This window comes from Alloyangia pacifica (genome assembly GCF_900116195.1).
GTDB classification, from domain to species: Bacteria; Pseudomonadota; Alphaproteobacteria; order Rhodobacterales; family Rhodobacteraceae; genus Salipiger; species Salipiger pacificus.
In genome coordinates this window covers 53,517-108,245 of the sequence record NZ_FOZW01000014.1, presented here as the reverse complement: position 1 = coordinate 108,245, position 54,729 = coordinate 53,517, and the positions used below count along the sequence as shown (strand labels likewise).

General features: G+C 67.9%; 56 protein-coding genes (1 of these 56 cut by a window edge). 25 read left to right on the top strand and 31 right to left on the bottom strand.

Annotated features, from left to right (window positions below; translation table 11 throughout):
- Window positions 1-60: 60 nt before the first annotated feature.
- The 4 genes from BM397_RS24290 to BM397_RS24275 form a co-directional block, all read right to left on the bottom strand.
- Window positions 61-696 carry an OmpA family protein gene (locus BM397_RS24290; protein ID WP_176806859.1) on the bottom strand — a complete coding sequence of 212 codons (636 nt, stop codon included), beginning with the start codon at window positions 694-696 and terminating at the stop codon, window positions 61-63.
- 34 nt (window positions 697-730) lie between these two features.
- Window positions 731-2,149 (bottom strand): type II and III secretion system protein family protein, encoded by a 1,419-nt coding sequence (locus BM397_RS24285; protein WP_092429724.1) that lies wholly within the window; start codon window positions 2,147-2,149, stop codon window positions 731-733.
- A 205-nt stretch (window positions 2,150-2,354) separates the two neighbouring features.
- Window positions 2,355-3,212, bottom strand: coding sequence for a Flp pilus assembly protein CpaB (gene cpaB, locus BM397_RS24280; RefSeq protein WP_092429722.1), 858 nt, complete (start codon window positions 3,210-3,212; stop codon window positions 2,355-2,357).
- A gap of 267 nt (window positions 3,213-3,479) precedes the next feature.
- The gene (locus tag BM397_RS24275; RefSeq protein ID WP_092429720.1) at window positions 3,480-3,707 is read right to left on the bottom strand and encodes a hypothetical protein; all 228 of its coding nucleotides are present in this window, start codon (window positions 3,705-3,707) and stop codon (window positions 3,480-3,482) included.
- 500 nt (window positions 3,708-4,207) lie between these two features.
- On the opposite strand from BM397_RS24275, the gene BM397_RS24270 reads away from it, so the two are divergent.
- From BM397_RS24270 to BM397_RS24250, 5 genes are all read left to right on the top strand, one after another.
- Window positions 4,208-5,002: a lytic transglycosylase domain-containing protein gene (locus tag BM397_RS24270; RefSeq protein WP_092429802.1), complete on the top strand. Its 795-nt coding sequence runs from the start codon at window positions 4,208-4,210 to the stop codon at window positions 5,000-5,002.
- 135 nt (window positions 5,003-5,137) lie between these two features.
- Window positions 5,138-7,579, top strand: a complete 2,442-nt coding sequence (gene hrpB / locus BM397_RS24265) for an ATP-dependent helicase HrpB (protein ID WP_092429718.1) — start codon at window positions 5,138-5,140, stop codon at window positions 7,577-7,579.
- Window positions 7,580-7,809: 230 nt separating this feature from the next.
- Window positions 7,810-8,805: a methylmalonyl Co-A mutase-associated GTPase MeaB gene (meaB, locus tag BM397_RS24260; RefSeq protein WP_092429716.1), complete on the top strand. Its 996-nt coding sequence runs from the start codon at window positions 7,810-7,812 to the stop codon at window positions 8,803-8,805.
- 117 nt (window positions 8,806-8,922) lie between these two features.
- Window positions 8,923-9,213, top strand: coding sequence for a 50S ribosomal protein L28 (gene rpmB / locus BM397_RS24255; RefSeq protein ID WP_092429714.1), 291 nt, complete (start codon window positions 8,923-8,925; stop codon window positions 9,211-9,213).
- Between the two features lie 202 nt (window positions 9,214-9,415).
- Window positions 9,416-9,847 carry a copper chaperone PCu(A)C gene (locus tag BM397_RS24250; protein ID WP_092429712.1) on the top strand — a complete coding sequence of 144 codons (432 nt, stop codon included), beginning with the start codon at window positions 9,416-9,418 and terminating at the stop codon, window positions 9,845-9,847.
- Window positions 9,848-9,850: 3 nt separating this feature from the next.
- On the opposite strand, the gene BM397_RS24245 is transcribed toward BM397_RS24250, so the two are convergent.
- Complete coding sequence (locus BM397_RS24245) at window positions 9,851-10,561, bottom strand: NAD-dependent deacylase (RefSeq protein WP_092429710.1); 711 nt, start codon at window positions 10,559-10,561, stop codon at window positions 9,851-9,853.
- 74 nt (window positions 10,562-10,635) lie between these two features.
- On the opposite strand from BM397_RS24245, the gene BM397_RS24240 reads away from it, so the two are divergent.
- The 3 genes from BM397_RS24240 to BM397_RS24230 all read left to right on the top strand — a co-directional run bounded on the left by BM397_RS24240 (window position 10,636) and on the right by BM397_RS24230 (window position 12,598).
- Window positions 10,636-11,091, top strand: a complete 456-nt coding sequence (locus BM397_RS24240) for a low molecular weight protein-tyrosine-phosphatase (protein WP_092429708.1) — start codon at window positions 10,636-10,638, stop codon at window positions 11,089-11,091.
- A 130-nt stretch (window positions 11,092-11,221) separates the two neighbouring features.
- Window positions 11,222-11,743 (top strand): acyloxyacyl hydrolase, encoded by a 522-nt coding sequence (locus tag BM397_RS24235; protein WP_092429706.1) that lies wholly within the window; start codon window positions 11,222-11,224, stop codon window positions 11,741-11,743.
- Window positions 11,744-11,986: 243 nt separating this feature from the next.
- The gene (locus BM397_RS24230; protein ID WP_245696210.1) at window positions 11,987-12,598 is read left to right on the top strand and encodes a hypothetical protein; all 612 of its coding nucleotides are present in this window, start codon (window positions 11,987-11,989) and stop codon (window positions 12,596-12,598) included.
- A 147-nt stretch (window positions 12,599-12,745) separates the two neighbouring features.
- Here the strand turns inward: BM397_RS24230 and ileS are convergent, their stop codons facing one another.
- Entirely contained in the window at window positions 12,746-15,724 is a 2,979-nt protein-coding gene (ileS, locus tag BM397_RS24225) for an isoleucine--tRNA ligase (protein ID WP_092429704.1), read from the bottom strand.
- Window positions 15,725-16,166: 442 nt separating this feature from the next.
- On the opposite strand from ileS, the gene BM397_RS24220 reads away from it, so the two are divergent.
- The gene (locus BM397_RS24220) at window positions 16,167-16,460 is read left to right on the top strand and encodes a hypothetical protein (protein ID WP_092429702.1); all 294 of its coding nucleotides are present in this window, start codon (window positions 16,167-16,169) and stop codon (window positions 16,458-16,460) included.
- A gap of 190 nt (window positions 16,461-16,650) precedes the next feature.
- Here BM397_RS24220 and BM397_RS24215 read toward each other — a convergent pair whose 3' ends face one another.
- From BM397_RS24215 to BM397_RS24200, 4 genes are all read right to left on the bottom strand, one after another.
- Entirely contained in the window at window positions 16,651-17,391 is a 741-nt protein-coding gene (locus BM397_RS24215; protein WP_092429700.1) for a VIT1/CCC1 transporter family protein, read from the bottom strand.
- Window positions 17,392-17,476: 85 nt separating this feature from the next.
- The gene (locus BM397_RS24210) at window positions 17,477-18,511 is read right to left on the bottom strand and encodes a YcjF family protein (protein WP_092429698.1); all 1,035 of its coding nucleotides are present in this window, start codon (window positions 18,509-18,511) and stop codon (window positions 17,477-17,479) included.
- Window positions 18,508-18,990: a GNAT family N-acetyltransferase gene (locus BM397_RS24205; protein ID WP_092429696.1), complete on the bottom strand. Its 483-nt coding sequence runs from the start codon at window positions 18,988-18,990 to the stop codon at window positions 18,508-18,510. The genes BM397_RS24210 and BM397_RS24205 overlap by 4 nt, the downstream gene beginning before the upstream one ends.
- On the bottom strand, window positions 18,987-20,414 hold the full coding sequence (locus BM397_RS24200) for a YcjX family GTP-binding protein (RefSeq protein ID WP_092429694.1): 1,428 nt from the start codon (window positions 20,412-20,414) through the stop codon (window positions 18,987-18,989). The genes BM397_RS24205 and BM397_RS24200 overlap by 4 nt, the downstream gene beginning before the upstream one ends.
- A gap of 245 nt (window positions 20,415-20,659) precedes the next feature.
- Between BM397_RS24200 and truA the strand changes: the two genes are divergently transcribed.
- The 6 genes from truA to BM397_RS24170 all read left to right on the top strand — a co-directional run bounded on the left by truA (window position 20,660) and on the right by BM397_RS24170 (window position 26,549).
- Window positions 20,660-21,430, top strand: coding sequence for a tRNA pseudouridine(38-40) synthase TruA (gene truA / locus BM397_RS24195; protein ID WP_092429798.1), 771 nt, complete (start codon window positions 20,660-20,662; stop codon window positions 21,428-21,430).
- 206 nt (window positions 21,431-21,636) lie between these two features.
- Window positions 21,637-22,815: an aspartate aminotransferase family protein gene (locus tag BM397_RS24190; protein ID WP_092429692.1), complete on the top strand. Its 1,179-nt coding sequence runs from the start codon at window positions 21,637-21,639 to the stop codon at window positions 22,813-22,815.
- A 93-nt stretch (window positions 22,816-22,908) separates the two neighbouring features.
- Entirely contained in the window at window positions 22,909-23,835 is a 927-nt protein-coding gene (gene argF / locus BM397_RS24185; RefSeq protein WP_092429690.1) for an ornithine carbamoyltransferase, read from the top strand.
- Between the two features lie 230 nt (window positions 23,836-24,065).
- Complete coding sequence (gene gnd / locus BM397_RS24180; RefSeq protein ID WP_092429688.1) at window positions 24,066-25,466, top strand: NADP-dependent phosphogluconate dehydrogenase; 1,401 nt, start codon at window positions 24,066-24,068, stop codon at window positions 25,464-25,466.
- A 202-nt stretch (window positions 25,467-25,668) separates the two neighbouring features.
- Window positions 25,669-26,085 carry a hypothetical protein gene (locus BM397_RS24175; RefSeq protein WP_092429686.1) on the top strand — a complete coding sequence of 139 codons (417 nt, stop codon included), beginning with the start codon at window positions 25,669-25,671 and terminating at the stop codon, window positions 26,083-26,085.
- A 134-nt stretch (window positions 26,086-26,219) separates the two neighbouring features.
- On the top strand, window positions 26,220-26,549 hold the full coding sequence (locus BM397_RS24170; RefSeq protein ID WP_092429684.1) for a GYD domain-containing protein: 330 nt from the start codon (window positions 26,220-26,222) through the stop codon (window positions 26,547-26,549).
- A gap of 48 nt (window positions 26,550-26,597) precedes the next feature.
- On the opposite strand, the gene BM397_RS24165 is transcribed toward BM397_RS24170, so the two are convergent.
- The 11 genes from BM397_RS24165 to BM397_RS24120 form a co-directional block, all read right to left on the bottom strand.
- Entirely contained in the window at window positions 26,598-28,013 is a 1,416-nt protein-coding gene (locus BM397_RS24165; protein WP_092429682.1) for an FAD-binding oxidoreductase, read from the bottom strand.
- Window positions 27,991-29,001: a hypothetical protein gene (locus tag BM397_RS24160; protein ID WP_176806857.1), complete on the bottom strand. Its 1,011-nt coding sequence runs from the start codon at window positions 28,999-29,001 to the stop codon at window positions 27,991-27,993. Before BM397_RS24160 ends, BM397_RS24165 begins: the two co-directional genes overlap by 23 nt.
- 13 nt (window positions 29,002-29,014) lie before the next feature.
- A complete protein-coding gene (locus tag BM397_RS29110) occupies window positions 29,015-29,254 on the bottom strand; it encodes a hypothetical protein (protein ID WP_143015425.1) in 240 nt (79 codons plus the stop codon).
- 70 nt (window positions 29,255-29,324) lie between these two features.
- On the bottom strand, window positions 29,325-29,849 hold the full coding sequence (locus BM397_RS24155; protein ID WP_092429680.1) for a DinB family protein: 525 nt from the start codon (window positions 29,847-29,849) through the stop codon (window positions 29,325-29,327).
- Window positions 29,850-30,004: 155 nt separating this feature from the next.
- Complete coding sequence (locus tag BM397_RS24150; RefSeq protein WP_092429678.1) at window positions 30,005-31,150, bottom strand: iron-containing alcohol dehydrogenase; 1,146 nt, start codon at window positions 31,148-31,150, stop codon at window positions 30,005-30,007.
- A complete protein-coding gene (locus BM397_RS24145) occupies window positions 31,147-32,526 on the bottom strand; it encodes an aldehyde dehydrogenase family protein (protein ID WP_092429676.1) in 1,380 nt (459 codons plus the stop codon). Before BM397_RS24145 ends, BM397_RS24150 begins: the two co-directional genes overlap by 4 nt.
- Window positions 32,527-32,536: 10 nt before the next feature.
- The gene (locus tag BM397_RS24140; RefSeq protein WP_176806855.1) at window positions 32,537-33,901 is read right to left on the bottom strand and encodes a glutamine synthetase family protein; all 1,365 of its coding nucleotides are present in this window, start codon (window positions 33,899-33,901) and stop codon (window positions 32,537-32,539) included.
- A gap of 125 nt (window positions 33,902-34,026) precedes the next feature.
- Entirely contained in the window at window positions 34,027-35,064 is a 1,038-nt protein-coding gene (locus BM397_RS24135) for a TRAP transporter substrate-binding protein (RefSeq protein WP_092429674.1), read from the bottom strand.
- A 57-nt stretch (window positions 35,065-35,121) separates the two neighbouring features.
- Window positions 35,122-36,447 (bottom strand): TRAP transporter large permease, encoded by a 1,326-nt coding sequence (locus tag BM397_RS24130; protein ID WP_092429672.1) that lies wholly within the window; start codon window positions 36,445-36,447, stop codon window positions 35,122-35,124.
- On the bottom strand, window positions 36,447-37,043 hold the full coding sequence (locus tag BM397_RS24125; RefSeq protein ID WP_092429670.1) for a TRAP transporter small permease subunit: 597 nt from the start codon (window positions 37,041-37,043) through the stop codon (window positions 36,447-36,449). The genes BM397_RS24130 and BM397_RS24125 overlap by 1 nt, the downstream gene beginning before the upstream one ends.
- Window positions 37,036-37,767, bottom strand: a complete 732-nt coding sequence (locus tag BM397_RS24120) for an N-formylglutamate amidohydrolase (protein ID WP_092429668.1) — start codon at window positions 37,765-37,767, stop codon at window positions 37,036-37,038. Before BM397_RS24120 ends, BM397_RS24125 begins: the two co-directional genes overlap by 8 nt.
- 187 nt (window positions 37,768-37,954) lie before the next feature.
- Between BM397_RS24120 and BM397_RS24115 the strand changes: the two genes are divergently transcribed.
- A complete protein-coding gene (locus BM397_RS24115) occupies window positions 37,955-38,827 on the top strand; it encodes a MurR/RpiR family transcriptional regulator (RefSeq protein ID WP_092429666.1) in 873 nt (290 codons plus the stop codon).
- Between the two features lie 171 nt (window positions 38,828-38,998).
- Here BM397_RS24115 and kce read toward each other — a convergent pair whose 3' ends face one another.
- Window positions 38,999-39,928, bottom strand: coding sequence for a 3,5-dioxohexanoate:acetyl-CoA acetone transferase (gene kce / locus BM397_RS24110; protein ID WP_092429664.1), 930 nt, complete (start codon window positions 39,926-39,928; stop codon window positions 38,999-39,001).
- Between the two features lie 251 nt (window positions 39,929-40,179).
- On the opposite strand from kce, the gene BM397_RS24105 reads away from it, so the two are divergent.
- Together BM397_RS24105 and BM397_RS24100 are read left to right on the top strand one after the other, a co-directional pair.
- On the top strand, window positions 40,180-40,920 hold the full coding sequence (locus BM397_RS24105; RefSeq protein WP_092429662.1) for a GntR family transcriptional regulator: 741 nt from the start codon (window positions 40,180-40,182) through the stop codon (window positions 40,918-40,920).
- The gene (locus BM397_RS24100; protein ID WP_092429660.1) at window positions 40,917-41,684 is read left to right on the top strand and encodes an SDR family oxidoreductase; all 768 of its coding nucleotides are present in this window, start codon (window positions 40,917-40,919) and stop codon (window positions 41,682-41,684) included. Before BM397_RS24105 ends, BM397_RS24100 begins: the two co-directional genes overlap by 4 nt.
- 13 nt (window positions 41,685-41,697) lie before the next feature.
- On the opposite strand, the gene BM397_RS24095 is transcribed toward BM397_RS24100, so the two are convergent.
- Complete coding sequence (locus BM397_RS24095; RefSeq protein WP_092429658.1) at window positions 41,698-42,357, bottom strand: class I SAM-dependent methyltransferase; 660 nt, start codon at window positions 42,355-42,357, stop codon at window positions 41,698-41,700.
- Between the two features lie 108 nt (window positions 42,358-42,465).
- Window positions 42,466-42,708, bottom strand: coding sequence for a PA2433 domain-containing protein (locus tag BM397_RS24090; protein ID WP_092429656.1), 243 nt, complete (start codon window positions 42,706-42,708; stop codon window positions 42,466-42,468).
- 283 nt (window positions 42,709-42,991) lie between these two features.
- Between BM397_RS24090 and BM397_RS24085 the strand changes: the two genes are divergently transcribed.
- Complete coding sequence (locus BM397_RS24085; protein ID WP_092429654.1) at window positions 42,992-43,429, top strand: DUF4168 domain-containing protein; 438 nt, start codon at window positions 42,992-42,994, stop codon at window positions 43,427-43,429.
- 123 nt (window positions 43,430-43,552) lie between these two features.
- On the opposite strand, the gene BM397_RS24080 is transcribed toward BM397_RS24085, so the two are convergent.
- Together BM397_RS24080 and lepA are read right to left on the bottom strand one after the other, a co-directional pair.
- Entirely contained in the window at window positions 43,553-44,284 is a 732-nt protein-coding gene (locus BM397_RS24080; protein WP_092429652.1) for a hypothetical protein, read from the bottom strand.
- Window positions 44,285-44,411: 127 nt separating this feature from the next.
- Window positions 44,412-46,214 carry a translation elongation factor 4 gene (lepA, locus tag BM397_RS24075; protein ID WP_092429650.1) on the bottom strand — a complete coding sequence of 601 codons (1,803 nt, stop codon included), beginning with the start codon at window positions 46,212-46,214 and terminating at the stop codon, window positions 44,412-44,414.
- Between the two features lie 406 nt (window positions 46,215-46,620).
- On the opposite strand from lepA, the gene BM397_RS24070 reads away from it, so the two are divergent.
- Window positions 46,621-46,959 carry a hypothetical protein gene (locus tag BM397_RS24070; protein ID WP_092429648.1) on the top strand — a complete coding sequence of 113 codons (339 nt, stop codon included), beginning with the start codon at window positions 46,621-46,623 and terminating at the stop codon, window positions 46,957-46,959.
- 23 nt (window positions 46,960-46,982) lie between these two features.
- Here BM397_RS24070 and hisD read toward each other — a convergent pair whose 3' ends face one another.
- Window positions 46,983-48,269: a histidinol dehydrogenase gene (hisD, locus tag BM397_RS24065; RefSeq protein WP_092429646.1), complete on the bottom strand. Its 1,287-nt coding sequence runs from the start codon at window positions 48,267-48,269 to the stop codon at window positions 46,983-46,985.
- Between the two features lie 119 nt (window positions 48,270-48,388).
- Between hisD and BM397_RS24060 the strand changes: the two genes are divergently transcribed.
- Entirely contained in the window at window positions 48,389-49,357 is a 969-nt protein-coding gene (locus BM397_RS24060; protein WP_092429644.1) for a LysR family transcriptional regulator, read from the top strand.
- 241 nt (window positions 49,358-49,598) lie between these two features.
- Here BM397_RS24060 and BM397_RS24055 read toward each other — a convergent pair whose 3' ends face one another.
- Window positions 49,599-50,363, bottom strand: coding sequence for an alpha/beta fold hydrolase (locus BM397_RS24055; RefSeq protein ID WP_092429642.1), 765 nt, complete (start codon window positions 50,361-50,363; stop codon window positions 49,599-49,601).
- A 161-nt stretch (window positions 50,364-50,524) separates the two neighbouring features.
- On the opposite strand from BM397_RS24055, the gene BM397_RS24050 reads away from it, so the two are divergent.
- Window positions 50,525-50,890, top strand: coding sequence for a hypothetical protein (locus BM397_RS24050; RefSeq protein WP_092429640.1), 366 nt, complete (start codon window positions 50,525-50,527; stop codon window positions 50,888-50,890).
- Here the strand turns inward: BM397_RS24050 and BM397_RS24045 are convergent.
- From BM397_RS24045 to BM397_RS29550, 3 genes are all read right to left on the bottom strand, one after another.
- Window positions 50,869-51,603, bottom strand: coding sequence for an NUDIX hydrolase (locus tag BM397_RS24045; protein ID WP_092429794.1), 735 nt, complete (start codon window positions 51,601-51,603; stop codon window positions 50,869-50,871). The two genes, BM397_RS24050 and BM397_RS24045, sit on opposite strands and share 22 nt — an antisense overlap.
- A gap of 48 nt (window positions 51,604-51,651) precedes the next feature.
- Window positions 51,652-52,044, bottom strand: a complete 393-nt coding sequence (locus tag BM397_RS24040) for a DUF983 domain-containing protein (RefSeq protein ID WP_092429792.1) — start codon at window positions 52,042-52,044, stop codon at window positions 51,652-51,654.
- A 260-nt stretch (window positions 52,045-52,304) separates the two neighbouring features.
- Entirely contained in the window at window positions 52,305-52,703 is a 399-nt protein-coding gene (locus BM397_RS29550; protein ID WP_218124925.1) for a glutathione S-transferase family protein, read from the bottom strand.
- A gap of 361 nt (window positions 52,704-53,064) precedes the next feature.
- On the opposite strand from BM397_RS29550, the gene BM397_RS24030 reads away from it, so the two are divergent.
- The 3 genes from BM397_RS24030 to BM397_RS24020 all read left to right on the top strand — a co-directional run.
- Window positions 53,065-53,778 (top strand): EF-hand domain-containing protein, encoded by a 714-nt coding sequence (locus BM397_RS24030; RefSeq protein WP_245696209.1) that lies wholly within the window; start codon window positions 53,065-53,067, stop codon window positions 53,776-53,778.
- 81 nt (window positions 53,779-53,859) lie between these two features.
- Window positions 53,860-54,444, top strand: a complete 585-nt coding sequence (locus tag BM397_RS24025; RefSeq protein ID WP_425425980.1) for an RNA polymerase sigma factor — start codon at window positions 53,860-53,862, stop codon at window positions 54,442-54,444.
- A protein-coding gene (locus tag BM397_RS24020; RefSeq protein WP_092429636.1) for a hypothetical protein crosses the window boundary here: on the top strand, window positions 54,431-54,729 show its 5' portion. Its footprint extends 94 nt past the window's final position; 299 of the gene's 393 nt are visible here — the first part of the coding sequence; it begins with the start codon at window positions 54,431-54,433; its stop codon lies off the right edge, out of view. The genes BM397_RS24025 and BM397_RS24020 overlap by 14 nt, the downstream gene beginning before the upstream one ends.

Sequence of the window (54,729 nt, the reverse complement as noted above, 5' to 3'; positions counted from 1 at the left end):
GTCGGACGATCACCCGGGGGAATTGCGCCCGGGGATCCAGCGTGAGGGTCAGTCTTGGGATCAGCCGCCGTCGGTGGCGCCCGAGACCGCGGCGCTGGTCAGCCCGGTCGCGGGCTCCGCGCTGCGCACGTATTCGCGGTAGATGACGCGGGCGTATTTTCCGTCCAGCAGCGACGGGTGACCCGCCACGAAGCCCGAAACCTCGGTCACCGTGCGACGGTTGCGCCGCTCACGGCCTTCGGTGACGACGAGCGGTTGTGTTTCTCCGTAGGAAACAACCGCCTCCAGTCGCGCGCGCGAAATTCCGAGGGTCGAGAGGTATCCCACAACCGCCTGAGCGCGGCGCAGGCCGAGCGATTTGTTGTAGGCGGAGCTGCCGACGAGGTCGGTGTGCCCGTAGACGCGGAAGCGCACTTCGGGGAATTGGCGGATCCAGTCAGCCTGGCGGCGCAGGATGCCCTGCGCGGTGGCATCGAGCACGCTGCTGTTGAAGGCGAAGGTCACCATGCTGGGCACCTCGGCGGCAAAGCGCGCCGAGAGGTCGTGCACGTAGCCCTGCTGGCCGGTCATCACCAGCGTGTTGGTCATCGTGGCGTTGCCGAAGGTGCCGTCGTCGACATCGGACCCGCTCTCATGGGCCGAGCAGGCGGCGAGCAGGGAGAGCCCCGCGGCAGCCCCCGCGGCGCGGAGCTTCATGAAACCGGTCTTTCGCTGTCGTGCCTGCATCGGATCAATCCATCACATAGCCGTAGGAGCCGCTGAAGTCCTGCTTGGCGACTTCGCCAGCAGCCCCTTTCACCGGGCGGTTTCCCTCGGCCGCGGTGCGTCCGTAGAGGAAGAGATCGCGCTCGGAGGGCGGTTTCACCCTGTCGGTCGGCAGGGCGAGCACCTGGCCCCGGGTCGGGGTGACAAGATGCGGCGTCACGATGATCACCAGCTCGGACTGCTGGCGGCTGTACTCGGCACTGCGGAACAGCGCCCCGAGCACCGGTATGTCGCCGAGCCAGGGCACCTGGCCGTTCAGATCGGTGAAATCGTCCTGCAGCAGGCCGGCGATGGCAAAGCTCTCGCCGTCGCGCATCTCGACTGTGGTCGAGGTTTCGCGGCGGCGGAAGGCATCGATGCGGATCTGGTCCACGTCAACGCCGTTGCTGCTGTCGATCGAGGAGACGGCGGCCTTCAGTTCGAGGTTGATCAGATCGCCGTCGACAACGCGGGGAATGAAGTTCAGCTCGACACCGAAGGGTTTGAACTCGACCGAGATCGTGCCCTCATCCTGTGCCACGGGCACCGGGTATTCGCCACCTGCGAGGAATTTCGCTTCCTGCCCGGAGAGGGCAGTGAGATTGGGCTCTGCCAGCGTGCGCACGACGCCCTTGGACTCCAGCGCCTCGAGCAGGATGCCCACCTCGAGTCCGCCGGCATTGAAGCCGAAGACCGCCGCACCTTCGGTGCCGTCGGCCACTTCCACCCCAGACCCGAGCGCATTGCTCCCGTCGATCCAGGTGCCGGTTTCGGAGGTCAGCCCGAGATCGCCGCCCAGCAGGTCGCCGCTCAGCGACAGCGAGCTGCGCAGGGTCTTGGCGACGGAGCGCTGCATCTCGGCGAAGCGCACCTTCAGCATGACCTGCTGAACTCCGGCCACCGACATCAGGTTCGACACCCGTTCGGGCGCATAGCGCTCGGCCAGGTCGAGGGCGCGGTCGAGCTTCTGGCTGCTCGACACGGTCCCCGACAGCACGATGCCGTCGTTCGCTGTGCGCACTTCGATGTTTTCGCCCGGCAGGATCTGCCGCAGCCGTTCCTTGAACTCCGAGACATCGGCGGCGACGCGCACGTCGACGTTGGTGATCAGCCGCCCGTTGGCATCGAGAATGGTCAGCGTCGTTGTGCCCGGGGTCTTTCCGAGCACGTAGATGGTTCGGTCGGACAGTGAGGAGATGTCGGCGATGGCGGGATTGGCGATGGAAAGCTCTGCGAAGGGCGTGTCGCTCTCGACCACCACGGCGCGATTCATCGGCACGTTCAGCGCGCTTTCGGTGCCGGTGCGCACGACTCGCAGGTTGTCGGCCCGCGCGCTCGGGGCGAGGGCCGTCACACTCAGCGCCAGCCCCAGCAGGGCCGCCTTGAAGAAGTTGTCAGCTTTCATGTGACCTGCCTTTCGATCACGCCTCGGGAGCGGATCGTGGCGCCCGCTTTCGCGGCCACTCTGCGCGCAAAGCGGTTTCCATGCAAGAATCAATGGCTTCGGGCTGTTGCCTGCTGTGGACACTGGGCAACAACCGGGTCGGGGACCGCGCAGCGAAAAGGGGTGCCACGCGGGCACCCCCTTCGAGCAAGCTCTTGATTCCGGTTCAGTTCGTGCAGGGAATCGGGATCACTGCGACCTCGCCGCCGCGGCGGACGCGGGTGGTGCAGGATTGGGCAACCGGCTCGGCCTTCTCCACCTCGGGAGCTTCGAGACCGAGCATGACGCGCTGGTCCACCTCGATCACGTCGGCGACGGTGATGTCGTTGGAGTTCATCAACGAGAGCGACAGCCGCCCGGTACTCTGGGCCTGCGCCAGCGCGGCGATTTCCTGCGGCGTGGCGGCGACGGTCACCGAGCGGGCAATGTTCACATCCGAGTCTGCCATGTCGGCGGTCTGGTCGATCGCGATCAGCCGGACGCCGGCCTGGATCAGCTTGGTGAACTCGCCGCGCACCCGGTTCGCGGATTCGGTGGCGACCTTGCCAGTCCAGTAGACGTCGACCTGGTCACCGGGGCGCAGGAAGCCGGAAACGCCCGTGTGCACGTCGACCTTGATGGCAAAGGCGCGCTCGCCGGGCCGCAGGCGCGAGGTCAGGCCGGCATCGCCGCCCGGTTCGCTGATCTTGGTCGGGACCACGGCCTCGAACTTCTCGAGCGCGCGCATGGCGACGCGCGGGGCGTCACCCTCCTTGAACAGCGGGCTCTTGGCGCCGAAGGTCTTCTCGGGAAGGATCTCGACCGGCCAGGGGGCAAGGCGCACGTCCTCGGCGGTGACGATCTCGCCGTGGGCGATGGCGCGGGTGGTCACGTAGATCTGCCGCGTCGGCACCGCTTCGACGGATTTCGCGCGCTCCGCGTTCAGCGCCGCCTGATAGGTGCCGATGTAATTCTGTGCGAGATAGACCGCAAAGCCGGCGAGGCCGAGCCCCGCGATCAGAACCAGTCCGAATAGCAGTCGCATGTCTGTCCCTCTCGATTTCGGTCCGGGCAGGCCCCGGATGGTCGCTCTCGCGCCGGTTTCCCGCACGCAGCCAATGAGCGGTCTAAGCGTGGATTGTGGTGAAAGATGGCCGGTTCTGGGCCTTCATGGCGGCGCGCCGGCGGCGAAAGGACCGGACTCGCCAAGGGCCTGGGGGCCGCGCGCTCATATGTTCCCGGAAAGGGAAACCGCCGCCGGACGACGTCCAGCGGCGGTGAATTCGTGCGTCGTCGGCGCGTGCGCCTCGACTTAGCCGCCGGTGCCGGTGTCAGTGCCGGTGTCAGTGCCGGTGTCAGTGCTGCCGCCGACGGAGGTGGTCAGGTTGGTGCCGACGGTGCCGAGGGCGGTGGTCACGTTTTCACCGATCAGGCTGTAGGCGCCGGCGGCCATGGCGACCACGGCTGCGGTCAGCACGACCCAGTCCACGGTGACTGCGCCATCTTCGTCGTTGCGGAAGGTTTTGATGAATTTCAGCATTGTCTCTCTCCGTAAATCCAGTTTGCTCTCTCTCAACCGCTTCGGAAGACGTTGGCAGGGTCTCTCATTCCCTTGTCCCTCGCGGCCTGATCCCAATAAAGCCGTTGGAATGAGGCGGGACTTTGGCGCAATCGGATTGTTTTTGCAGTCTGGAAAGGATTCCGAAGAAATCTTTTATGTCATTGAAAATGAATGAAATAAATCCAAGTATTTGCGACATTCTGGCGAAACCGCGCCAGCTTCGGCCTGTTACACGCGCGTTCATGCGCGTATCGCGAACAATCTTGGTTGATCATGCAATCTGTGCGAGACTCGCGCGAAACGCCGGGCCGTGCCCTTTGCGCATTCGCTTTAAGGGCAGGCTGCGGTGCTTTGATACGGGGACCCGGGCAGAGATCCGGGCGCCGCTTAGGAGAAACGAGGCAGCAGTGACCGCAGGCACGTTCCGACATGGCTATCTCCGCGTCGCCGCGCTGGCGGCGGTGCTTGCGCTCGGCCCGATGGGCGGTGCGTCCCATGCCGAGTCACCCGCACCCTTTCCCGACTTCTCGGCCAAGCGCGTGACGCCGCCGAAGCCGGGCGCAAAGAAGCGCATCACGGTCCAGATCGTCGCCCCGCCTCCCAAGCCCCTGCCGCTGCCGCAGGCCGACGGGCAGGATGTCCCCGGCCCGGGCAGCGCCCCGGGGCGCGCCGAGGGTATGGGCAGCTATGGCTGGTTCTGGCAGGCGGTCTCTCCCGAGCTTTCTGCCTCGGGGCCGGGGCGACTCGAGCCGGCGCTGTTCAAGCTCGGCAATCCGCCGCAGGGCGGGGGCGTGCGCGCGCCGCGTCTTCAACAATTGCAGGACATCGCCGCGAGCTATGGCATCGAGTTGCTGAAGGCGACGGTCGGCACCCGCGTTTCTCCGGCGCTCGCACTGGCGGTGATGTCCGTGGAATCGGGCGGGCGCAGCGCTGCGGTTAGCCGGGCGGGGGCTCAGGGGCTGATGCAGCTGATGCCCGCCACTGCCGCGCGCTTCGGCGTCGCCAATGCGCTCGACCCGGTGCAGAACATCCGCGGCGGCGTCGCCTTCCTCGACTTCCTGATGGAGCGCTTCGACGGCGACCCGATCCTCGTGCTGGCAGGCTACAATGCCGGCGAGAATTCCATTCCCCAGTACCAGGGCGTGCCGCCCTACGCCGAAACCCGCGACTACGTGCCCAAGGTGTTGGCCGCCTTCAGCGTCGCCAAGGGCCTGTGCCTGACGCCGCCGCAGCTGATCTCCGACGGTTGCGTCTTCAGGGTCTCCGCCAACTGAGGCCTTCTTCTCTTTCAAAATACGCCGGGGGAGGCGCGCGCAGCGCGGCGGGGGCGGAGCCCCCATCCTAACCTCGCCCCGACGCGCGATCCTGCCCCCTCGACGCGACGCCGCCGATCTCGCATAACCCCGCGCATGAAGCTGCCGATCGACGCCGCCCTTCCCGAGCTGATCTCCGCCCTGCGCGCGCAGGGCCGTGCCGTGCTGCAGGCCCCGCCCGGCGCAGGCAAGACCACACGGGTGCCGCTGGCGATGCTCGATGCCGGGCTGACCGAGGGTCGCATCGTCATGCTCGAGCCACGCCGTCTCGCCGCCCGCGCCGCCGCCACGCGCATGGCCGAGACGCTGGGCGAGGCCCCGGGCGAGACCGTGGGCTACCGTATCCGCGGCGAGAGCAAGACCTCGAAGGCCACCCGCATCGAGGTGGTGACCGAGGGCATTCTCACGCGCATGATCCAGTCCGATCCCGAGCTGTCGGACGTCGGCGCAGTGATCTTCGACGAGTTCCACGAGCGCTCGCTCAATGCCGACCTCGGCCTCGCGCTCTGCCTCGAGATCGCGGGAGCCCTGCGCGACGACCTGATGCTGCTGGCGATGTCGGCGACGCTCGACGCCGGCCCGGTCGGCGAGCTGATGCAGGCGCCGGTGGTGACCTCCGAGGGACGCAGCTTCCCGGTCGAGTCGCGCTGGCTCGAGCGTGCGATGCCCAAGACCCAGCGCTTCGAGCAGGCCATGGCCGATCTCATTGTGCAAGCGGCGTCGGAGACCGAGGGCGGCATCCTCGCCTTCCTGCCCGGCGAGGGCGAGATCCGTCGCACCGAGGGGTTGCTGAAATCGCGCCTGCCGAAAGACGTGACGATCCGCCCGCTCTTCGGCGCCATGGAGTTTGCCGCGCAGCGCGCCGCGATCCGGCCCGAGGGGCAGGGGCGCAAGCTGGTGCTGGCCACCTCCATCGCCGAGACCTCGCTGACCATCGAGGACATCCGGGTCGTGGTCGACGGCGGCCGCGCCCGCCGTGCGCGCTTCGACCCCGGCTCGGGCATGTCGCGGCTGGTGACGGAAAAGGTCACCCGCGCCGAGGCCACCCAGCGCGCGGGGCGTGGCGGCCGCGTCGCCGAGGGTATCGCCTACAAGCTCTGGACCAAGGGCGAGGAGGGCGCGCTGCACGCCTTCCCGCCCGCCGAGATCGAGACCGCCGATCTCGCCGGCCTGGCGCTCGAGCTGGCGCTCTGGGGCGCGACACCCGAAGACTTGCCCTTCCTCACCGCGCCGCACCCGGGGGCCTTTGCCGAGGCGCAGGCCTTGCTGAAGATGCTCGGGGGGCTGGACGGCGAGGGCCGGATCACCGCCCATGGCCGCCAGCTCGCGCGCCTGCCGCTGCACCCGCGGCTGGCGCATATGCTCAGCCTCGCCGGCCCCGAGGCCGCGCCGCTGGCTGCCCTGCTGGCCGAGCGCGATCCGCTGCGCGGCGCGCCCTCGGATCTCGGCTACCGACTCGAGGCGATCCGCGATCTGCGCCGTTTCACCGAGAGCCGGCCCTTCGAGGTCACGCGTGCCGCGCTCGAGCGGATCAAGCAGGAGGCCAAGCGCCTGTCGCGCGCCGCCGGGCAGGGGCAGGGCGAGCGGCTCTCGCCCGCCGCGCAGGCCGGGCTCGCCTATCCCGACCGCATCGGGCTGCGCCGCAAGGGCGATGCGCCGCGCTACCAGCTGTCGGGGGGCAAGGGTGCGGTGATGGACGAGGTCGACCCGTTGGCACAGACCCGACTCATCGTGGTCACCGACACCGACGGCAACCCGCGCGAGGCGCGCATCCGCCAGGCGATCCCCATAGCCGAGTCCGAGCTGCGCGGTCTCTTTGCCGATCAGATCGGCTGGCACGACATCTGCGAATGGTCGAAGCGCGATCGCCGGGTCGTCGCCCGGCGGCAGGAGCGCTTCGGGGTCATCGCGCTTGACGACCGGCAGTGGAAGGATGCGCCCGCCGAAGCCGTCGCGCTGGCGATGCTGGACGGGGTGCGCGACCTCGGCATTCCGCTCTCGGACGCCGCCCGCCGCTTCTGCGCGCGGGTCGAGATCGGCCGCGCCGCCGGGCTCGACCTGCCGGACATGGGGCCGGAGGCGCTGATGGTGGAGATCGGCGACTGGTTGCTGCCCTTCCTGGGCGGGGTGAAGAGCGCCGAGGACTGGAAACGTTTCGACCTGCTGCCCGCGCTGCGCGCCCGGCTCGACTGGGCGCAGATGCAGGCGCTCGATGCCAAGGTGCCCGGCAAGTTCACCACGCCACTGGGGCGAGAGATCCCCATCGACTATTCCGGCGAACACCCCGAGATCACCCTGCGCATCCAGGAGATGTTCGGCCAGCGCACGCACCCGATGGTCGGCAAGCTGCCGCTGCGGGTCACGCTGCTCTCGCCGGCGCGGCGCCCGGTGCAGACCACCATGGACCTGCCTGGCTTCTGGGCCGGCTCCTACGCTGACGTGCGCAAGGACATGAAGGCGCAATACCCGCGCCACCCCTGGCCAGAGGACCCGCGCGAGGCCGACCCGACGCTGCGCGCCAAGCCGCGCGGCACGTGACTGCGCGTCGCTTCTTCTCTTCCCAAATACGCAGGGGGTGAATTGGCCGCAGGCCAAGAGGGGGCAACGCCCCCGGCGGCGCCATCCGCAGGCGCCGCGTCGGAAAGAGGGGGCTCCGCCCACGCCGCTCCCTGCGCGGCTTCCCCGGGATATTTCCGTCCAGGCGAAGCCAGGCGGGTGGACATTGCCGGCGCGGGCGGCGCAAATCGGGGCAAACGGAGCGAGGTGGCATGGATATCGAGGATCTGGCGGCGCGCATCGAGGCGGGCGAGCGGCGGGCACTGGCGCGGGCAATCACCCTTGTGGAAAGCGGCCGGGCCGATCACCGGGAACAGGCGACGGCGCTTCTGGACCGGCTGCGCGGGGGCGGGCGCGAGGGGCTGCGGATCGGTCTGTCAGGCACACCCGGCGTGGGCAAGTCGACCTTTATCGAGGCCTTCGGCATGATGCTCACCGCGCAGGGGCTGAAGGTGGCGGTGCTGGCGGTCGATCCGTCCTCGGCGCGCTCCGGCGGGTCGATTCTCGGCGACAAGACCCGGATGGAGCGGCTGTCGCGCGACCGCAACGCCTTCATCCGCCCCTCGCCGGCACAGGCACAGCTGGGCGGGGTGGCGCGGCGCACGCGCGAGGCGATCGGCCTTTGCGAGGCGGCGGGTTTCGACGTCATCCTGATCGAGACCGTGGGCGTCGGCCAGTCCGAGACCATGGTGGCCGACATGTCCGATCTCTTCCTGCTGCTACTGGCCCCGGCCGGCGGCGACGAGTTGCAGGGGGTGAAGCGCGGCATCATGGAGAGCGCCGACATCATCCTCGTCAACAAGGCCGATGGCGAGCTGAAGAGCGCCGCCACCCGCACCTGCGCCGATTACGCCGGGGCGCTGCGGCTGCTGCGCAAGCGCCCGCAGGATCCCGAGGGCTTTCCCAAGGCGCTGACTGTCTCGGCGCTGGAGGAGGCGGGGCTGGCGAAGGCCTGGCAGGAGATGCTGGCGCTGGTCGGCTGGCGGCGCGAGGCGGGGCAGTTCGACGCCCGCCGGTCCGAGCAGGCGCGGCACTGGTTCGAGGCCGAGGTGCGTGAGGGGCTGCTGGCGCGGCTGCGCCAGGAGCCGGTCAGAGGCGCCATGGCGGCACTGGCGCAGCGCGTCGAGCAGGGCGATCTCAGCCCGGCCCGCGCGGCCGAGGAGATCCTGCAGACCTATCTGCGGGGCTTTGCCGGGAAGGGCTCTTGACGCCGATGGGGCTTGGAGCTAGAGAAGCCCGACCAGATTCCGGGCGCTGTGAAAGCGGCGCCCTTTGATATTGGCGGAAGGCCCGCTTTCGCCCCGAGACATGAAGGAATGGACCCAATGTCGCGCGTATGCGAACTGACCGGCAAAGGCCCGATGACGGGCCACAACGTGAGCCACGCCAACAACAAGACCAAGCGTCGCTTTCTGCCGAACCTGAATGATGTGACCCTGCAGTCCGAGACCCTCGGCCGCGGCGTCAAACTCCGCATCTCGGCTTCGGCCCTGCGTTCGGTCGACCACCGTGGTGGCCTCGACAAGTTCCTCGCCAAGGCGAAGGACGTCGAACTCAGCGCCAATGCCCTGAAAGTGAAGAAAGAAATCGCGAAGGCACAGGCCGCTCAGGCCTGATCCTGCCCACAGAGATTTCCACAGCCCCGGAGCAGCCTGCTCCGGGGCTGTTTTTGTTTGTTTTCAAATCATTACTTCAATCAAGGCGCGCTGAAGCGCGGAAATTCCCCACCGGTTATCCCCACGTCATGCCCTTGCGGCACCGCTGTGGATGGTCCACGAATTCCCAGGTATCGCGTTCACTTGGGGAGGACTGCTGAGAATGAACCTGAAGATTGCCACGGCCCTCGTGCTGAGCCTGTCCACAGCGGGAATCGCCCGTGCGGAGATCACCGTTTCGGAGGCCTACGCGCGCGCCGCCATGCCCTCGGCTCCGACCGGAGCGATCTACATGGTGCTGCACAACGACGGGCCGGAGGACGACCGCCTGCTCGCCGCCGAGTCGGAAATCGCGGCCAAGACCATGCTGCACGGCAGCTCTGAGAGTGCGGGCGGGGTGATGAAGATGACGGGTCACGCGCAGGGCGTGGTGATTCCCGCCGGCGGCAGCCATGCCTTCGCGCAGGGCGGGGATCACGTGATGCTCATGGGCCTGACGCGGTCTCTGGAGCAGGGGGCGACGGTGAGCCTCGTCCTGACCTTCGAGCAGGCGGGGGAGATGCGACTCGAGGTGCCGGTCGACCTTGAACGTTGAGTTTCAGCGGGTCAGAAGTTCGTCGACCCATTGCGGGACGATGCGGCTCGCCGGGCCGACGCGATGCTCGGCGAAACTGCGTGAGGTGTCGCTGTCGTTGAGGTTCAGCTCGACGGTGTGGGCGCCGGCATAGGCGGCCTCCTGCACGAAGCCCGCTGCCGGGTAGACCTGTCCCGAGGTGCCGATGGCGGCGAATGTCTCGCAGTCCTCGAGATGAGCGGCGATCTCGTCCATGAAGTAGGGCATCTCGCCGAACCAGACGATATCAGGGCGGGTCGCGGGGCGGGTGCATTTCGGGCAGGGATCGTCGGGGCACATGACCGGCGGTGCCTGCCAACGCGCGCCGCAGGCGGCGCAGAGCGCGCCCTCCAGCGCGCCGTGCATGTGGATCGCGCGCGCCCCGGCCATCTCGTGCAGCCCGTCGACGTTCTGCGTGACGAGGATCACCTCGCCGGGATAGTCCGCCTGCAGTCGGGCCAGCGCCGTATGAGCGGCATTGGGCGCGGCCTCGGCGGCCTGCGCGCGGCGCGCGTTGTAGAAATCATGCACGAGTCTCGGGTTGCGGGCGAATCCCTCGGGCGTGGCCACGTCCTCGATGCGGTGCTGCGCCCAGAGTCCGCCCTCGTCGCGGAAGGTCCCGAGACCGCTTTCGGCGGAGATACCCGCCCCGGTAAGGATCACGATTTTGCCTGCGGTGTCGCGCTGCGCTGCCATGCGGCCTCCTGGCTTGCGCCGGGGCTTTGTCTGCCGCCGGCTTTCGGGGTATCACGGGCCCAAAGGAGACCCGCATGACCTACCGTATCCTCTTTGTCTGTCTGGGCAATATCTGCCGGTCCCCCTCTGCCGAGGGGGTGCTGCGCGCGAAGGCCGGGGCGCGGGGGCTGGACCTCGAGATCGACAGCGCCGGCACCGGCGACTGGCACGTGGGCGAGCCACCCTACGGCCCGATGCAGCGGGCCGCCAAGGCGCGGGGCTACGATCTGTCGGCCCTGCGCGCACGGCAGGTTTCGCCCGGGGACTTCCATCACTTCGATTTGATCCTGGCGATGGACGGCGCGAACATGGCCAATCTCGCAGCGATCCGCCCCGCGGGCGGCAGGGCGGACCTGGCGCTGTTCACAGAATATGCACCCGAAACCGGCGCCACCGAGGTGCCCGACCCCTATTACACGCGCGATTTCGACGGCACGCTCGATCTGGTCGAAATCGCCGCGGACGGGCTGATCGACTATCTCGCGCGCTGAGCCCGTGTTGCGCATTGGATGCGCTCACGGCCGGAGACCGCGCTCCGGCTGGACAGGGCAACGTTCCTGCGCCATGCAAGCGCCATCACATTGACGGTGCGACAAGCGCCGGGGCAGACAGGAGAGCAGAATGGCAAACGGAACCTTCGCGGTACTGATGCTGATCGGTGGCCTCACCGACATGGGAATGAACTACTGCGGCACGGCGGATGGCTGCCTCGGCCCCAACGAGACCCGACCGCGCGTGGCCTTCTCCGCGGGCACTTGGGTTGATCGCGAGGCGGAGGCCAAGGGCGAAGCCTATCTGCGCTATGATCTTGGTCGCAAGTTCGGCCCCTTCGGCCAGACGATGGGCCTTTCGGTGAGCCAGGACGGCGAGGGCTGGGTCGGATACGGCGCGACCTATGGCACCAACATCGGCTACAGCCCGTTCTACGCCGAGCTGCACGCCATGCCGGGCCTCTATTTCAACAATGACGGCTTCGATCTGGGTGGTCCGATCGAGTTCCGCTCGGGCATTGAACTGGGCTATGAGACCAGCCGCGGCTGGCGCGTCGGCCTGAGCTATGACCACCGCTCGAACTGGGACATCTACGACGAGAACCCCGGCCTCGAAACCGTGCAGTTGCGGGTCAGCATCCCGACGCGCTGAGCGTTGCCTCTCGTACCGGTTCAAGGGCGCCCCACGCGGGCGCCCTTTTGTTTTCGCGGCAGATTCCGCGCCGCTACCGCCCGCCGGGCCGGGGCCGGACGCCGTGGGCGCGGTGCGGACGCTGGGCGCGAGGCCATCTGCGACCACTTGGCCGGCCCCTGACAAATTCGTCAGGCTGCATGTCTCCTTTGGACCCTTTGCCAAAGTGTCGTATCATCATCGGACATCCCAGGGAGACCGCCCATGCCGCCAGTTCCGAGCCGCCGCCGCGCCGCCGGCCCAGTTTTCCGGGGCCTCGCCCTTGGCGCATTGACGCTGGCCGTCGGCGGCACCGCCGCGGCGCAGATGCAGGGACATGGCGGAGCGCAGGGCATGATGATGCATGGCCATGGCGCCGATGGCACCGGCCATGACGAGGTGACCATGCCGGGCCTGCGCGGCCTCGATGCGACCCCCGAAGAGAGTGCCGAGCTTGCCGTCATGTTCCGCAACTTCCGCAGCTTCTCGCGCGAGGTGACCAACCTGCCGGCCGGTATCCGCACGGTAACCCGCTCTTCCGACCCCGAGGTCATGGACGTGCTGATCAGCCATGTGACCGGGATGATCGGGCGGGTCGAGGCGGGCGACGATCCGCAGGTGTTCATCCAGAGCCCGACGCTCGACATCTTCTTCGCTCGTCCCGAGGCGATCGACACGCAGATCGAGGTGACGGATGCCGGCATCACCGTCACCCAGACCTCGGACGATCCCGAGATGGTCGAGGCCCTGCATCTCCACGCCGCCGAGGTCTCTGACATGGCGGCGCGCGGCATGCAGGCGGTGCACGAGATGATGATGCGCCGCGCCGGGAACTGATCTCTCCTGATCTCTCCGGCGGCGCGGCTCGCGCGATGGGACGGATGCAGAAGGGCCGGGGCATTGCCACCCCGGCCCTTCATTGTTGCTCACATTCGCACCCCCTGGCCCGTGCCGCCGCAGCAGCGTCGGGCAAGGGCGTTTCGCTTACCCCAGGGCCGCGTCGCAGCGGGCGCAGGTGGCGGCATGATCGTGCGTGCCGACGTCGGGCAGGATCTTCCAGCAGCGCTGGCACTTCTCGCCCTCGGCCTTTTCGAAGACCACGCCGACATTCGGCACGTCGGCCATGCGGAAGGCCTCGGCCGGGGCCGGATCGGCGGTCAGCGCGATGCCCGAGGTGATGCAGATGTCCTCGAAGGCGACGGTCTTCAGCGCCTCCAGCATCTCCGCGTCCTCGACGTGCACCACCGGGAAGGCTTCGAGCGACGCGCCGATGACCTTCTCGGTGCGCTGGATTTCCAGCGCCGCGGTGACCGCGCGGCGGGCGAGGCGCACCTTGCCCCACTTCGCGGCCAGGGTGGCGTTGCGCCACTCTGCCGGCGTGGCGGGGAAGTCCTGCAGGTGCACCGAGCTTTGCTCACCCGGGAAGCGGTCCAGCCAGACGTCTTCCATGGTGAAGGGCAGCACCGGCGCGAGCCAGGTGGTCAGCCGGTGGAACAGCAGGTCCATGACCGTGCGCGCGGCCTTGCGGCGGGCGGTGTCGCCGTCGCAGTAGAGCGCATCCTTGCGGATGTCGAAGTAGAACGCCGACAGATCTACGGTGCAGAAGGTGAAGACCTGCTGGAACACATGCTGGAAGTCATAGGCGCGGTAACCCTCGCGCACGACTTCATCCAGTTCGGCCATACGGTGCAGCACCCAGCGCTCGAGCTCGGGCATGTCTGCCGCCTCGACCCGGTCGCTCTCCTCGAAGTGGCCGAGCGCACCCAGCATGAAGCGCATCGTGTTGCGCAGGCGGCGGTAGCTGTCGGCCACGCCCTTGAGGATCTCCGGCCCGATCCGCTGGTCGGCGGTGTAGTCGGTCTGGGCCACCCAGAGACGCAGGATGTCGGCACCGTACTGCTTGATCACCTCGTCCGGCACGATGGTGTTGCCGAGCGACTTGGACATCTTGTTGCCCTTCTCGTCCAGCGTGAAGCCATGGGTGACCACGTTGCGATAGGGCGCGTGACCGGTGGTGCCGACCGACTGCAGCAGCGAGCTGTGGAACCAGCCGCGGTGCTGGTCGGTGCCCTCCATGTAGACGTCGGCGATGCCGTCCTTGGTACCATCGGCGCGGTCGCGCAGCACGAAGGCATGGGTCGAGCCGGAATCGAACCACACGTCGAGCACGTCGTAGACCTGCTCCCACTCGTCGGCGTTGTAGCCCTCGCCGAGGAAGCGCTCCTTGGCACCATCGGCGTACCAGCAATCGGCGCCCTCGATCTCGAAGGCCTCGCAGATGCGCGCGTTGACCGCCGGGTCCTTCAGCAGGAAGCCCTCGTCGGTCGGCAGCGCGCCCTTCTTGGTGAAGCAGGTCAGCGGCACGCCCCAGGCGCGCTGGCGCGAGAGCACCCAGTCCGGGCGGGCTTCCATCATCGAGAAGAGACGGTTGCGGCCCGATTGCGGCGTCCATTTCACCTGATCGATGCAGGTGAGGGCACGGTCGCGGATGGTCTTGCCGTTCTCGTCCTGCCCGTCGTTCACATCGCGGTCGATGGCGGCGAACCACTGCGGCGTGTTGCGGAAGATCACCGGCGCTTTGGAGCGCCAGCTGTGCGGGTAGGAGTGGGTCACGCGGCCGCGCGCGATGATGCCGCCAGCCTCGACCAGCTTGGCGATCACGGCGGTGTTGGCCTTGCCTTCCTTGCCCTTGTGGTCAAACACGGTCAGCCCGGCGAAGAACGGCACATGCGGCAGGAACTCGGAGTCCTCGCCGACGTTGTGGGTCATCCGGTCGATCCAGTTGCGCTTGACGAAGCATTCGTAGTCGTCGGCACCGTGGCTGGGCGCGGTGTGGACAAAGCCCGTGCCCGCGTCGTCGGTCACGTGCTCGCCGTCGATCATCGGCACCTCGTAGTCCCAGAAGCCATCCGCGCCGTCCACGCCGGCGAAGGGGTGGGCAAGGGTGAGGCTCGACAGCTCGTCCGCCGAGACGCCGCGCTTGCGCGAGACCATCTCGGGCTCGAGGCGGGCGGCCTTGAACACGTCGCCTGCCAGCTTGTCGGCCACGACGTAGAGATCGCCGACCGAGCACCAGCACTCCTCGGGGGTCGCGGTGACCTCGTAGAGGCCGTATTCGATGGCGGGGTTGAAGGCGACGGCCTTGTTCGAGGGGATGGTCCAGGGGGTGGTGGTCCAGATCACCACGCGGGCTTTCATCAGCTCGGTGTCGGAAACGCGCGCTTGCTCGCCTCCGAACGCGTCACCGTTCCCGTAAATAGTGCGATCGACGTGAGCAACTTCGAAAGGCACCCAGATCGTGTGCGACTTGTGGTCGTGGTACTCGATCTCGGCTTCGGCCAGCGCGGTCTTCTCGACCGGCGACCACATGACCGGCTTCGAGCCCTGGTAGAGCGTGCCGTTCATCAGGAACTTCTGGAATTCCTCCGCGATCACCCGCTCGGCGTGGAACGCCATGGTGAGATAGGGATCGTCCCAGTTGCCGGTGATTCCGAGGCGCTTGAACTCCTCGCGCTGGATGTCGACCCAGCCCTCGGCGAACTTGCGGCATTCCTGCCGGAAGTCGATGACCGGAACCTCGTCCTTGTTCTTGCCCTTCTTGCGGTACTGCTCCTCGATCTTCCACTCGATCGGAAGGCCGTGGCAGTCCCAGCCCGGCACGTAGCGCGCATCGTGGCCCATCATCTGGTGCGAGCGGACGATCATGTCCTTGATCGTCTTGTTCAGCGCGTGGCCGATGTGCAGGTGGCCGTTGGCATAGGGCGGGCCGTCGTGCAGCGTGAAGGGGGTGCGGCTGCCGTCTTCGGCCTTGTCGCGGAGGCGGTCGTAGACGCCGATCTTCGCCCAACGCTCCAGCCACTCGGGCTCGCGCTTGGGCAGGCCCGCGCGCATCGGGAACTCGGTCTTCGGAAGGTTCAGCGTGTCCTTGTAGTCAGGCGTCTGGGTGGTGGTGTCGGCGCACATGTTCTGCGGTCCCGGAAGTTATGTCGGAGATGTCTGAGAAAGGTCGGCGCGGCGGTCCATACGCCTTGTCCCGGCGGCTCTATTGATCAGAGCGCCGGGCATGTAATTCGAATGATGATCGCATGGCGGGGCATCATGGGCGCCTTATAGGCATCCGACTCGTGATGGTCCAGTGGTTGCGACGGGGTGCCTGCCGCTGCGGCAATGCGCGGAATTCCCCCTCGTGCGCTTTCGAAAACGGCGCAGCGCCGCCGGTTTTCCGAACCGGCGGCGGGGATGCGCCAACCGGATCGCGGGATGTGGCGGCAGCACGCCGGAAACCGCGCCGCCGCGGGATTGTTCGCGACCTTGCATGGATATCCGTGCATTTGTCTCCAAATGCCGCGCTCCTCCCATCACTCAACGGTATCCGGCGCGCGCACTTCGAACTCGTGGAGGCGTTATGGCCTATCGTGACACCGGGCTGCCCAATGGCGGCTCTTACGGCCCGACCTTGCGGTCAGAGCCGCAGATGGATTTGGCGGAAGGGCGCCTGGCGGGCGGCGCCGGAACGCTGACCGGCGGCCTGCTGATGGCCGTTCTTGTGTTTCTCGGCTTCGTGGTCGGGATCGGTACCCTGAGGGTCGGTGGGGTTGGTGAGTCCCCCGCCACTTCAGGCAGCGGAGCCCATGGCTCCGTGACGGGGCAGAGCGGCGGGACCGAAACCGCTGTGCCTCGACCTGCGCCGGTCAATTAGGGCCGGGGCCTTGTACCCCTCGTCGGGAAACTGGGACCAGCTACCACTCACGGAAGGTCCAGGCGAGGGTTTCCTCCCAAGAACAGCCCTGTGTTGAAGGGCACCCAGGGCCAGTGCCGCTCCGAAAACTCCTCTGCGGCACTGGCCTTCCATTTTGCGCGGGTCCCGCTGCAGGGTGGCGCGGTCGCGCTCACAGGGTGAAGAGCCGTCCGACGGCGAAGGCCAGGCCGGCAGCCACGCCGCCGATGGCCACCGTTTCCAGCCCCGAACGCCACCAGGGCGTCAGTGACCAGCGGCTCTTGTAGGCGCCGATGCCGAAGAAACTGGCCATGGTCAGTACCGTGGCCGTGCCGAGGGCGTTCTCCAGCGACAGCACGAAGGGCAGCAGCGGCACCAGTCCCGCGGCGAGGAAGGCCGCGAAAGTGGCAAGCGCGGCGCGCATCGGCTGCGGATCGATGTCCGACAGGCCGTGGTCGCCGGCCAGCAACTGGCGTCCCCAATGCCCGGGATCGGCGGCGATCTGTGCGGTCGCGGCCTCGAGAACCTCGCCCGACAGGCCCTGGCGCGCCAGCTGCGCGCGCAGGTCGCGAAGGGCAGCCGCGGGCTCGGCCTTGATTCTCGCATGTTCGAGCCTCTGCAGCCGGTGCAGGTCGTCGAGTTCCGCCTTTGTGCCCGCGTAGTTGCCCGCCGCCATCGAGAAGCCGTCGGCCAGCACGTTCGCAAACCCGAGCGCGAGGATGATGAAGGGCGACAGCTCCGCGCCGGCCACCCCGGCGACGATCGCGAAGGTGGTGACCGAACCGTCCATTGCGCCATAAACGATGTCGCGCAGGCACCCGTGGCCGTCCTGCGCCGGGAGTCCCTTTTCGGGCGATCTGGTATCCGGGGCGGTTCGGCTCGGCTTGCTGCGGCTGTCGGGCTGTCGGGTCATCGGGCTGGCTCCTGCAGACGGCACGAGTCTGACTTTGCCGCGCCGCCTGCGCCTTGTCCCGGATCAAATGCGCGCCGCTCAGGTCTCAGCCCTTGCCGCTGTCCTTGAGCACGAAACCGGCCAGCGCCGTGCGGATGATCTCGCGTACCGACGGGCGCCTGCGACGAGTGAAGGGCAGGGGGCGGCAGACCTCGATCGCGGCCACGCCCACGCGCGCAGTCAGCGCGCCGTTGACCAGCCCCTCGCCGAAGCGGCGCGAGAGCTTGCCGAGGATGCCGCCGCCGAGCACCGGCTCGAGCATGTCATCGCCCACCGCGACCGCGCCGGTGGCGACAAGGTGGGACATCACCGCCCGCGTCAGCCGCCAGCTGCCCAGCGTGCCGGAGCGCCCGCCATAGATCTCGGCGATGCGGCGGATCATCCGCAGGTTGGACGAGAGCGCCGCGACGACGTCGGCCAAGGCCAGCGGCACCAGCGCGGTGACCGTCGCCACTTGCCGCGCCGAGGCCTCGACCTCGCGTCGGGCGGCGGTATCGAGCGGGGCCAGAAGCTCATTCTCGGCAAGTCCGATCAGCCCCGAGGCATCGAAGACCTCGGCGCCGCGTTCCTTCAGCCGTTCGCGGCCCCAGCGGGTGTCCTCGCGCCCGGCGTAGAGCGAGGAAAGCTGATCGACCACCTTGCGCGCGGCCTTGAGGTCCTCGGCGGCCAGCGCCGCATCGGCGGCGCGGTGCAATGCGTCGACCTTGGCCAGCCGCGACATGGCGGCAAGCTCCTTGACCACGATGGCCAACCCGACCAGCACCACCAGTCCCATCAGCACCGACACGGCAAGGCCGAGCAGCGGCACCGAGGCGATAAGGTCGGTGGCGAAGCGCCACGCGGCAATGGAGATCAGCGCCGAGATCAGCGTGCCTGCCAGTGCCCAGAACCAGCGCGCCAGCTTCGACGGGCGGCGCGCGGCCAGCGCCGCGGCGGTGGTCATCGCCTGTCCTTGCAGGCCGGGCAGGTCAGGCTCGGGCACCGGCGGTGCCTCAGAAGGGGTCACCGTGGGCTGCGTCTCGTCGAGATCGAAGAGGATCGGACCCTGCTTGCGGGGGCCACCAGGGGGCAGGTCGCTCATGCGCGGGCCTCCATGCTGCGGGGGACGGACCCGATGTCGGGGGCCTCCCAGACGTAGAAAAGATCCGGCAGGCCTTCTTCGTTGGCAGAGCCATCGCCGCGTCGGGTCACGGCGAAGCCTGCGCGCTCGTAGAAGCGCCGCGCGCGGGCGTTGGCGACAAAGGTCCAGAGCTCCAGCCGGGCTGCGCGGCGCTGGGCATCTTCCAGCAGGGTACGGCCGACGCCACGCCCCTGTGCGCCCGGCGCGACAAAGAGCGCGTGCACGTAGCTGCCCTCCCGGGCGAGAAAACCCACCACCGCCCCCGGGCCGTCCTCGGCCACGGTGACCCATCCCCGCTCGATCATCGTGCCGGCGTGGGCGATGTCCTCCGCGGCGCTGTGCAGCACCGGCTTCCAGTCGCGGGCCTCCACCGCGCGGGTGATCATCTCGCCGAGGCTGCCGGCATCGGTGGAGCGGGCGGGGCGCAGCAGCGGGCTCACAGCCGGTCCCCCACGAGAAACTGCGCGGCGCGGTCGAGGCGGATGTGCGGCGGGCCCTCGCCGGGTTTCAGCGTCAGCGGGGCCGGGGCGAAGCGCATGATCTCGTAGTCCGCGTCGAGCCATCCTGCCGCGCCCTCGCGCGCCGGGGTCAGCAGGTGCGCCGGGTCCTCGGGCAGCGCGCCGGGGTAGAAGGCCGCCTGCTTCCCACGCGAGCCATCGGGGTTCAGCAGGGTGCCGCGCACGCAGTCGAGCTCGCTGCCGTTGTGCGGCAGCGTCTGCTCCACCGTGGCGCGCAGTGCCGCGATCGACATGGCCGCGGTCTCGGCCCCGGCAAAGCGCGCGCGGTCGCGCGCTTCGCGGGTCAGCGCCTCCATGATTGCGGTCAGCCGCTGGTGCTGGGTGTGGTGCAGGTGGTCGGCCTTGGTGGCCGCGAAGAGGATCTTCTCCACCCGCCGCCCACGCAGCAGCTGCGTCAGCCAGGCGTTGGAGCCGGGGCGGAACGCCTTGAGGATGCCCGCCATGGTGCGCCGCAGGTCGTCCAGAGCGGGCGGACCGGCGTGGATCGCGCCAAGCGCGTCCACCAGCACGATCTGCCGGTCGATGCGCGAGAAGTGATCGCGGAAGAAAGGCTTCACGATCTGCGACTTGTAGGCCTCGAAACGCCGGTCCATCTCGCGCCAGAGGCCCCGGCGGGCGGGATTTTCCGGCTTCGGCATGGGCGCGAAGGTCAGCGCGGGGCTGCCGGCTTTCTCGCCGGGCAGCAGGAAACGCCCGGGGGTGCAGTCCGAGAAACCCGCCTCGCGCGCGGTCTGCAGCGCCTCGGTAAAGGTCTCGGCAAGCGCTTTCGCCTTGGGCTCGGTGAACTCCTCGTTGGGGTCGATCCCGCCGAGCATTGTCAGGAAGGGCTCGGATCCCGGCCGCTGCGGCAGGCGCTTTAGCGTCTTTTCGGTCCAGTGCTCGTAGCTCTGCTCCAGCAGGCCGAGGTCGAGCAGCCACTCGCCGGGGTAATCGACGATGTCGAGATGCACCGTCCGCGGCCCCTGCAGCCCCGCCAGCAGCCCGGTAGGGCGCACCTTGAGCGAGAGCCGCAGCTCCGAGACGGCGCGCGTGCTGTCGGGCCAGCGCGGCTCGCGCGCGGTGAGCGCGGCGAGGTGGCTCTCGTAGTCGAAGCGGGCCACGGTGTCGTCGGGCTGTGGCTGCAGGTAGGCGGTGAGAATGCGCGCCTCCGCCTCGGCGGCGAGCTGCGGCATCCGCCCCCGGTCGAGCAGGTTGGCCACCAGCGAGGTGATGAAGACGGTCTTGCCCGCGCGCGACAGCCCGGTCACGCCGATGCGCACGACCGGCTCGAAGAAGGTTTCCGACAACGTGTCGGTGACGTTTCCGACACCGCGGGTGAGCGTGTCGGCGATGGTTCCGATGACCAAGACGGCGTCCCTCGTTCTGCGTTTCCCTAGAGATAGCGGCGCAGGTGCCGGGTTGCCAGTGGCGGTGGACCGCAAGGTCAAGGCGCCGCGTTCGTCCTCCGCCGGCGCTGCCGCGGCACGCCTCGTGCCAGGGGGCGCTGCCCCCTCGGCGCTGCACGCCTCACCCCCGAGATATTTTTCCCATGTGGAAGATGCGGCGGGTCACGGGGATTGATGGGCGCGCGGCGGCGGGCTATGGGGCGGACATGCCCAGATACGCGCTTTTGGTGGAATATGACGGCGGGCCCTTCGCGGGCTGGCAGCGTCAGGCGGATCAACCCTCGGTACAGGGGGCGATCGAGGCTGCGCTTGGCAAGCTCGAGAAGCGCGAACACACCATCGCCGCCGCCGGGCGCACCGACGCGGGGGTGCACGCACGGGGGCAGGTGGCGCATTGCGACATGGAGAAGGTCTGGGACCCGTTCCGGCTGGGCGAGGCGCTGAACTTCCACCTCAAGCCAGAACCGGTGGCGATCCGTGCCTGCGCTGCCGTCGCCGATGACTGGCACGCGCGGTTCTCGGCCATGGAGCGGCGCTATCTCTTCCGGGTGCTGGTGCGGCGCGCGCCCTCGACGCTGGAAAAGGGACAGGTCTGGCGGGTGATGAACCCGCTCTCGCTGGAAGCGATGCGCGAGGGCGCGGCGCATCTGATCGGGTTGCACGACTTCACCACCTTCCGCTCGACCATGTGCCAGGCCGCCTCGCCGGTGAAGACGCTGGACGAATGCCGCATCGAGCAGGTCGAGACCGGCGCGGGCACCGAGTACCACTTCCACCTGCGCGCGCGCAGCTTCCTGCACAACCAGGTGCGCTCGATCGTCGGCACGCTGGAGCGGGTCGGCGCGGGCAGCTGGGCGGCCTCGGACGTGAAGGCCGCGCTGGAGGCCGCCGACCGCGCCGCCTGTGGCCCGGTCTGCCCGCCGGACGGGCTTTACCTCATGGGGGTTGGCTACCCGGACGACCCATTTGCCGGATGATCCGCGCAAGGTGCTTGATTTACGCGGGGAAACCCGGCAATAGCCTGCGCATGACGCAAGCGATCCGAATCCGACGAGCCTGAGCTCCTCCTTCCGTGCCCAATCCGGGCGCGCCTTTTCGTTTGTCCGTCAGACTCCCCCTTTGAAATCTTGACTTGGCCCCGGGCCCTTGGCACCAATCGGGCCTCATCGCAGAGGAAGACCCCATGATCCCCTCCGTCCTGCCGACCTATTCGCGCGCACCGCTTCACTTCGTGAAGGGTGAAGGCTGCTGGCTGATCGAGGAGGACGGGCGCCGATTCCTCGACCTCGGCAGCGGCATCGCGGTGAACGCGCTCGGCCACGCGAATCCGGTGCTGGTGGCCGCGCTCACCGAGCAGGCGAACAAGCTCTGGCACGTCTCGAACCTCTACGAGATCCCGCAGCAGCAGGCGCTGGCCGACAAGCTGGTGGCCGCGAGTTTCGCCGACACCGTTTTCTTCACCAACTCGGGCACCGAGAGCTGCGAGCTCGCCGTGAAGATGGCGCGCAAGTACTGGTACGAGAAGGGCGCTCCCGAGAAGACCGACATCATCGCCTTCACCGGCTCGTTCCACGGCCGCTCCTCGGCGGGCATCGCCGCGGCGGGCAGCGAGAAGATGGTCAAGGGCTTCGGTCCGATCCTGCCCGGGTTCAAGCATCTGCCCTTCGGTGACATGGACGCGCTCGAGGCGGCCATCGACGAACACACCGGCGCGATCCTGATCGAGCCGATCCAGGGCGAGGGCGGCATCCGCCCGCTGCCCGACGACCAGCTTAAGGCGCTGCGCAAGCTCTGCGACGACAAGGATATCCTGCTGATCCTCGACGAGGTGCAATGCGGCATGGGCCGGACCGGGCGTCTCTTCGCCCATGAGTTCGCCGGCATCACCCCCGACATCATGATGGTCGCCAAGGGCATCGGCGGCGGCTTCCCGCTCGGCGCGGTGCTGGCCACCGAGGAGGCCGCCTCCGGCATGACCGTGGGCACCCATGGCTCGACCTATGGTGGCAACCCGCTCGGCTGCGCCGTCGGCGGCGCGATGATGGATGTGCTGACCGAGGAGGGGTTCCTCGATGAGGTGAGCCGCAAGGCCGGTCTGCTGAACCAGAAGCTCGAGGGCCTCGTCGCGGCGCATCCGGAGATCTTTGAGGCGGTGCGCGGCCAGGGACTGATGATCGGCCTCAAGATGAAGATCGCCCCGGCGGACTTCGTCAAGGCCGGCTACGACAAGCTGGTGATCACCGTGCCCGCGGCGGACAATGTCGTGCGCCTGCTGCCGGCGCTGACCATCACCGAGGAAGAGATTGCCGAGGCCGTCAGCCGCCTCGACGCCACCGCCTCGGCGCTGGAGGCGGCAGCCTGACCTTCGTCTAGACACAAATATCCCGGGGGAGCCCGCGCGCCGCGCGGGCGGGGGCAGCGCCCCCATCCCCGGCTCAACAAGAAGTCCCGACAGATGAACCATTTTCTCGACATTCACAAAACCGACCCGGCGGACCTGCGGGGGATCATCGACAGCGCCAAGGCGATCAAGGATCGCCGCAATGGCCGCCCCAAGGCCATGGCCGACGACGAGACCCCGCTCGACGGGCGCATGGTCGCGCTGATCTTCGAGAAGCCCTCGACCCGGACCCGCGTCTCTTTCGACGTCGGCGTGCGCCAGATGGGCGGGCAGACCATGGTGCTCTCGGGCAACGACATGCAGCTCGGCCACGGCGAGACCATCGCCGACACCGCCCGGGTGCTGTCGCGCTTCGTCGACATGATCATGATCCGCACCTTCGACGAGGCGGTGCTGACCGAGATGGCCGAGTTCGCCACCGTACCGGTGATCAACGGCCTTACCGATCGCACGCACCCCTGCCAGATCATGGCCGACATCCTCACTTTCGAGGAGCACCGCGGCCCGATCAAGGGCAAGAAGGTGGTCTGGTGCGGCGACGGCAACAACGTCTGCTCGTCCTTCCTGCATGCCGCCGGACGGTTCGGCTTCGACCTGACCTTCACGGGCCCGGTGCAGCTCGATCCCGAGATGGAATTCGTCGGGCTGGCGCGCAACGAGGGTGCCAGCATCACCATCGAGCGCGACCCGTTCAAGGCCGTGGAAGGCGCGGACCTCGTGGTCGCCGACACCTGGGTGTCGATGCATGACGCGCAGAGCGCCAAGGAGCGCCGCCACAACATGCTGCGCCCCTACCAGGTGAACGAGACGCTTATGGAAGCCGCGGGCAAGGACGCGCTCTTCATGCACTGCCTGCCGGCGCACCGCGGTGAGGAAGTCACCTCGGAGGTGATGGACGGGCCGCAGTCGGTGATCTGGGACGAGGCCGAGAACCGGCTGCACGCGCAGAAGGCGATCATGCGCTGGTGCCTCGGCGCCTGATACTCCGGTCGGGAAGGGGGGCGCTGCCCCCGCCCGCCTGACGGCGGACTCCCCCGGCATATTTGGAAAGAGAAGAAGCCGGGCGGCAGCGTCCGGCTTTTGTCGTTTAGGTCGAGCCGCGCCGGACGCGCGAGCGCTGCACAGCGGTTGTGCGCGGCAGGGCGGGCGACGCAGGCTTGCCTCTCGCGATGTTATCGCTACCTTCCGCGGCACATTCACAGGAGGCATCCATGGCAGACCCGCAGATCGGCATTTACGGATTGGGCACGATGGGGGCCGCGCTGGCGCTCAACATGGCCGACAACGGCATCGAGATCGCGGTGTCGAACCGCAGCGCGGGGCCGATTGCGGAGTTCATGACCCGCGCCGAACCTTTCGCGCACCACGTCACCGCGCTGGACACTCTGGAGGCGCTGATCGACGCGCTGCCGACGCCGCGGCTGCTGCTGGCAATGATCCCCTCGACGGCGCCGATGGACGCGTTTCTCGAGCAGGTGATCCCGTTGCTCGCCGAAGGCGACACCGTGATCGACGCCGGCAACGCCGATTTCCACGCGACCCGGGCGCGCAGCGCGAAGCTCGCCGAACACGGGCTGCATTTCGTCGGCCTCGGGGTCTCGGGCGGCGAGGACGGCGCGCGGCACGGCCCGTCGATGATGTTCGGCGGCTCGGAGGAAAGCTGGACCGGCCTGCAGCCGATCCTGTCGAAGATCGCCGCGCAATTCGAGGGCGCGCCCTGCGCCGACCGCATGGGCCCCGACGGCGCCGGGCATTTCGTGAAGACCGTGCACAACGGCATCGAATATGCAGACATGCAGATGATCGCCGAGGTCTACGACCTGCTGCGGCACGGCGCCGGGCTCTTGCCCTCCGAGATCGGCGCGCAGTTCGCGCGCTGGAACGATGGGCCGCTCGAGAGCTACCTCTTCGAGATCACCGGCAAGGTGCTGTCCTACGACGACCCGCTGGGCAAGGGGCCGATGGTCGATGCCATCCTTGATCGCGCCGGGCAGAAGGGCACCGGCCGCTGGACCGCCATCGAGGCGGTGAAGCTGGGCCAGTCCGCGACGATGATCGAGGGCGCGGTGGCGGCGCGGGCCTGGTCGGCGGAGAAGGCGCTGCGCGAGGTGGCCGGCGCGGCGCTTGGCGCGGACCGCGCCGGGGTCACGCCCGACGTCGAGGAGCTGGAAGCGGCGCTGCTGGCGGCGCGTATCCTCGAGTATTCGCAGGGCTTCCGCATCCTCGCCGCGGCCTCGGAGGAATACGACTGGCAGCTCGACTTTGCGCGCATCGCCGAGATCTGGCGCGCCGGCTGCATCATCCGGGCGCGGCTACTGGACGACATCTCCGCCGCCTTCCGCGAGGGGGCGCCCGAGGGGCAACTGTTCCTCGCACCGCGCTTTGCGCCGGTGCTCGAGCGCGGCATCCCGGCGCTGCGGAGGCTGGTGTCGGAGGCCATCGCGGCGGGTTACCCGCTGCCGGTGCTGAGCTCGGCGCTGGCCTTCTGGGACACGCTGCGCCAGCCGCGCGGGACCGCCGCGCTGATCCAGGCGCAGCGGGATTTCTTCGGACGGCACGGCTTCGACCGGGTGGACGGCAAGGACGCGCATCACGGGCCCTGGTGGGGCTGAGGGGCTGAGGGGCTGAAGGGCCGAGGGGGGCGAGCGGAGGAAAAGGCGGGCACGGCGACGCGGCCCCCCGCTTCTCCGGGGCATAGGGCGACGGGTGCCACGGCCTTGTGTTGGTTGCGGAAGACGCGCAGCATCCTAGATGTGTCGTCACGGATGTCCGTTCGACGCGGCCCGCGAAACGCCCTCTCGGAAGGAACAGACCATGATCGCGCCCCTCCTGTCCCGGCTCACGGCTGCTCCGGTCGCGCTTGCGCTTGGTCCGCTGCTGCTGGCGGCCTGCACCCATTCCGCGCCGCCCGTGTCGGCACCGGAGGGTGCCGCGGTCTCGGCTGAAGTTACCGAGTTTGCCGTCGCCTGCCAGCACGACGCGGCGCTCGCGGCGCTGGATCAGGTCGAGGCGGGGATGGGCGGCAGCACCAGCGCCACCGAGCTGCAACGGGTCGTCCTACTGCGCAACGCAGGGCGAACCATGGATGCGGCGCGGGTCCTGCGAGAGCGCAACGCGCGGGACGATGTCACCGTCGAGGCGGCGGTCCAGTCCGGCACCGTGGTCGAGAACGAACTCGAGCTGATCCGCTCGGAACGCGCGGCCCGTACCGGCAGCCGGTCCTGCGGCTGATCCCCTGAGCTGACACGCTTCCGGTCACTTCCCGAGAAACGGGCTGTGGTATCCTGCTACCCGGGAGGATGCGGGCCGGACCGGCCTGCGTGGTGCAGAGGACGACCCGAGGATCCTACCCGGGAGGACTCGTTATGCCGACATTCATAGTGACGGGGTGCTACACGGCGGCGGCCTTGAAGGGCATGATCGCCAATCCCAGTGACCGCGCCGAGGGCGCGCGTTCCGTGGTCGAGGCATCGGGCGGCAAAATGCTGGCCTATTACGCCACCACCGGCGCGACCGACTGGATGGTGATCGTCGAGACGTCCGACGTGCATGACCTGCTGGCCAGCCTGATGGGCGTCGGGGCCTCGGGCATGGTGAGCAATATCCAGACCGTCCGGGCTTTCTCGGCAGAGGAATTGATGGACATGCAGAAGCGGGCCGGCAAGGCGGCGCAGGCCTACAAGTCGCCTGCGTGATACTGGCCGGGGCGGCCCGGTGCCGCCCCGCTGGCCTTGGTCCGGGTGTCAGCCCCGGATCACCGCGCCGGGGTTCATGATCCCCGCGGGGTCGAGTGCCGCCTTGATCGACCGCATCGCTGCCAATTTGGCGGGGTCCGAGTAACGCTCGAGGTCTGGCACCTTCAGCCGTCCGATACCGTGCTCGGCGCTGACAGACCCGCCCATTTCGTTGACGAGGTCATGGACGCAGCGCTGCACATCGGCGCGCACATCGAGATACTCCTGCTTCTTCCGTCCCTTCGGCGGGAAGACATTGTAGTGCAGGTTGCCGTCGCCGAGGTGGCCGAAGCAGTTCACCCGGAAATCGCCGACCTGCGCCAGTCGCGCCAGCCCGGTCTCGATGAATTCGGGCAGGGCGCTCAGCGGCAGCGAGACATCATGGCTGGCGATGGCGCCGATGGCGCGGTTGGCCTCGGGGATGCGTTCTCGGATCTCCCAGAACTGCTGCGCCTGCGCCTCGGACTGGGCGAGCAGCCCGTCGTTGACCAGTCCGGCCTCCATGCCGGCGGTGAAGAGAGCCGCCAGCGCCGCCTCGGGGTCCATGCCCTGGGCGAGGCCCAATTCGACGAGCACGCACCAGGCGGGGGTCTCGGCGAAGGGCTGGCGCACCTCGGGCAGCGCCTCGGCAAGGAAGTCGAAGCCCATGCGGCCGATCAGTTCGAAGGCGCTGACCATCTCGCCGAGTTGCTCGCGCGCGAGCGCCAGCAACGACAGCGCGGCGGCGGGGCTCTGCACCGCCAGCAGCGCGGTGCCGGTTGCCGCGGGCACCGGCGAGAGTTTCAGCGCGGCGGCGGTGATCACCCCGAGCGTGCCCTCGGCCCCCAGCAGCAGCCCGCGCAGGTCGTAGCCGGTGTTGTCCTTGCGCAGCCGTTTCAGCCCGTGCCAGACCGTGCCGTCGGGCAGCACGGCCTCGAGACCGAGCACCTGCTCGCGGGCATTTCCGTAGCGCAGCACGTTGACCCCGCCGGCGTTGGTCGAAAGCAGCCCGCCGATCCGCGCCGTGCCCTCGGAGGCCAGCGACAGCGGGAAGAGGCGGTTTGCCTCCAGCGCGGCGGCCTGCACGTCGGCCAGCACCGCGCCGGCCTCGGCGACCAGCACGTTCTCCTCGGGGTAGATGGCGCGGATCGCCGACATGCGTTCGAGCGAGAGGATCAGCGGGGCGGGGCCCTCGGGGGCAATCTGCCCGCCGACGAGCCCTGTACCGCCGCCATAGGGCAGCAGGCCGACACGGGCGTCGTTGCAGGCGCGGACGATGGCCGAGACCTCCTCGACGGTGCGCGGCAGCGCCACCCAGCCCGAGATGCCCTGCCAGCGGCCGCGCGGCTCTTCGAGGTAGCGCGGCTCGGCGCGGCGCAGCCTGCCCTCGGGCAGCGCGCGGCTCAGGGCTTCGGCAAAGGCGTCATCGGCGGGATTGAGGGGCATTGCGGTCTCCGTTCTCTGCGCCCGTGATACCTTGCTGATCGGCGAAGCCAACCCCGGCGGCGCGGCTGCGGGCGCGGCGGTAGAGCGGCGTCATCAGAAGCGGCGTCAGGAACATGGGCACCTGGTAGCAGCCGATGAACAGCAGCAGCGGGTCGGTCACCGGCGTCGGCAGGGCGACGAGGAAGAGCCCGATGTTGCGGTTGCCGGCGATCATCGCGAGCGCCTCCAGCGCGTCGCTCCGGCCGCCGCGTGCGCGCAGCCAGAGGGTCAGCACCTGCGGGCCAAGGTTGGCGGCAAAGGCCAGCACCATCCACCCCAGCAATTCGGCCGGGCGCTCCAGCAGGGCGGGACGGATCTCGGAGGTGAGGGCGAGCACGATGGTGGTCATCAGCAGCGCCGAGGCGCCGTCGAGCTGCGCTATGGCCCCGGACGCGGGGCGTGGCAGAAGGGCAGGGCGCAGGGCAAAGGCGAGACCGGTGGCGGCGACGATCACCAGCAGGAGCTTCAGCGCGGCGCCGAGGATGCCCGCCGCGCCGCCGAGCGTGGGCAGCAGGGCAAAGACCGGCAGCGTGGTGGCGGGCAGGATCAGCATGCCGAGGATCAGCATGCGCAGCGCCGGGCCGGGATCGCCGCCGACCATCAGCGTCAGGTTCGGGCTGCTGGCCAGCGGTGCCGCGGCCATCAGCAGGATCAGCGCCAGCGCCGCCGGGCTTTCCAGCAGGCCGAAGGCGGCGGCCAGCGCGACAAGCGCCAGTGGGCAGAGCAACTGGAAGACCAGCAGCGCACCGAGCGTGCCGCGCAGCTGGTGAACCGCGCCGAGTGCGGCGCGCGGCCCGATGCGCAGCGCCGCGGTGAAGAGCATGAGGGCGACCAGTTCGGAAAGCCAGGGGCGCACGAATTGCGTGACCTGCGGCACGGCGATGCCGAAGGCGAGGCCGGCCAGCATCATCCAGCGGGCATGCCGCGCAAGGAAGGGAAGGAGGCTCATCGGGTGCGGCAGCTCAGATGGGACGGGTCGGCGTAGCGGGAGCGACTACGGTGCCTGGCGTCCGCTCCGAGACGATTGGCGCGGGCAGCGGCGAGATGTTCGGCCCGCGGGCGAGGCCGACGTGGTCAGGGCCAAAGCCGGTGAGCGTGCTCGGTAGCCCAATCGATGCGGCAGCGCCCACGCCGTTGCGATGGCTGGTGCCTGTCGTGTCGATCACGCTTAGGTTGCCCGCGCCGGTTCCCGTCCTCATCATCGTGCGTCCCCGCTGGAAGTCCGGCGCCATAAGGCGCCGTGCGGACCGCATGTGCAAGGGCGGAGCGGCACTAGTGTGGAAACCAGGCTTTCGCCGAGGCCACGCGACCATGCTCGAGATAGAAGTCATCCAGCTGCGGCGGCGCGTAGCCGGCCTCCTGGAGCTGCACATGGGCCTGTCCGCGGTGGTGGAGCTGGTGCTGGAAGAGATGCAGCAGCAGCGGCTCGACCTTCTCGTGCACGGGCCCGGAGCGGCGCTGGGTGAGGCGTTTTTCCTTCAGCGTCTCGGGCGAGAGTGCCTCGCAGAGCGCAAGCAGGCGCAGGTCCGTCCGGGCCTGCTCTTCGGCGAGGCGGGCCGGATCGTCGATCTGCGGGCGGTTGCGCAGCGACAGCCCGAGCCCGCCACGCTCCAGCGCGTCGATATAGTAGAGATCGACCAGCAGGATGTGGTTCATCGTCAGGCTGAGCGACGGAAAGAAGCCGGGGCGGGGATCGGTGAACTCTTCCTCGGTGAGCGCCGCGAGCACCGTATAGAGCGTCTCGTTCGCCCAGGCGTTGTTGCGGGCCATGAGTGTGAAGGGCGTGGGCGCATGCATGGGCTTGTCCTCCGGGTGCGTGGGAGGAGCTTAGCGCAAGAGAGGGGGGCGGCGAAGGGAGTGTCGTGAGCCGGGTCGTCCGGCGCCTTGTCCCCTCGCGAGAATAAGAAAGGCCGGAGCTTCTGCCCCGGCCCTTGTTGCTCGAACAAAGAGCCTCACATCGCCGCGCGGAACAACGCCTCGAGGTTCTCCTCTGTCAGCTCGATCGGGTTGCCGCCGCAGGACGGATCCTTGATCGCGCCCTTCACCAATTCAGGGATCGACTCCTCGGTCACGCCGAGCGCCGTCAGTCCCTTCGGCACGCCGAGGCTATCGTTGAACTCATCGACGAAGGCGCAGAAGCCGTCGAAGCCGCCCTCGATGCCAAGGTAGCCCGCCGCCTTGTCGAAGCGGTCACGGATGGCATCCGCGTTGAACTTCAGCACGGCGGGCATGCAGACCGCGTTGGTGGTGCCGTGGTGGGTGCCGAAGACCGCGCCGATGGGATGGCTCATCGCATGGATCGCGCCGAGGCCTTTCTGGAAGGCGGTGGCCCCCATGGCAGCAGCACTCATCATCTGCGCGCGGGCCTCGAGGTCGGTGCCATCGGCATAGGCGCGGGGCAGGTACTCGATCACCAGCCGCATGCCCTCGAGCGCGATGCCCTGCGACATGGGGTGGTAGAAGGGCGAGGAGAAGGCCTCGACGCAATGGGCAAAGGCGTCGAGCCCGGTGCCGGCGGTGATCGCCTTGGGCATGCCGACGGTCAGCTCTGGGTCGCAGATCACCACGGCGGGGAGCATCTTGGGATGGAAGATGATCTTCTTCTCGTGGGTCTCGGAATTGGTCAGCACGCCGGCGCGCCCGACCTCCGAGCCGGTGCCCGCGGTGGTCGGTACGGCGACGATGGGGGCGATGGCATCGGCATCGGCGCGGGTCCACCAGTCGCCGATGTCCTCGAAGTCCCAAACGGGCCGGGTCTGACCTGCCATGAAGGCCACGCACTTGCCGAGGTCGAGACCGGAGCCGCCGCCGAAGGCGATGACGCCGTCATAGCCGCCGGCATTGTAGGCTGCGACGCCCGCGGCGAGGTTGCGCTCGTTGGGGTTGGGATCGACATCCGAGAAGAGGCCGCATTCGATGCCCGCCTTTTCCAGCACCGCGATGGTGCTCTCGGTGACCGGCAGCGCGGCAAGGCCGCGATCGGTGACCAGCAGCGGCTTGGTGATGCCGGCCTGCGCGCAGGCTGCGGGCAGTTCCGCGATGCGGCCCGCGCCGAACTTGATGGCGGTGGGGTAGGACCAGTTGGCGGTGAGGCTCATTTCGTCACCTTCTTGAGATGGTAGGATTTGGGTCGTGTAAGGTTGTGGTAGCCGATGACCGACAGGCCGCCGCCGCGCCCGGTCTGCTTGCAGCCGGTCCAGCACAGGCCCGGATCGAGGTAGTCGGCGCGGTTCATGAAGATGGTGCCGGTCTCGATCTGGTCTCCCACGGCCTGTGCCCGCTCTACGTCTTGCGTCCAGAGCGAGGCGGTGAGGCCGAAGGGGCTGTCGTTCATCAGGGCAATCGCTTCGGCGTCGTCCTTGACGGGCATGATGCCCACGACCGGGCCGAAGCTCTCGTCGCGCATGACGCGCATCTCGTGAGTGACGTTCGTCAGAATCTGCGGCGTCAGGTAGGCGGCGCCGTCATCCTCGGGGAAGGTGTCGATATGGGCCGTGGCTCCCATCTCCAGCGCCTCTTTGATCTGCGCGCGCACTTCCTCGGCGAAGCGGACGTTGGCCATCGGGCCGATGGTGGTCTCCGTGTCGAGCGGGTTGCCGAGCTTGTAGCCCTTCACCACCGCCACAGCCTTCTCGACGAAGGCGTTGTAAAGGCTCTCGTGAACGTAGATGCGCTCGATCCCGCAGCAGCACTGGCCGGAGTTGAACATGGCGCCGTCGATCAGCGTGTCGACAGCCGCGTCCAGATCCGCATCCTCCATCACGTAGCCCGGGTCCTTGCCGCCAAGCTCGAGCCCGAGTCCGGTGAAGGTGCCCGCCGCGGCGCGCTCGATGGCCTTGCCGCCGCCGACAGAGCCGGTGAAGTTGACGAAGTTGAAGGCGCCTTCAGCGATCAGGGCCGAGGTGGTGTCATGGTCGAGATAGAGGTTCTGGAACACCGCCTCGGGCACGCCGGCCTTGTGGAAGGCATTGGCCAGCCGCTCGCCGACGAGCAGGGTCTGGGTCGCGCCCTTCAGCACCACAGTGTTGCCGGCGATGAGCGCCGGGGCCACGGTATTGATCGCGGTCATGTAGGGGTAGTTCCACGGCGAAACCACGAAGACCACGCCATGCGGCACGCGCTTGATGTAGCGCTTGAAGGTGGCGTCCTCGCCGACCTCGATGTCAGCGAGCGCGCTTTCGGCGATCTCGGCCATGAAGGAGGCGCGCTCGTTGAAGCCGCCGAACTCGCCGCCGTAGCGGACCGGGCGGCCCATCATCTGCGCCAGCTCGGGCACGATCGCCTCGTTCTGCGCGCCGATCTCGGCGACGCCCTTCATCACCAGCTCGATGCGCTCGGCCAGCGGGCGGGCGGCCCATGCGGCCTGCGCGGCGCGGGCCGATTTCGCGGCCTCGCGCGCCATGTCGAGGGACAGGGTTTCGCGCGAGGCGAAGACCGAGCCGTCGATGGGGGAAATGTTGTTCAATGTCGTCATGAGAGCCTCCTCAGGCGCGCTCGAAACCGCGCGCCAGCTCGTAGTCGGTGACCGCGCGGTCGAAGTCTTCCTGCTCGATCCGGGCGGCATGGGCAAAATGCTCGATGACCCCGTCACCGAAGGCGGCGCGCAGCATGTCCGAGCCGGCAAAGGCGTCGATCGCGGCGCGCAGGGTGTTCGGCACGTCCGGCACGTCATCCATGCCGTAGACGTCGCCCTGGGCGGGGGCGGGCAGCTCCAATTTCTCCTCGATCCCGGCAAGGCCCGCGGCAAGCTGCGCGGCGCAGGCGAGGTAGGGGTTCATGTCCGAGCCCGGGATGCGGCACTCGATGCGCACGCCCTTGGTGTCCTCGCCGACGAGGCGGAAGCCCGCGGTGCGGTTGTCCACCGACCAGGCGGTCTTGGTCGGCGCGAAGGTGCCGGGGGCGAAGCGCTTGTAGCTGTTGATGTAGGGCGCCATGAAGAGCGTCACCTCGGGAGCGTACTTCAGCAGACCCGCGACGTAGTGCTTCATGGTCTGCGACATGCAATGCGCGCCGTCCTTGTCGTAGAAGGCGTTCTCGGACCCCTTGAACAGCGACTGGTGGATATGCGCGGCGCTGCCCACCTTGTCGGCCTGCCACTTGGCCATGAAGGTCGCGCCGTGGCCCTGCTGGTGGGCGATTTCCTTGACCGCGTGCTTGGAAATTGCGTGGTGATCGGCACAGGTCAGCGCATCGGCGTAGCGGATGTTCAGCTCTTCCTGGCCATGTTCGGCTTCGCCCTTGGTGCACTCGACCGGCACGCCCATGGCGTAGAGGTGGTTGCGGACCGGGCGCATGACGTATTCCTCGCGGCTGGTGAGCTGGATGGAATAGTCCTGGTTGTAGGGCGAGAGGGTTTCCAGGTCGCGCCAGCCGCTGTGGCGGATCTCGTCGTAGGAGCGGGCGTAGAGGAAGAACTCCAGCTCGGTCGCCATCATCGGGGTGAGGCCCATGGCCTCGGCGCGGGCGATCTGCTTCTGCAGCATCTGGCGCGGGGATTCCGGCACCGGCGCGTGGGTGTGGTGGTCCATCACGTCGCACAGGATCATCGCCGTGCCCTCGAGCCAGGGCACGCGGCGCAGCGTGGCGAGGTCGGGCTTCATCACGTAGTCGCCGTAGCCCGAGGCCCAGCTCGTGGAGGCGAAACCCTCCGGCGTGCTCATCACGAGATCGGTGGCGAAAAGGTAGTTGCAGCAGTGCGTTTCCTCGATCGCGTGCTCGAGGAAGTTGGAGACGTGGAAGCGTTTGCCCTGCAGACGGCCCTGCATGTCCACAACGCACACGAGGACGGTGTCGATCTCGCCGGCGCGTGCGGCATTTTTCAGGTCGTCTAGGGTCAGGGGGGCGGTCATTCCGCGTGCTCCTTGCTGGGCTTGTCCGTGTCGCCGCGCGTGGGCGCGGAGATTTGATCAAATTATTCTACAGGATCGGCCCCCGCAATAGCGCTGCGGGGGCCAAATGGTTGCGACGGAACGCCTCAGAAGTTGTAGGGCGGGCCGGCCTGGTTGATGACGCCGTTGTACTCTTCGAAGATCGAGACGACCTTGGCGTGGATCTCGCTCTCCTGGGCGATCTCCTTCCAGAATGCCTTGGCGGCGTTTTCGACCTCGGCCCATTCTTCCGGCGGCACCGAGCGCAGCTGCAGCTTGTCGCCGGTGGCGCGCAGCTTGGCCTCGCCGCCCCAATACCACTGGTTGCGGTAGGTGTCGGCGGCCTTGATCGCCGACATCACCAGCGTCTTGAGGTGCTCGGGCAGGTCGGCCCAACGCTGCTGGTTGACGAAGATCGAGCCGATCCAGGCGCCGGAGATGTTGTTGGTCAGAAAGTAGTCGGTGACGTTCGCCCAGCCGACGGTGTAATCCTCGGTGATGCCCGACCAGGCCATGCCGTCAAGCTCGCCGGTCTGCACGGCAACCTCGGCGTCTTCGTAGGGGATGTTCACCGGAACCACGCCGAACTGGCTCAGGAAGCGGCCGGCGGTGGGGAAGGTGTAGAGCTTCAGCCCGTCGAGATCGGCGAGGCTGGTGATCTCCTTCTTGGTGTTGAAGTTGCACGGGTCCTGACCGGCGGCCGAGAGCCAGGTCACGCCGACCTTCTCGTATTCCGAGCGCCAGATGTCGGCGAGCCCGTATTGCTCGAAGAGCACCGGCACGTCGAGGATGTGCTTGGTGGCAAACGGGAAGTAGCCGCCGAAGACGCGCATCGGGGTCGGCGACGCCATGGAGTCGTCATCCGAGTGCACGGCGTCGATAGTGCCGCGCTGCAGCGCCTGGAAGAGTTCGCCGGTGGGCACGATCTGGTCGGCGTAGTAGAGCTCGATCTCCAGCTCGCCCTGGGCAGCGGTGTTGATGTAGTCGACGATCGGCTTGGTCACCTGTTCGCCGAGGGCGGCACCCGCGTAGGTCTGGAAGCGCCACTTGATCGGCTCCTGCGCGCGGCCGATGGAGGGCGCCGCGAGCGCAGCCGGAGCGGCCAGTGCGGCGCCGCTCAGGATCTTGCGTCGTGTCAGGGTCATCTTGTCTCTCCTGTTGCGTGGTTGAGGTCTGTGCCCCTCTTTGCGGGGGTCTCGTTGTTAATTGTCGTAGACGAGGTCCGGCAGCCACAGGGCCAGCTCGGGGAAGATCATGATGATGGCGAGCACCACGGTCATCACCGCCACGAAGGGGATGATCGAGGTGTAGATGTCGCGCAGGCCGATCTCGGGAGGAGCCATGGCGCGCATCAGGAAGAGGTTGTAGCCGAAGGGCGGGGTCATGTAGGCGATCTGGCAGGTGATGGTGTAGAGCACACCGTACCACACCAGGTCGAACCCGAGGTGACCGACCAGCGGCACATAGAGCGGGGCCACGATGACCAGCATTGCCGTGTCGTCGAGGAAGGTGCCCATGACGATGAAGCTCAGCTGCATCAGGATGAGGATCATCCATGGCGAGAGGCCGAGCTTCTCGGTGAAGAGCTCCTCGATGGCGCTGACCGCGCCGAGCCCGTCGAAGACCGCGCCGAAGGCGAGGGCGGCGAGGATGATCCACATGAACATGCACGACACGCCGAGCGTGTTGCGCACAGAGTTCTCGAACACCTCGCGGGTCATCCGGCCCTTGAGCACCGCCGCGACGAAGGCGGCGACGGCACCGATGGCCGAGCTTTCCACCAACGAGGTCCAGCCACGCACGAAGGGCACCATCATCACGAAGAAGATCACCAGCGGCAGCAGCCCGGCGCGCAGCAGGCGCAGCTTCTCGGCCATGGGGATGTCGCGGTCGGCCTTGGGCAGGATCGGACCCAGCTCGGGGTTCAGCCTGCAGCGGATGACGATGTAGAGGATGAAGGCCGCCGCCATGAGCAGGCCGGGGATGATGCCTGCGAGCCAGAGCTGGCCGACCGGCTGGCGCGCAATCATCGCGTAGAGCACCAGCACCACGGAAGGGGGCACGAGGATGCCAAGCGAGGACCCGGCCTGGATCACCCCGGTGACCATGCGCTTGTCGTAGCCCCGCTTCAGCAGCTCAGGCAGGGCGATGGTGGCGCCGATGGCCATGCCCGCCACCGACAGGCCGTTCATCGCCGAGATCAGCACCATCAGCCCGATGGTGCCCACCGCGAGCCCGCCCGAGAGCCCGCCCATCCAGACGTGGAACATCTTGTAGAGGTCATCGGCGATCTTCGATTCCGACAGCACGTAGCCCATGAAGATGAACATCGGCAGCGTCAGCAGGGGGTACCATTTCATCAGCTTGATCGAGGCGGCAAAGCCCAGATCGAAGCCGCCGCGGTCACCCCACAGGCAGAGCGCGGCCACCACGGCGACGAATCCGATGGCACCGAACACGCGCTGCCCGGTCAGCAGCAGGCCCAGCATGCCCGAGAACATGACGATTGCGATCAGGTCTTGCGACATCAGATGTCCTCTCCGCGGATGCGGGCGATGTCGCGGAAGAACTCGGCGACGCATTGCAAAATCATCAGCGTGACGCCGAAACACAGGATGACCTTCACCGGCCAGACGTAGGGGCGCCAGGCGCTCGGGCTGCGCTCTAGGTAGCCCATCAGCTCACCCGCCGCGTCCGGCCCGCCGGTGACGAAGGCCCAGATCAGCTCGCCGAAGAACTTGAAGGGCTCGGTGCCGAAATAGCCGAAGCTGTAGGCGGTCGAGCTGATCGCCCCCCAGAGCAGCACGCCGAGGTAGAACAGCAGGAACCAGATGGTGATGACGTCAACGATGGCGCGGCGGCGCGGCGACCAGTCGCCGTAGAAGAAATCCATCCGCACGTTCGATCCCATCTGGATCGAGTAGGGGCCGCCCAGCACGTAATAGGCGACCATGACGAACTGCGCCGTCTCCAGCGTCCAGAGCGTCGGCGTGAAGAAGGTCTTCGACACCGATGACCAGATCAGCACGCCGATCAGCGCAAAGAGCAAATACATGGCGAACCGCCCGATGGCGCGGTTCATCCGGTCGATGATCCGCACGTAGCAGCGCATGGCTTCAGGCATTGCCGGTCTCCGTCAGTCCCAGACCCGCCAGCGCCGGGCGCAGCAGGGTCAGCAGTTCCCCGGCGATCATCTCGATGCCGGTTTCGTCGGCGAGCAGGTCGTTGCGCACCTCGATCATCACGTTGGGCAGGCCGTTGGCGATGCCATGCAACTTCAGTGAGTGGGTCACCCCGTCCTCGGGGCCGTAGGGATCGTTGCGGGCGATGCGGCGGCCGGGCAGGCGGGTCGCCTCTTCGAGCATGAAATCGGCCAGGTGGCTGTCCTCGTCGTGAAGGATGCCGATCTCGACCTCACGCTGGATGCCGAACCAGCTGGGGGTGAAGCTGTGCACGGTGATCAGGGCAAAGGGCGTGCCCAGCGTCTTGCGGGTCACCACCGTGCCGGTCACCGCCGCGCAGAAGGGATCATAGATGTCGCGGGTGCGCTGGGCGCGCTCGGCGTCGGAGAGGCCGATGTTGCCGGGCACGTCCACCGTCTCGGTCTTCGTGGGCATCGCCGAGGCGGCCTCGGGCGGTCGGTTCAGGTCGTAGACCAGCCGCGAGACGGTGCCGGACACAAGCGGCGCATCCAGCGCTTCGGCCAGCCGCTGGGCCAGCGCCAGCGCGCCCGGGTCCCAGGCAGCATGGCTGCGCCGGTCCTCGTCGTGCAGGCCAAGCCCGCCGTAGCGCGCAGGAATCCTGTTCGAAGCGTGCTCGCAGAGCAGCAGGGCCGGTCCCCGGCCCATCGCTCTGCTCACTTCGAATGCGGTGGTGTCTTCTTCCGACACGTCTGTCCCCCTGTCTTTGGAAAAACCTTTCCACGCGCCAGATAATGCGTCAATAATTTTCCAAACCGTTCTTCCGCAGATTTCGACCGTCGCCAAGGGGTCGCGGAATCTGCCCAATTTTTGAACCCAGGACGAAGGGGAGCCCGTGGAGACCAGTCCGACCGGCACCGTGCGCCAGCTCATCCGCGAGCATTACGCGCAGCTGACCAACTCCGAACGCAAGTTCGCGCAGGCGCTTCTGGACGATTACCCGGGTGCGGGGATCGCCTCGATCACCGCCGCCGCGGCCAATGCCGGGGTCTCGACCCCGACGGTGGCACGGATGGTGCAGAAGCTGGGGTTCAAGGGCTATCCGGCCTTCCACGCGGCGCTGCTCTCGGAGTTGCAGGCCAAGGTATCCGGCCCCGAGGCGCGGCGCGCGGTCTGGGCCTCGGAGGCGCCGGAATCGCACCTGCTGAACCGCTTCGCCGAAGCGGTGACGCAGAACCTGCGGCAGACCTTCACCAATATCGACGCCGCACAATTCGATGCGGCGGCAAAGCGGCTGGCCTCGACCGAGGGGCGGCTCTACGTGGTCGGCGGGCGGATCACCCGCTCGCTGGCGGAATATGCCTTCACCCATTTCCAGGCGATCCGGGCGCGGGTCACGCATCTGACGTCCTCCTCCGCCACATGGCCGCACTACGTGCTGGACATGGAAGAGGGCGACACGCTGCTGATCTTCGACATCCGCCGCTACGAGGACAACCTGCAGCGGCTGGCCGAGATCGCGGCGGCGCGGGGGATGCACGTGATCCTGATCACCGACCAGTGGTCGAGCCCGATTGCCAGCGTCGCCGAGCACGCGTTCAACTGCTGGGTCGAGATCCCCTCGGCCTGGGATTCCAACATCTCCACCCTGTCGCTGGTCGAGGCTCTGGTCGCCGCCGCGCAAGAGGAACGCTGGCCCGATGCACGCGAGCGTTTCGAGCGGTTGGACCAGCTGTTCGAGCTGACGCGGCTGTTCCGGAAGCCCTGAGGGCAGGGGACTACGTGAGCCGGGTCGGGGCCTGCCCGGCGGCCTTCGATCTTGCGTCCGGGCGGCTCGGCTCACTGACCCATACAAAAAGAGCCCCCGGCGCTATGAGGGGCGACGGGGGCAGTCTGGGAGCATTCTTCTCTCCCGGGGGGATTTCCGCGCGGGGTCGGCCTAGAAGCCGACCGCGTCCGCGCCCTTGGTGTCGAGGATTTCGCGGGCCTCGTCGGGCGAGGCCAGTTCCAGCCCCAGCCCCTCGATGATCTGCCGCGCCTTGGTGACCTGCTCGGCGTTGCTGCGCGCCAGCTGGCCGGGGCCGGCCCAGAGCGAATCCTCGAGGCCGACACGCACGTGGCCACCCATCGCGGCAGCCATGGCGGCGATCGGCAGCTGGTTCTTGCCCGCGCCGAGCACCGACCAGCGGTACTGGTCGCCGAACAGCCGGTCGGCGGTGCGCTTCATGTGCATGACATCATCGGGATGCGCGCCGATCCCGCCCATCAGGCCGAAGACGGTCTGGATGAACAGCGGCCCCTTCACCAGACCCTGATCGAGGAAATACTTGAGGTTGTAGAGATGCGCCGTGTCATAGCACTCGAACTCGAAGCGCGTGCCGAGCGCGCCGAGCGTGGTGACGATGTGCTCGATCTGCCCGAAGCTGTTGTTGAAGATGATGTCCTTGTTGCCGACGTAATCACGTTCCCATTGGTGCGCGAGGTTCGGGAACCGTTGCAGCATCGGAAAGAGACCGAAGTTCATCGACCCCATGTTGAGCGAGGCAATCTCCGGCCGGTGCGTCTGCGCCGGGCGGATGCGCTCCTCGATGGTCATCGTCGGCGCACCGCCAGTGGTGATGTTCACCACCACGTCCGACGCCTGCTTGATCACGCCGAGGAAGGGGGAAAAAGCCTCGGGAGTCTGGTCCGGGCGGCCGTCCTCGGGGTTGCGGGCATGCAGGTGCACCACCGCGGCCCCGGCTTCGGCGGCACCGATGGCGGCCTCGGCGATCTCCGAGGCGGTGACCGGCAGGTATTCGGACATGGAGGGTGTGTGGATCGCGCCGGTCACGGCGCAGGTGATGATCACCTTGCGGGTCTTGGCCATAAAATGCTGCCTCGCGGTCAGATGCGCCCGGGGGCGCGTGCCGGACGGCGAATTTCTCTGGTGGTCGGTTGCATCTCGGTCCTCCCCGTGGCTGGTGCAAAGATCACACCAGATTCTGGTGACCCGAGTTCCCGTGGCAGCGTTTCCTCCCTTGCCGCGGGATCAACGGTTGCGGTCTTGCCCGTTCTGGTGTGATCTGAGATCACAGTTGCAGAAGGACTCGCAAAGAGTCAACGGGGAGAAGAGGGGATATGGGCGAAAATCACGAGACGCCGCTGGGGACGCGGCCGCGCACATTGTCGGAACAGGTGCACGAAACGCTGTGCGAGATGCTGCTTTCGGGGCAGCTCAAGCCACGCGACCGAATCTCGCTGCGCGACCTCGCGGAGCGCTTGGGCGTGTCGATGATGCCCGTGCGCGAGGCGGTGAGCCGACTTGCGGCGGGAGGGGCGCTGCTGGTCGAGCCGAAGCGCGCGGTGCAGGTGCCGCTGATGAGCGCCGGGGAGTTCGCCGACCTCACCGAGATGCGGATCCTCACCGAGGCGCAGGCCGCCCGGCTTGCCGCCGAGCGCGCCACCCCGGAGCAGATCGACGAGATCCTGAAGCTGGCGGGCCGTTTCGAGGAGATCCTCGACAGTGCCTACGGCAGTCCCGAAGCGGTGGCGGCCAACAAGGATCTGCACTTTGCGCTTTATCGCGCGGCGGGCTCGCAGGTCCTGATGGACGTGATCACCATGCTCTGGCTCAAGGCCGGGCCGATCATCAACTACGACATCGGGGTGAAGGCGGAGGTGCCGCTGGAAGAAGAGATCGGTCGCTCTCGCACGCACCATTCGCGTGAACACCACCGCCAGCTCTGCGAGGCGCTGCGCGCCCGAGACGGCGACGCGGCCGCACAGGCGGTGACCGAGGATATTCGCGTCGCCGCGGAGCTGATCCGTGCCTACGGCGCGGAACACATGGACGACAGCCGGAGGAGATTGCTGCCGTGAAACTGGAACTGGAAGGCGCGCGGGTGATCGTCACCGCCGGCGCGCAGGGCATCGGGCGGGCCATCGTCGAGGGGTTTCTCGCCGAAGGCGCGCGCGTGGCGACCTGCGACATCGACGAGGCCGCTCTTGCGAGCCTCCCCTCGGAGGTCTGGCGGCAAGGCTGCGACGTCTCTGACGCGGCGCAGATCGGGGCGTTCATGCAGGCGGCCATCGCCGAACTGGGGGGGCTCGACGTGCTGGTGAACAATGCCGGGATCGCCGGGCCGACCGGGCCCGTCGAGGAGCTCGCGCCGGAGGACTGGGACCAATGCCTGAACATCTGCCTCACCTCTCAGTTCCACTGCGTGCGCCACGCCGTGCCGGCGCTGCGCGAAAGCGCCAATGCCTCGATCATCAACCTCTCGTCGATGGCCGGGCGGGTCGGCTTTGCCCTGCGCACGCCCTATGCGGCGGCCAAGTGGGGGGTGATCGGCTTCACCAAGTCGCTGTCGATCGAGCTGGGCAAGGACGGCATCCGCGCCAATGCGATCCTGCCGGGCATCGTTGCCGGGGATCGCCAGCGCCGGGTGCTCGAAGCCAAGGCGCAGCGCCTCGGCAAGACCTTCGAGGAGGTCGAGGCGGCAGCCTTTTCCTACACCTCGCTCAAGGAATACGTGTCGCCCGAGCAGATCGCCGACCAGATCCTGTTTCTCGCCAGCCCGCGGGGCAGGACGATCTCCGGCCAGGCGATCTCTGTCTGCGGCGACGGCCAGATGCTGGCCTGAAGGCGCCTCCGGCTCAGCCGCGGGGCTGGGCCGGATCATTTGCGGGCGTGGGGGCGTCGCTGCGCTCCAGCACCAGCAGGGTCATCATCCCGACCGGGGGCAGGGCGCGCCGCTCCAGAAGCCTCAGCCCCGGCGTGTCCAGCACCACCGAAATGTCGAAATCCGAATGCCAGCCGATGCGGTCGGCGAATTTCGCGGTACGCTTCGACAGGTGCGCCAGCGGACCCTGCTTCTTGGCGAAGTGGTTCGACATGATCAGCTGGCCGCCGGGTTTCAGCACGCGCACCATCTCGCGCATCACCCGCTCGGGCTCGGGCACCACCGAGATCATGTGCATCGCCACGACCCGGTCGAAACTGGCATCGGCGAAGCCGAGCTCGCGGGCATCCATCTGCCGCAGGGACTCGATGTGCGGCAGGTTCATGCGATCCACGCGGCGGCGCGCCTGCGCCAGCATCTCGGCGCTGTAGTCGACGCCGGTGACCTTCATGTGACGCGGCAGCAGCGGCAGCGACAGGCCGGTGCCGACGCCGACCTCCAGAACACGCGTCCCTTCCGGCCCGGTCACCTTGCGCACCGCAGCCCGGCGCGCGGCCTGGGTAATGGCTCCGAACGTCTGATCGTAGATCGGGGCCCAGCGGGCGTAAACGGTTGTTGCTGCGCGTGGATCCAAGATGTCCTCCCTGCCTCGGCGGCCCGGTGCCCGGATCGCTTCGGGGCAACCATGGACCCGCCGGGCCCGAGAGGAAAGGGGGGTGTGCGACGCCTCGTGCGATCGTGTCTATTCGATGCCCAGAATTTGCAGCGCCTCGCGCAGCCGTGAGATGCACCCCGTTCGGTCGCCCGCGGCGTAGAGCCGCGCGCCCTCGTCCCGCAACGTGCGGACCCGGTCCCGCGCTGCATCGGGCAGGGCCGTGTCGGCGTCCAGCGCCGCATCGACGCGCGACATGTAGGCCGGACATTGCAGGGCAGCCGCCGGGGTGGCCATCAGGCAAAACACGGTGGCGATCGCAAGCCGGGTCATCGTCCGTCCTCCCTTGGAGAACCTTAGCATGAAAGAAGGGGGGCTCACGGGCGGGTGATCCGGCAGGCGTTTCATTGCCTCTTTGCCGCATTTGCCCGGCGGGGATCCGCACGGCAGATTTGACGCGCGGATCCCCGCTGTCGCGGCGGGGCTTTCCCGGCAAGCCGTTGCCCGGGAAGAGATATCCCGGGGCGCTGCATTGCGGCACCTATTCGGTGCCCCTAGGTCTGGGGAGAAGCCGCGGGATGCTCCCGCGCCAGACCGATACCGGAAGGAGACTTCTATGAAACTCAACGGCATGCTTCTCAAGTCGACCGTCATTGCCGCCCTCGTGGCAGCGCCCCTCGCGCCGGTGATGGCGCAGACCGCGACCCCCGAGGCCCCGGCCGAACCGCCGGCCGCGGCAGCCCCGGCAGCCCCGTCGGTGGAGTTCAGCGAAGAGCAACTGACCGCCTTCGTCGATGCCGCCGCGCAGGTGCAGGCGGTGCAGCAGAACTACATGGCGCAGATCGACGCTGTCGAAGAGCCCGAAGGCAAGCAGGAGCTGGTCGAGAAGGCCCAAGTCGAGATGGCCGATGCGGTCAACGAGACCGAGGGCATGGACGTCAATACCTACAACGAGATCGGCCAGGCGGCGCAGGCCGACCCCGAGCTGAACCAACGCATCATCGCGATGCTGCAGGAGCGCGCGCCGGCCGGCCCCGAGACGATGACCGAGTAATCCCCCTCAAACGAGGTCATCCTGGAGCCGCCCCCTCGGGGGCGGCTCTTTTCTTTGGCGGCACAGAAGGGGCTGACCCGGCGCGGCATCTGTGGCAGCGCCGGGCGACCGGGAGTGGTGCCGTCAGTTGGTGTCCGGCGCGGCCTGCGTCGCGGAGGGGGGCTCCATCTCAGGCATCGGCACCTGTTCGACGGCCCCCTCGGGCACCGCCTCGCTCGGCGCATCATCGGGGACGAAGACAACCCGGCCGATCTTGCGGTTCGGGCCCCAGCTGCGCAGCTTGAGCATGCCGTCCACGATGTAGAGGTCCTCGACCCGGTAGGTTGCGCGGGAGCCACTCTCGTCGTGGATTTCGATGAAGGGGGTCAGCGTGTCTTCTTCGAGGCGGAAGTAGCGCGGATCGGAATGCGCCTCGAAGTCCCGCATGATCATCAGAACGTGGTCGTAGTCGGTGATCCGCTCGTCGACGAAATAGGCGCAGGTGGCCTCGTAGCCAGCGCCGCCCGCGCCGAGGATCAGCGCCGGCACCCAGACCATGGGGTTGGCCATGGCCGCCGCTGCGGCCGCGCCGCCGCCTTCCAGCAGGCTTGCCGCCGCGCCGCCCGAGGCGGCGAGCTTGCCTCCGAGCAGCGTCAAACCGCTGGTGGCATTGACCAGCGTGTAGAATCCGCCGTCCTGCTGCGCGCCGGTGACTTGCGCGACGGCCCCGGTGGCGGCCTTCGCGGCGCCGCTCACCGTATCGCCGACCAGCCGGCTGGGCCGGTAGTCGCAGATCGCGGCGGAGAGAGATGTGGTGGAGACCAGCAGCGCCACGGTGGCGGCGGTGCAGGGTCTGAGGATCTTCGGTGCGGGCATCGGAAGGCTCCCATGCAAGTGTGCGGTGAAGAGGGGATGTAGTGCGGCCCCGCCCGGGGCCCAACGTGAAAGGCCGGGGCGCATCTGCCCCGGCCTGCCGTTTTCTGCCGACCCGGAATGTCCCGGATCAGCTGTCCATCTTGAGTGCCGAGATGAAGGCTTCCTGCGGAATCTCCACCTTGCCGAACTGGCGCATCTTCTTCTTGCCGGCCTTCTGCTTTTCCAGAAGCTTCTTCTTCCGGGTGGCGTCGCCGCCGTAGCACTTGGCCGTCACGTCCTTGCGCATCGCCGACAGGGTCTCGCGGGCGATGACCTTGCCGCCGATCGCCGCCTGGATCGGGATTTTGAACATGTGGCGCGGGATCAGCTCTTTCAGCTTCTCGCACATGGCCCGGCCGCGCATCTCGGCGCGCTCGCGGTGCACCATCATGGCCAGCGCATCGACCGGCTCGTCGTTCACCAGGATCGACATCTTCACGAGGTTGTCCTCGCGGTAGCCGATCATCTCGTAATCGAAGGAGGCGTAGCCCTTGGTCACCGACTTCAGGCGGTCGTAGAAGTCGAAGACCACCTCGTTGAGCGGCAGGTCGTAGACCGTCATCGCGCGCCCGCCGACGTAGGTCAGGTCCATCTGGATGCCGCGGCGCTCCTGGCAGAGCTTCAGCACGTCGCCGAGGTACTCGTCGGGCACCATGATGGTGGCCTTGATGCGCGGCTCCTGGATGTGGTCCACCGTGGACATGTCGGGCATGTCGGCGGGGTTGTGCAGGTCGCGGCGCTCGCCGTCCTTGGTATAGAGGTGGTAGATCACCGAAGGCGCAGTGGTGATCAGCTCGATGCCATACTCGCGCTCGAGGCGGTCGCGGATCACCTCGAGGTGCAGCAGGCCGAGGAAGCCGCAGCGGAAGCCGAAGCCGAGCGCCGCCGAGGTCTCCATCTCGAACGTGAAGGAGGCGTCGTTCAGGGCGAGCTTCTCGATCGCGTCCCGCATGTCCTCGAAGTCGTTCGCATCCACCGGGAAGAGCCCGCAGAACACCACCGGCACCGAGGGCTTGAAGCCGGGCAGGGCCGTCTCGCAGGGCTTGCGCTCATGGGTGATCGTGTCGCCGACGCGGGTGTCGCGGACCTGCTTGATCGAGGCGTTGAGGTAGCCGATCTCGCCCGGGCCGAGTTCCTTCACGTTTGTCATCTTGGGGCGGTAGACGCCGACGTCGTCGACGTCATAGGTGCCGCCGGTCTTCATCATGCGGATGCGGTCGCCCTTCTTCAGGACGCCGTCGATGATCCGCACGATACAGATCACGCCGAGGTACTGGTCGTACTTGGAATCCACCAGCATCGCCTTCAGCGGCTTGTTGCGGTCGCCCTCCGGCGGGGCGGGCAGGCGCTGCACGATGGCTTCCAGCACGTCGGGGATGCCGATGCCGGTCTTGGCCGAGATCAGGCAGGCGTTGGAGGCGTCGATGCCGATCACATCCTCGATCTGCTCCTTGACCCGTTCCGGCTCGGCGGCGGGAAGGTCGACCTTGTTGAGAACCGGCACGATCTCGTGGTCGGCGTCGATCGCCGTGTAGACGTTGGCCAGCGTCTGTGCCTCGACGCCCTGGGTGGCATCGACCACCAGCAGCGAGCCCTCGACCGCATGCATCGAGCGCGCGACTTCATAGGCGAAGTCGACGTGCCCGGGCGTGTCGATGAGGTTCAGCACGTAGGTCTCGCCATCCTGCGCCGGGTACTCGATGCGGACGGTGTTGGCCTTGATGGTGATGCCCCGCTCGCGCTCGATATCCATCGAGTCGAGCATTTGCTCCTGCATGTCGCGTTCGGCGACGGTGCCGGTGAGCTGAATCAGCCGGTCGGCCAGGGTGGATTTCCCGTGGTCGATGTGGGCGACGATGGAGAAGTTACGGATATGCGCGAGATCGGTCATGATTGGCCCGATATGTAAGGCTTTTGGCGTCCGGTCAAGCCGGATCGAAGGGCAGGCGGCGGCGCCGCGCGCATCCGCCTCGCCCGGCGGCGGTGGCTCTCGCGGATGCCCAAGCGGCAGCCTGGCCGCAACGCCCGCCACCGCGCTGGAACCGGGCGCTTTCCCGCGCCGTCCCGCAAGCTTCTTCTCTTTCCAAATACGCCGGGGTGAATTGGCCGTCAGGCCAAGAGGGGCAGCGCCCCTCCCGCGAGGTCTGCTCCCCTTGGCGCGCATAGCGTCACGGAAGCCGCTGTCCAACAACGAATCGGTGAATTGAATCTGCGGCGCGCTTCGGGCATCCTTGCGGAGATTACCGAACCGTGGGCGCAAGATCCGCGGCGCGAACGGCAGTGAAGAGAGCAGGCGGATGAAACCGATTTTCCTGGTGACGATTTTGGCACTGGTGGCAGGGTGCGGCGGTGGCGGCGGCTACGGCTCGGGCGGCAGGTATTTTGCAACGGGCCCGGTCAGCCAGGCCTGCATGTCCTCCGACCGCAAGGCCCGCAATACGTCGCTCTGCGGCTGCGTGCAGGCGGCGGCGAACGACGAGTTGTCGTCGGGCGACCAGCGCCGCATGGTGCGCTTCTACCGCGATCCGCACGAGGCGCAGGTGGTGCGCCAGTCGGACCGCAATTCCGACAAGGATTTCTGGAAGCGCTACTCGGCCTTCGTGAACCGTGCAGAGCGGATGTGCACCGGGCTCTGAGCCCGGCGCAGGCTTTTCCCGTCTTAGCCAGCTGCCCGGAAGGGGCGCGGCGCAAGCCGTGCCTCGGCGCTTCTTGCGTGGCCTTCCATGCCCTCGGCACGGCTGATCCCGGCGCAGGCGCGGGCGAGGTCGGGCAGCGCCTCGGGCGCGGCCTCCTGCCACGTCACGCATTTCAGGAACTTGTGTACCGACAGCCCGCCGGTGTGGCGCGCGGCGCGCCCGGTGGGCAGCACGTGGTTCGGCCCGGCGGCCTTGTCGCCGAAGGCCACGGTGGTCTCGGCCCCGAGAAACAGTGAGCCATAGGCGCGCAACCGCGCCCGCCACCAGGGCAGATCGCGCGCCTGCACGTGCAGATGCTCGGGGGCATAGAGGTCGGCGACCTCGGCCATTTCCTCGCGGCTGCCGCAGAGCATGACCTCGCCAAGTTGTGCCCAGGCCGCACGCGCGGCGCTGCGGTTGGGCTCGGGCAGGGTCTCGGCCAGCTGCGGCAGGCGCGCGACGACCGCCTCCGCCAGCGGGCGGTGGTCCGTCGCCAGCCAGACCGGCGAGTTGCCGCCATGCTCGGCCTGGCCCAGCAGGTCCAGCGCCACCAGTTCCGGATCGGCGCTGGCGTCCGCAAGAATCATCACGTCGGTGGGGCCGGCCACCATGTCGATGCCCACCGGGCCGAAGAGCTGCCGTTTGGCTTCGGCGACGAACTGGTTTCCGGGTCCGGCAAGGATGTCTGCCTGCGGCAAGCCGAAGAGGCCGAAAGCCATGGCCGCGATGCCCTGAACCCCGCCGAGCGCCAGCACCTCGTCCGCCCCGGCCACGTGCAGCGCATGCAGGATCGCCGGAGAGATGCCGCCCTTGCCCGGTGGTGTGCAGGCGATCACCCGTCCCACGCCGGCGGCGCGGGCGGTGGTCACGGTCATCAGCGCCGAGGCGATATGGGCGTAACGCCCGCCCGGCACGTAGCAGCCCGCACAGTCCACCGGGATCAGTCGCTGCCCGGCCCGCAGGCCGGGGCGCAGCTCGATCTCGAATTCCTGCACCGAGGCCCGCTGCGCCTCGGCGAAGGCACGGATATTGGCATGGGCATAGGCGATGTCCTCGACCAGCGTGACCGGCAAGGTGCGCTGCGCCTCGGCGAGAGTTGCGGCGGGCAGCACGATTTCACCCTCCCAGCCGTCGAGCCGCGCAGCGTAGTCCAGCGCGGCGGCCTCGCCCTCGGCGCGCAGACGGGCGAGCATGATCTGGACGATGTCGGCGGTATCGGCGACGGCCTGCGGCGGCAGTCCCGGGGCGGTCTTGAGGTGGGTCACGGTCATCGGTTCGGGGTCTGGCCTGATCTTGAAGAGTTTCGGAAAATGTGAATCTGTGTCAGTCTCGTGCCGCGGTAGGACGCGGTCGTCCGGGAAAGGTCCCGGCGCAGGTGAGGGAGTGTTGGATGCTGATGAAGGGGATCAGCCTGCGTGGTCTCGAGGTCTTCGAGGCCCTGGCCGCGAGCGGCTCGGTTGCGCAGGCGGCGGAGCGCACGGGGCTCAGCCAGCCGGCGGTGAGCCAGCAGCTCCGCAACCTCGAGACGGCGCTCGGTGTCGATCTTGTCGACCATGGGCGGCGACCGATGCAGCTTACGCCGGCGGGGCGGTCGTTCCTGATGCGGACGCAGGCGGTGCTGGGCCAGCTGCGGCTGGCGCAGAATGAGCTGACAGTGATGGATCTGACGCATCTGTCGCAGCTCAACCTCGGCGTCATCGATGATTTTGACAACGATCTGACGCCGCAGTTGGTGACCATCCTTGCCGAAAACATGACCCGCTGCCGCTTCAAGCTGACCACCGCGCCCAGCCACGAGATCATGCAGGCGATGATCGACCGGCACCTGCATATTGCCATCGCCGCCAGCCCGGGCACCGCGACTCCGGGCGTCATCGAATACCCGCTGGTCCGTGATCCCTTCCTGTTGGTGGCGCCCCGCGGCAGGGCCCGCGAAGCCGGCGGCACCGAGGCGCTGATGTCGGCGCTGCCGTTGCTGCGCTACGACCGCGACCAGATGATCGGTCGGCAGATCGAGACACATCTGGCACGGCTTAAGCTGGAGTTCCCTGAACGTTTCGAGATCGGCGCGCATCTGTCGCTGATGACGCTGGTGGCGCGCGGCGTCGGCTGGGGCATCACCACGCCGCTGGGTTATATGCGCGCCGCCCGGGTGCACGACCGGATCGAGGCGCATCCGCTGCCGATCAAGCCCTTCGCCCGTACCATCTCGCTCTTTGCCGCCGCCGATTGGGCCGACCGGGTGCCGCGCGACGTCGCGCGCACGATGCGCCAGCTGGTGACCGACCTCGTGATTACCCCCGCACAGCGGCAACTGCCCTGGCTCGAGGGCAAGCTTCACCTGCTCGAGGGTGAATGAGGTTTCAGCAGCTGATCCAGCGGAAGCCGGGGCTCGGGCGTGCATGCGGGTATTTCCGGAACTTAAGCGTTTCGGAAACTAGAAGGCCCGGAGCGCCCTCTCCCGCAAGGGCAGGGCCGGGCGATTTGGAATCAGGGAAGCGCGGATTCCGAAAAGGGAAATCCGACGGCCCTTCAGCCGGATAATTAGGCAGGATAAAGCGGCACGCGCGGGCTCGCGGAGTGCCGGCGTCAGGCGGTCGTCAGGCGGTCAGGTCGAGGAACGCCCGCACCGCCGCTTCGAACTCGCGCGGCTTCTCTGCGTGCAACCAGTGACCGCAGCCCGGCAGTTTCGCAAACTTCGCAGCGGGAAAAAAACTGCGGATGCGGTCGCGGTATTCGGGTTTCACGTAGCTCGACTCGGCGCCGGAGAGAAACAGTGCCGGACGGTCGAAATGGCCGTCGATCTCCGGGAAATCGAGGATCTTGGGCATTTCCGCCTCGAGCGCGTCGAGGTTCAGCTTCCAGCGCTTTTCCTTGAGGTCGAGGGACTGGGTGAAGAAGCTCCGCAGCGTCGGGTCGTCGATCACCTTGGCCAGCTGATCGTTGGCGTCCGAGCGTTTTTCGATCTTTGCGAGATCGACCGTGCGCATCGCGGCGATATTCTGGTTCTGGTCGTGCGCGTATTTCACTGGCGCGATGTCCGCGAGGATCGCCCGGTTGACCAACTCGGGACGCGTCAGCGCCAGCACCATGGCCGCCTTGCCGCCCATCGAATGGCCCAGCACGTCGGCACGGCCGCCGAGGCTCTCGATCACCTCGGCGATGTCGCCGGCCATGTCGAAATAGCTGTGGCTGTCGCTCTGCGGGCTGTCGCCGTGGTTGCGCTGATCCACCGCGATCACCTCGCGCTGGTCCGAGAGTCGCTTCGAGATCACCCCCCAGTTGCGGGCGGAGCCGAAGAGCCCGTGGACGATGACGAGCGGCGGTTGGTCGGTGGCGGAGCCGTGGCGGATCATGTTCAGCATGGGCCCTGTCTAGGCCGCGGGCGGCGCATGGAAAAGACCAAAACGCGTGGTCGCCGGGGTGGGGCAAATCTCTTCGAAGAGATTTGCAACCTCCTTCGAAGGAGGTTGCCACCAAACCGTTGCGGCTTGCGTACGGCGGTCAAATGCCGGAAGTTCGCGACATGGATGCAACCCCGAAGATCGGTGCGCGGCTGATGCCGCTGTTCGAGAGCCGCCTCGGCCTCGGCAAGGGCAGCTTCGAGCGGCGCGCGAAGCGCGCGGCGCACCGGTTGCCGCGGTGGGCGCGTCGGGATCTGCGGGCGCTCAGCGAGGCGCAGGGCATGGCGGGGCATCCGAAGCTCGCCATGCGGCTCGACATGGCGGAGTTGACGCGCGCCGAAGGCCGCATCGCGCGGCATCTGGAGGCGATCGACGTGAAGGCGCGGCGGCGCTACTGGCAGCTCGGCGTGCTTGCGGGGCTGATGTTCAACCTCGCACTGCTCGCGGCGCTGATGGCGGCGGTCTACTACCTCCTGATCCGCAGCTGACGCTTCGGCCTGGTCTCGTCCGGGGTGCCGGGGGCGCGGCCGTTGAGGCGCAGGAACAGGCTTTCCTCGTCGTCGTTGCGGAAGAAGGGCACGGAGCTCGGCGCGCGGCGGTCCTGGGCGCGGGCGGTGATTTCTGCGAGCACCACCTCGGTGATGAACGGCAGATCGAAGCGGCGCACCTCGTCGAGCGGCACCCATTGCAGGTGCGACAGCTCGTCGGAGGCCGCCGAGAAATCATCGGGATCGGACTTCAAGGCCTCGGCGTCCACCAGGAAGAAGCGCGCATCGAAGCGGCGCGGGCGACCCGGCGGGGTGATTGCGCGGAAGACGAACTGCAGCGCCGAGGCCGAGGGCCGGTGACCTGTCTCGGCAAAACCCTCCCAGCCTTCGGGCGGGTTTGGCCACTTGCCGGGCCAGCCCAGCACCTGGCCGGTTTCCTCCCAGAGCTCGCGGATGGCGGCGGCGGCGAGCGCCGGGGCGCGGCCCGCGGGGGCCTCTTCGGCGAGGCGCGCGGCGCAGGCGGCGGGCAGCGGGGCGGCGAGCTTCACCTCGGCATCCGCCTCGTCCACGGCCCCGCCGGGAAAGACGAACTTGTTGGGCATGAAGGCCGCCGCTGCGCCGCGCTGCCCCATCAGAACGCTCGGGCGGCTGTCGCGGTCGCGCAGCACGATCACCGTGGCTGCGTCGCGGATGGCTGTCTTGTCGCTGCTCATGCGCATTCCCCTGCGTCTTGGTCTGCCGTGCGGGGAAAGCGCTCGGCGTCAGCGGTCGCGTGCGAAGCCGTGCATCTCGCGCGCCCACTGGAAGCCGACGATCGCCCCCTTCAGTCGCGGCAGAAGGTAGAGGGAAAGCCCGATGCAGCCAATAAGGAAGATGGTGATCAGGATCAGCGGCTCGGGCCGCCAAGTGGTGAACACCCAGAGCAGCGCCGGCGCCATGATGTGGCCGACGATGAGGATCGTCAGATAGGCCGGGCCGTCGTCGGCGCGGTGGTGGTGCAGCTCCTCGCGGCAGACCGGACAATGGTCCCGCACCTTGAGGTAGGAGCGCAGGATCGGTCCATTGCCGCAGCTCGGGCAACGGCCGCGGAAGCCGCGCCAGACGGCGGGCCAGGTTTCGCGCTCGGTCTCGCCCTCTGGCGAAAGATCGGTCATGGGGGGCACCTTGGAAGTCATGTCCCCAAAGGTGGCGCAAGCCTGTCGCCATTTAAAGAGGACAGGAGCGCGCAGCGGCGTGATGTCGCAAAGCGGCAGGGTGGATGCAGGTTTAGCGCGGGGCGCCTCAAAGGTCTGAGCCCGGTCGCGCCGGGATCGGGCGCGCAACGGGTCGTAGCTCACCATGACGTGGTCTCGGTGGGCTGGCCGTTCGGTGAGCCACTGATGGTAGCCGGCCAGATCGTGCAGCGCGGCACGCGCTATCGGGATTTCGTAGGAGCGATGCAGCACGTGGCCGAACTGGATGTCGGTGCAGGTGAGCCGCGCGCTTGCGAGCGACGCGTGTTGCCGAGGCTCTGTTCCGCGATCCGCGGCCTGTGTTCCAGCGCCTGCACCGCTTGAGCGATCGCCGCGGCGTCCTGCCGGTGGGCCGGGGTACGGACGATGCGCCAGAAGACCGGCGCGGCAAAGGCCATGGCCACGTTGAGATTTGCCCATTCCGTCCAGCGGTCGACATCCGCGCGGGTCAGCGGGTCGCGCGGCCAGATGGCGTCGTCGCCATAGCGCCCGGCAAGGTAGCGCAGGATCGCGCCGGTTTCCCAGAGTGCGGGCCCGTCATCGTCGCGCAGCACGAGGACCGTCCAGTTGGGGTTGAACACTTGGAAGACCTCGGTGTCGGTGCCACGGTGGATATGCCGACGTCGTGGTCCAGGTAGGGCAGGTCCAGTTCGCCAATGCACCACATCAGGGCTTGCACGTTCGATGAGGGGCGTCTGCTCCAGACCGTCAGCATGGCGCTTTCTCCTTTCAAAAGCTCTGCCCAATCGCCCCGCCCAACCGCCCCGCCCAACCGCCCTGTCCATCACCAGGTTTTCGGATGCCGGGTGCAAGCCGTGCGGGCCGCGAGAAAAAAACTTTGCCCCCGGGCGACGGAAGTTTCCGCGCCCCGCGTGAAAGCTAGTGATCGGACGGCAAACACGCCGCCGGTGAGACACGCGATGCAATGAGGAGATCGCAGCGATGACACGCATGAACAAACTGATGACCGGCGCCGCCCTCGTGGTTCTGGGCACGGCGAGCCTTGCCTTTGCTGCAACCGACGCGAAGCCCATGGGGCAGCGCGGCGAGCGCCCGGCGCCCATGACGCAGATGTTCGAGAGCTTCGACAGCGACGGCAACGGGTCGATCAGCCGCGAGGAATTCGCGGCCCACGGTCCCGCAGCAGGCTTTTCCGAGGCCTATGCCACGGCCGACGCGGATGGCAATGGCCTGCTCGAAGGCGATGAGCTGATCGCCTTTGCCGACGCCCGCAAGGCGGCCCGCGAGGCGCAGCAGCTGGAGATGCGCAAGGCGCGCATGGAACAGCGGATGCTTGAGCGGTTCGATGCGGACAAGGATGGCAAGCTGTCCCTCGAGGAGATGCAGGCGCAGGGCCCGATGGGGTTCTTCGACCGCTTCGACGCGGATGAGGATGGCCAGGTGACCGAAGATGAGCTCGCGGCGGCCCGCCCGATGCGCCACGAACAGCGCGGCATGGGTCAGGGTGCAGGCGAGGGCATGGGCCCGAAGGGTGACCGGATGATGCGCCATGAGGGGGACCAGCGTCAGTGGCATGGTGACCGTGACCACGACCAGCGTGGGCAGGGCTTCAAGCGCGGCCCGCAGAACGGCGATGGCCCGCGCGACGGGCAGGGGCCGCGCGGCGGCGGCATGCAGGACTTCTGGCAGTACTGAAGCTCCGAGGATCGGGCCGCCCCGTGCGGCCCGGTCCTTGCGCGGCCCGGCACATCGGGCTAGCGCAAGGGGATGGACCGGATGCCCTATGACGCGATGAGTGGTGAAAGCGACGAGACGTTGCTCGCGGCCTATGCCGCGGGCGATCAGGCCGCTGCGCGGGCGCTCGTACAGCGCCTGGGTCCGCGTGCTTTTGGCCATGCGGTCCGCATGCTCGGCGACAGGGCCGAGGCGGAGGACGTGGCACAGGAGGCGTTGCTGCGGCTCTGGCGCGCGGCACCCGGCTGGCGCGAGGGCGAGGCGAAGGTCTCGACATGGCTCTATCGGGTGGTGTCGAATCTCTGCATCGACCGGATGCGCCGACGGCGTGGCAGGTCGGTGGATATCGACGACATCGCCGAGCCGGCCGATCCCGCGCCGGGCGCCGAGGCGACCTTGCAGGGCAAGGCCCGCGAGGGCGCGCTGCAGGAGGCGCTGGACGCGCTGCCGGAGCGGCAGCGGCAGGCGGTGGTATTGCGGCATCTCGAGGGGCTTTCCAACCCCGAGATCGCCGGGATCATGGACTTGGGCGTGCGTGCGGTGGAAAGTCTTACCGCGCGGGGACGCAAGGCGCTGGAGGCCCTGCTGGCAGGGCGGCGCGCAGAGCTGGGGTATGACGATGACTGATCAGCGCAGGAAGGAAGAGGGGCCGCTGGCCTCGCTGTTCGAGGCAGAACGGCAGGATGCACCGCTGCCCTCCGGTGACTGGATGGCCCGGATGGAGGCGCTGGCGCTCGAGGTGCAGCCTGCCGCGAGACCGGCGCCAAGACCGGAAGAGCGGCGTTCGCCGCCGCTGCTCCGCAGGGTCAGTGCATGGCGCGAGGCGCTGCAGACCTTCGGCGGCTGGCCGGCGCTGGCCGGGCTTGCGGCGGCCTGCGCCGCCGGTGTCTGGATCGGCGTGGCCTCTCCGGA

Bases quoted from the DNA above. Each gene is read 5' to 3' on its own strand.
- BM397_RS24290 (WP_176806859.1), bottom strand. From the start codon at position 696: ATGAAGCTCCGCGCCGCGGGGGCTGCCGCGGGGCTCTCCCTGCTCGCC.
- BM397_RS24285 (WP_092429724.1), bottom strand. From the start codon at position 2,149: ATGAAAGCTGACAACTTCTTCAAGGCGGCCCTGCTGGGGCTGGCGCTG.
- cpaB (WP_092429722.1), bottom strand. From the start codon at position 3,212: ATGCGACTGCTATTCGGACTGGTTCTGATCGCGGGGCTCGGCCTCGCC.
- BM397_RS24275 (WP_092429720.1), bottom strand. From the start codon at position 3,707: ATGCTGAAATTCATCAAAACCTTCCGCAACGACGAAGATGGCGCAGTC.
- BM397_RS24270 (WP_092429802.1), top strand. From the start codon at position 4,208: ATGGGCGGTGCGTCCCATGCCGAGTCACCCGCACCCTTTCCCGACTTC.
- hrpB (WP_092429718.1), top strand. From the start codon at position 5,138: ATGAAGCTGCCGATCGACGCCGCCCTTCCCGAGCTGATCTCCGCCCTG.
- meaB (WP_092429716.1), top strand. From the start codon at position 7,810: ATGGATATCGAGGATCTGGCGGCGCGCATCGAGGCGGGCGAGCGGCGG.
- rpmB (WP_092429714.1), top strand. From the start codon at position 8,923: ATGTCGCGCGTATGCGAACTGACCGGCAAAGGCCCGATGACGGGCCAC.
- BM397_RS24250 (WP_092429712.1), top strand. From the start codon at position 9,416: ATGAACCTGAAGATTGCCACGGCCCTCGTGCTGAGCCTGTCCACAGCG.
- BM397_RS24245 (WP_092429710.1), bottom strand. From the start codon at position 10,561: ATGGCAGCGCAGCGCGACACCGCAGGCAAAATCGTGATCCTTACCGGG.
- BM397_RS24240 (WP_092429708.1), top strand. From the start codon at position 10,636: ATGACCTACCGTATCCTCTTTGTCTGTCTGGGCAATATCTGCCGGTCC.
- BM397_RS24235 (WP_092429706.1), top strand. From the start codon at position 11,222: ATGGCAAACGGAACCTTCGCGGTACTGATGCTGATCGGTGGCCTCACC.
- BM397_RS24230 (WP_245696210.1), top strand. From the start codon at position 11,987: ATGCCGCCAGTTCCGAGCCGCCGCCGCGCCGCCGGCCCAGTTTTCCGG.
- ileS (WP_092429704.1), bottom strand. From the start codon at position 15,724: ATGTGCGCCGACACCACCACCCAGACGCCTGACTACAAGGACACGCTG.
- BM397_RS24220 (WP_092429702.1), top strand. From the start codon at position 16,167: ATGGCCTATCGTGACACCGGGCTGCCCAATGGCGGCTCTTACGGCCCG.
- BM397_RS24215 (WP_092429700.1), bottom strand. From the start codon at position 17,391: ATGACCCGACAGCCCGACAGCCGCAGCAAGCCGAGCCGAACCGCCCCG.
- BM397_RS24210 (WP_092429698.1), bottom strand. From the start codon at position 18,511: ATGAGCGACCTGCCCCCTGGTGGCCCCCGCAAGCAGGGTCCGATCCTC.
- truA (WP_092429798.1), top strand. From the start codon at position 20,660: ATGCCCAGATACGCGCTTTTGGTGGAATATGACGGCGGGCCCTTCGCG.
- BM397_RS24190 (WP_092429692.1), top strand. From the start codon at position 21,637: ATGATCCCCTCCGTCCTGCCGACCTATTCGCGCGCACCGCTTCACTTC.
- argF (WP_092429690.1), top strand. From the start codon at position 22,909: ATGAACCATTTTCTCGACATTCACAAAACCGACCCGGCGGACCTGCGG.
- gnd (WP_092429688.1), top strand. From the start codon at position 24,066: ATGGCAGACCCGCAGATCGGCATTTACGGATTGGGCACGATGGGGGCC.
- BM397_RS24175 (WP_092429686.1), top strand. From the start codon at position 25,669: ATGATCGCGCCCCTCCTGTCCCGGCTCACGGCTGCTCCGGTCGCGCTT.
- BM397_RS24170 (WP_092429684.1), top strand. From the start codon at position 26,220: ATGCCGACATTCATAGTGACGGGGTGCTACACGGCGGCGGCCTTGAAG.
- BM397_RS24165 (WP_092429682.1), bottom strand. From the start codon at position 28,013: ATGCCCCTCAATCCCGCCGATGACGCCTTTGCCGAAGCCCTGAGCCGC.
- BM397_RS24160 (WP_176806857.1), bottom strand. From the start codon at position 29,001: ATGAGCCTCCTTCCCTTCCTTGCGCGGCATGCCCGCTGGATGATGCTG.
- BM397_RS29110 (WP_143015425.1), bottom strand. From the start codon at position 29,254: ATGATGAGGACGGGAACCGGCGCGGGCAACCTAAGCGTGATCGACACG.
- BM397_RS24155 (WP_092429680.1), bottom strand. From the start codon at position 29,849: ATGCATGCGCCCACGCCCTTCACACTCATGGCCCGCAACAACGCCTGG.
- BM397_RS24150 (WP_092429678.1), bottom strand. From the start codon at position 31,150: ATGAGCCTCACCGCCAACTGGTCCTACCCCACCGCCATCAAGTTCGGC.
- BM397_RS24145 (WP_092429676.1), bottom strand. From the start codon at position 32,526: ATGACGACATTGAACAACATTTCCCCCATCGACGGCTCGGTCTTCGCC.
- BM397_RS24140 (WP_176806855.1), bottom strand. From the start codon at position 33,901: ATGACCGCCCCCCTGACCCTAGACGACCTGAAAAATGCCGCACGCGCC.
- BM397_RS24135 (WP_092429674.1), bottom strand. From the start codon at position 35,064: ATGACCCTGACACGACGCAAGATCCTGAGCGGCGCCGCACTGGCCGCT.
- BM397_RS24130 (WP_092429672.1), bottom strand. From the start codon at position 36,447: ATGTCGCAAGACCTGATCGCAATCGTCATGTTCTCGGGCATGCTGGGC.
- BM397_RS24125 (WP_092429670.1), bottom strand. From the start codon at position 37,043: ATGCCTGAAGCCATGCGCTGCTACGTGCGGATCATCGACCGGATGAAC.
- BM397_RS24120 (WP_092429668.1), bottom strand. From the start codon at position 37,767: ATGGGCCGGGGACCGGCCCTGCTGCTCTGCGAGCACGCTTCGAACAGG.
- kce (WP_092429664.1), bottom strand. From the start codon at position 39,928: ATGGCCAAGACCCGCAAGGTGATCATCACCTGCGCCGTGACCGGCGCG.
- BM397_RS24105 (WP_092429662.1), top strand. From the start codon at position 40,180: ATGGGCGAAAATCACGAGACGCCGCTGGGGACGCGGCCGCGCACATTG.
- BM397_RS24090 (WP_092429656.1), bottom strand. From the start codon at position 42,708: ATGACCCGGCTTGCGATCGCCACCGTGTTTTGCCTGATGGCCACCCCG.
- BM397_RS24085 (WP_092429654.1), top strand. From the start codon at position 42,992: ATGAAACTCAACGGCATGCTTCTCAAGTCGACCGTCATTGCCGCCCTC.
- BM397_RS24080 (WP_092429652.1), bottom strand. From the start codon at position 44,284: ATGCCCGCACCGAAGATCCTCAGACCCTGCACCGCCGCCACCGTGGCG.
- lepA (WP_092429650.1), bottom strand. From the start codon at position 46,214: ATGACCGATCTCGCGCATATCCGTAACTTCTCCATCGTCGCCCACATC.
- BM397_RS24070 (WP_092429648.1), top strand. From the start codon at position 46,621: ATGAAACCGATTTTCCTGGTGACGATTTTGGCACTGGTGGCAGGGTGC.
- hisD (WP_092429646.1), bottom strand. From the start codon at position 48,269: ATGACCGTGACCCACCTCAAGACCGCCCCGGGACTGCCGCCGCAGGCC.
- BM397_RS24060 (WP_092429644.1), top strand. From the start codon at position 48,389: ATGCTGATGAAGGGGATCAGCCTGCGTGGTCTCGAGGTCTTCGAGGCC.
- BM397_RS24055 (WP_092429642.1), bottom strand. From the start codon at position 50,363: ATGCTGAACATGATCCGCCACGGCTCCGCCACCGACCAACCGCCGCTC.
- BM397_RS24050 (WP_092429640.1), top strand. From the start codon at position 50,525: ATGGATGCAACCCCGAAGATCGGTGCGCGGCTGATGCCGCTGTTCGAG.
- BM397_RS24045 (WP_092429794.1), bottom strand. From the start codon at position 51,603: ATGAGCAGCGACAAGACAGCCATCCGCGACGCAGCCACGGTGATCGTG.
- BM397_RS24040 (WP_092429792.1), bottom strand. From the start codon at position 52,044: ATGACCGATCTTTCGCCAGAGGGCGAGACCGAGCGCGAAACCTGGCCC.
- BM397_RS24030 (WP_245696209.1), top strand. From the start codon at position 53,065: ATGACACGCATGAACAAACTGATGACCGGCGCCGCCCTCGTGGTTCTG.
- BM397_RS24025 (WP_425425980.1), top strand. From the start codon at position 53,860: ATGCCCTATGACGCGATGAGTGGTGAAAGCGACGAGACGTTGCTCGCG.